Below are 56,391 nucleotides of genomic sequence, written 5' to 3'. Positions count from 1 at the left end.
GCCCGACAGCTCCAGCGGCCGCCGCTCCAAATAGGGGCCGAGCTTCATGACATCGGCGGTTCGGCGCACCCGGGCATCGAGCTCGGCCTGCCCCACGCCCGCCACGCGCAGCGGCGAGGCGATGTTCTCATAGACGGTCATGTTCGGGTAATTGATGAACTGCTGGTAGACCATCGCCACCGAACGGCGGCGCACCGCCACGCCGGTCACGTCCTCGCCGTCGAAGATCACCCGGCCCGTGTCCGGCCTGTCGAGCCCCGCCATCAGCCTGAGAAGGCTGGTCTTGCCCGACAGCGTCGGCCCCAGCAGGATGTTGAAGGTGCCCCGTTGCAACACGAGCGAGATGTCGGCGAGGTGCGTCTCCCCGCCGACGGTCTTGCTGACACTGCGCAATTCGAGGGTCACGTCTCCGCCCCCACTTTCGCCGCCTGCGCCTGCGCCGGCTCCAAGCCGCGGGCGATGCGCATCCACGCATCCAGCGCCTCGATCTCGGCGGCACTCATGCGATATCCGAGCTTGGATCGCCGCCAGACGACATCCTCCGCCGTCTGGGCCCATTCATTATCCATGAGATAGCGCACTTCGCGCTCCGTCAGGTCCGCTCCGAAGCGACGGCCCCAATCGGCCTCCGTCCGCACCCCCTCGAGCATGCGCGCGGCCCGCGTCCCATAGGCCCGCACCAGCCGCTGCGCCAGTTTCGCAGGGCAGCTGGGACAGTTCTCGATGAGCCTCGCCACCAGGGCGTCATAGCCATCCACGGGAAAATCCCCGCCGGGCAGCGGCGCTTCATGGGTCCAAGGCGCAGGCAGCCCGGGAAAGCAGGGCTCGAGCTTCTCCAGCGCATGCTCCGACAGCCGCCGGAACGTGGTGATCTTGCCCCCATAGACCGTCAGCAGCGGCGCTTGGCCCTGCGCGTCATCGAGCTCCAGCACGTAGTCTCGGGTCGCCGCCTGGGCGTCGCTGGCGCCGTCGTCATAGAGCGGCCGGACGCCGGAATATGTCCGCACCACGTCCTCAGCTGAGATCGGCCGGACGAAATAATCATTTGCCAAAGTGCAGAGATAGTCGATCTCCTCTGGCGTGATCGTCGGCGTTCCGGGATCGCCGACATAATCCACATCCGTCGTGCCGATGAGCGTGAAGTCATGCTCATAGGGAATGGCGAAGACGATCCTGTTATCGGCGTTCTGGAAGATATAGGCGCGGTCGTGGTCGAACAGCTTGCGCACCACGATGTGGCTGCCTTTCACGAGCCGCACATGGGAGTGGCCGGTTTGTCCGATCTGGTCCGACAGAATGCGGGAGACCCAAGGCCCTGCCGCATTGACCAGCACCCGTGCCTCGATGCGCTCGGCGGCCCCCGGTCCGGCGTCGCGCAGCGTGAGTGTCCAGCTCTCGGCACCCCTCCTCGCCGCCACCAGTTCGCTTCGGGTTCGGATGTCCGCGCCCCGCGCTTTCGCATCCATGGCGGTGAGCGCCACCAGCCGGGCGTCGTCCACCCAGCAATCCGAATATTCCATGGCTTTCACGAAGTCCGGCTTCAGCGGTCGCCCCGCCACATCGGTGCGCAGATCGAGGCTGCGGCTGGGCGGCAGCAATTTCCGCCCGCCGAGATGGTCATAGAGGAACAGGCCGAGCCGGATCAGCCAGGCGGGCCGCAGCCCCTTGTGGTGTGGCAGCACGAAGCGCAGGGGCCAGATGATGTGCGGCGCGGCCCTCAGCAGCACTTCCCGCTCGATCAGCGCCTCGCGCACCAGCCTGAACTCGTAATATTCGAGATAGCGCAGGCCGCCATGGATGAGCTTGGTGGAGGCCGAGGAGGTGCTGCCGGCAAGGTCCCCCTTCTCGCACAGGAACACCGACAATCCGCGCCCGGCCGCATCGCGGGCGATACCGCAGCCATTGATGCCGCCGCCGATGACGGCGATGTCGACAATGCCGTTCTGCACCCTTCCTCCATGCCTCGCTTTTTCGCTGCGAAGCTTAAGGCGAGGGTATAGGGAAGAAAACGAAATTCAACCGAAACTTTATGCGGAGGCGAAATCCGTCTCCAGGCCGGGCGAGGTTTCGATCAGCCGCACTTCCGAGGCTGCACAGACGTCTCGGACCGCCTCCGTCGTGCAGCGGTCGGTGACGAAGACATCCACTTGCGAGAGATGGCCGATCCTCACCGGCGCGGAGCGTTCGAACTTGGTGGCGTCCGCCACCAGGATGACGTTGCGCGCATTCGACATGATCGCCTGGGCGACCCTCACTTCGCGATAATCGTAGTCCAGCAGGGCGCCGTCCTTGTCGATGGCCGACACCCCGATCACGGCATGGTCGACCTTGAACTGGCGGATGAAGTCCACGGCCGCTTCCCCCACGATGCCGCCATCCGCATGCCGCACCACGCCGCCGGCCACGATCACCTCGATCTGTGAATATCCGCGCATCAGGCTGGCGACATTGAGGTTGTTGGTGATCACCATCAGCCCATGATGCTGAAGCAGCGCCCGGGCCACGGCTTCGGTGGTTGTGCCGATATTCACGAACAGCGAGGCATTGTCGGGAACCAGGCCCGCCGCCGCGATCCCGATCGCCTCCTTCTCGTCGCGCGCGATCATGCGCCGTGCGTCATAGCCCACATTCTCGATGCCCGAGGACAGGATCGCCCCGCCATGGACCCGGATGAGCAGCTTCCGCTCGCAGAGGTCGTTCAGGTCCTTGCGAATCGTCTGCGGCGTGACCCCGAACTGGGCCGCCAGCCCTTCCACCGTGACCCGCCCGAGCTGCCGGGCCGTATCCAGCACCGTTTGTTGTCGCGGCAACATGTTTCACTCCACTTTCGCCGTGAAGCATTATCACGCGAGGGCGCCGCGGCCACCAGGGGAATTCCCTCAGGCGGGCCTCTTATGGTTACTCCGCCTCCGGCACGGTCGAACCGGCACCCGTCATGGATTTCAGATGGAAGGCCAGGGACAAGGCGAATCGGGTCTGCGGGTCTTCGAGGTCGAGCCCGAACAGCTCATTGAGACGCCCCAGCCGATAGCGCAGGGTTGAGACATGGATTCCCAGGGAATCCGCGGTCGCCTGATAACGGTAGCCCCGCTCGAGGAACGCGCTGGTGGTGCGCGTGAGGTCTCCGCCATGCTCGCGGTCATAGGCCTCGACGCGGCTCAGCATATCGCCGACGAAAGCCCGCACGGCTGTGGGATCGACCGCCGACAGGAGCACCGCGAACGGACCGAAATCCTCCAGTTTCACGATACCGCGCCGGCCGAACAGGCGGGCAAGCGACAGCAGCCGCCGGCAATGGTCGCGCGCTGCACGATAATCCTCCGGCCTCCGGCACACGGGCCCCAGGGCCATCACCGGGCTCTCCCCATGGCGCCAGCGCAGCATGTCTGTCAGCTGCCGGCCGAGGGTGGCGAGCAGTCTCTGCGGGTCGTCGCTATCCGAGGGCAGATGGAAGAACAGGTCCCCGCTCTGCTCCACGAGAACGGCCCGGCTATTGGCGCCCTGGGCCATGCGTGCCAGGCTGCGGACCAGGGGTCCCAGTCCCCCTTCGTGCCCGGTGAACTCCCCCAGCATCAGCAGCCGGGCGGGGCTGTTGAGGTCGACCCCGAGCCGGCTGGCGCGACTGCAGGTCTCGCGGCTGTCGACGCCGTCGGCCTCGAACAGCCGGCTGAACAATTCGCTCAGGGCGCCCTCGTGGCGGCGCAGATCGATATGGGTCCGCATGAGCTGCGCGCTCAAGGAGAGCTTCGCCTCCTGCGCCATCAGCAGGTCGAGGCCATTGAGCGTCCCGCCGCGCGGGAAGATGATCAGGCCGCCGGCCGTTTCCCCGTCGATCTGCAGCGGTTCGACGAACACCGGGCAGTCCAGGTCGATCCCCGCCGGCCGCAGATCGAGGGAGACCGGCAGCCGAAAATTGTTGGGCCGGCTCATCTGGACGAAGCGGGCGAGCAGGTCTGCCAAGGGCCCCTTCACCGCCAGGCGCCATTCGTGATCGCTGATGAGCTCGACCGTCGGGGAGCGGTTCGCATAGGTATTGTCGGTCGTGAAGTCGAGGATCACGATCTCGTCCTGCAGCAGCGTCTCCACGATCCCGGCGATGGTCTGCATCGAGCTGCCGCCGAGGACGCGTTCGAGCAGGCTGGAATTGACCCGCAGCGTCCGCTCCAGGCGTGCCGTCATCTCCTGCTGCTCCTGCAGCGACTTCACCTTGTGGACGGCGATCGCCACCAGATGGCAGATCGTCAGCAGGAAATCCTCTTCCTCCGCCGTCACGAACACTTTGCGTTCCGAATTCACCGACAGCACCAGGGGCCGGTCATGTTCGTCGGTACAGCGCAGCGGCAGGATCACCGCCGTATGATAGCCGCGCGCCAGGGCATCCGCCTGATAGCCCGGATATTCGGGCCTGATCTGCGCATCGTCGATGACGATCGGCTGGTTGGTCTCGGCGACGATGCGGCTGGGGCTGGTCGCCAGGAGCCAGCGGTTCGGCAGATCGCCCTCGTTCGACGCCTGCGGCTCGCACCGCGCCACCAGAACGGAATATCCGCTGGCGCGGTCGACCGCCATGATCCCGCTCCGCGACCAGGTCGTATGCCCGCAGATCGCCACCACCACCCGCTCGAAGATGGTCTGGAGGTCGGAACCTTCATTGATCAGGCTCGCGATTTCCCGCGTTCCCTTGAAGTGGCTGAACGCGACGGCACCCTCGCTGCCACCGGCGCGGCCTGCCAAGGGTCCTCTCATCGTCGTCCTGCTCGCCATGCCGTCATCTTAGCACAAGCCAGGATCATGGCGAGGCCGCGGGCCCCTGGCGCCGGGAACCCGATCAGATCGTCGGGGCCAGCGCATTGGCCTCCGCCGGCACCCAGCCCAGGCGCAATTCGTCGCCGGTGGAAATGCGCCTTGTATCGGCGGCGCCGGCCTGCTCGAGCAGGGTGACATCGGTGCCCTGCTTCGTCTTCATGACGTATTTTCGCGATTGGCCGAGATAGATGACTTCCGTCACCCGTGCCGAGACCATGTTGTCCCTGGCGTCGCCCTCGGCCAGCAGCGACAGCCGTTCCGGCCGAACCCCCACGACGGCGGCGTCTCCCACCTTCAGCCCTGCCGTGTTGCGGGCCTGGAAGCGCCCATCCGGGCCGTCCACCAGACAGCCAGCCTCGTCGACCGCGGTAATCTTTCCCACGAAGAAATTGGAATCGCCGAGAAATCCCGCGACGAACTGCGTGACCGGGCGCTCATAGAGCTCCTGCGCCGTGCCCATCTGCTCGATGAGCCCCTTGTTGAACACCGCGATCCGATCGCTCATCACGAGGGCCTCCTCCTGGTCGTGCGTGACGTAGAGGACGGACATCTGCAGGTCGCGGTGCAGCCGCATGATCTCGATCTGCATCTGCTCGCGCAGCTTCTTGTCGAGGGCGCCCAAGGGCTCGTCCATCAGCAGCAGCGGCGGCCGGAAGACCATGGCGCGCGCCAGGGCTACCCGTTGCTGCTGGCCCCCGGAGAGCTGCGATGGATAGCGCGCGCCGAAATCCGGCAGCCCCACCAGGGCAAGGGCTTCGGCGACCTTCTGACGGATCTCCGCCTTGCCGAGCCGTCGCATCTCCAGGGGAAAGGCGACATTGCCGGCGACCGTCATATGCGGGAACAGCGCATAATGCTGGAACACCATGCCGATGTTGCGTTGATAGGGCGGCAGTGGCCCCAGGGGTTGTCCGTCGAGCAGGATCGTTCCTGCGCTCGGGCTCTGAAGTCCCGCGACCATCGCCAGCGTCGTTGTCTTGCCGGAGCCGGAAGGACCGAGGAAGGTCAGGAACTCGCCCTTGCGCAGCGCGAGATCCACATCGTCCACGGCAACCGTCTCGCCATAGACCTTCCTGACGCCCTTGAGGGCGAGGATCGTGTCGGTATGGGAATCGGACGTCATGTCGGGGACTTTACCTTCCTGAAGGATCCGAACGCCGGCGGGCGAGGCTTTCGGCGATGAGGGCGAAGATCGAGAAGCAGAACAACAGGGTGGCGACGGCGGCGATGGTCGGGTCGACGGCGCCGCGGATGTTCGACCACATCTGCACGGTCACCGGCCGGACCGTGGGCGAGCTGATGAACAGCGACACCACGAGTTCGTCGAAGGAGACGACCATGGCGAACAGCAGCCCCGACAGGATCGCCGGCAGGATCAGCGGCAGGGTGATGCGGCGAAAGCAGGTCCAGGGCGGCGCGCCCAATGTGCTTGCAGCATCCTCAAGGCGGCGATCCACAAGGCTCAGGGCGCCGGAGACGGTCGCGAACACGTAGGGAATGCTCAACACCGTATGCGCGATGATCAGACCGGTGAGCGTCCCGAACAGGCCAATGGCGCGGAACACGCCGAACAGGCCGATGGCGATGATGATGACCGGCACGATCATCGGCGCCATGACGAAACCCGAGACCAGGAACTTGCCCGCGAAGTTCGACCGCGCCAGGGCATAGGACGCGGCCGTGCCCAGCACCGTGGCGAGGATCGCGGTGGGGATCATGATCTTGACGCTCGTGATCAGCGAGCCGAACCACATCGGGTTGTTGAACAGGTTCTCGTACCACTGCAGTGACAGCCCCGGCGGCGGGAAGGTCAGGAACGGCGCCGAGCTGAACGAGATGATGAGGACGATGATGAGCGGGGCCACCAGATAAACGATCGTCAGCCCGCACACGACTGCCCGGAGCCGGCGCCACCAATGTTCCGTGCCACCGCTCATGCTCAGCGCCCCCATGCGGTGCGGACACCGGCAAAGCGCTGCACCAGGCCCAGGATGAGCACCGTCGTGGCGAGCAGCACCAGCGACAGCGCACCCGCGACTCCCCAATTTCCGAAAGTCGCGATCTGGCGCTCGATGAGCTGCGCGATCATCAGGTCGGCCGGCCCGCCCAGCAGGGCGGGGGTGATATAGTAGCCCAGCGCGCTGACGAACACCAAGGTCGAGCCGCTGATGATCCCCGGCATCGACAGCGGCAGGTAGATCCGGAAGAAATTGCGCATCGGCGGCGCTCCCAGGGTGGCGGCGGCCGAGCTATAGCTCTGGTCGATGCGCACCATCACGGCGAAGAGCGGAAAGATCATGAACGGCAGGAGGATCTGGATCATGCCGATCAGCACGCCGGCACGATTGTAGATCAGCGCCAGCGGCGCCGAGATCAGGCCGAGATCCATGAGCAGGTCGTTGATCAGCCCTTGCTTCTGCAGGATCACCATCCAGGCGAAGGTGCGCACCAGGAGGCTTGTCCAGAATGGAATCAGCACCACGAAGATGAGGATGCGCCGCGTCCTCTCGCTCGCCGTCGCCATGGTATAGGCGAGCGGATAGCCGATTAGCAGGCAGCCTATGGTGGTGAGCCCGGAGATCGAGATCGTGTTCCAGAGCACGCGCGCATAGACGGTGCGCTCGACCAGGGCCTGGTAGTTCTGCACGCCCCATTCGGGTTGGGAGAAGCTGCGCATGAGCAGCCAGAACACCGGATAGACGAAGAACGCGGCCAGAAGCAGGACGGCCGGCAGCACCAGCCAGCCTGCGCTGGAAAGCCTGAACGCCGTCGATCCTGCTCTTATCTGGGTCACTCTATCTCGTCTCTGCGTGGTTCTGCCGAGAGGCGAAGCTTTGAAGCGCACTTATCCGGGCGAGCTGCGGCACGAAGCGCTGCCGCGCAGAACGGGATTCTGCGCGGCCGGGACAACAGCCTCAGGAAGCGGCCGGCGACGGGGTCAGCCGAGCTTCCATTCTTCCCAGATGGTCGTGTACTTCTCCAGGTGATCCTGCCAGAACACGGCGTCGATCACAAAGCCCTTCGCGGCATTTTCCTTGCTCGTCGAGAGCCACGGGGCGATCGCCGGATCGATGTCCTTGAAGGCCTCCGGGTTGGTCGGTGAATAGGCGATCATGTTCGCGAGCTTCGCCTGGTTCTCGGCCACCGTCATCTCGTCGATGAGGCCCATGGCGACCTCGACATTCTTCGCGCCCTTGGGGATGACCAGATAGTCGATCGACTGGATGTTCTGGTTCCACTCGATGGCGATGGCGGCCCCCTTCTTTGCCGCGTCATAGGCGCGGCCGTTCAGGATCAGGCCGCAGGTCACTTCGCCGTCGGTGAACAGCTGCTGCGACTGCGAATTGGTCTCCCAGAAGATTGTCTTGTCGCGGATGGTGTCCAGCTTCGCCAGCGCGCGCTTCACCCCCTCTTCGGTGGCCAGAACCTTGTAGACCTGGTCCATCGGCACGCCATCGGCCATGACGGCAGCTTCGAAGACGGCCGACGGGCCGTCGCCGTTCAATGTGCGCGAACCCGGGAATTTCTCCAGATCAAAGATGTCGGCCCACGACTTGGGATGCTCGCCTTCCTTAAAGGCCTTGGTGCTGTAGCCGATATTGTAGGACCAGACGATGTCGCCCACCCCGTAATCGGTCCGGTACGCGGGATTGATGCGGTCCATGTGGATCTTGCTGGCATCCAGCTTCTCGAACAATCCGCTCTTGATGCCGCTATAGAGGAATTCGTGGGTGACATCCACGACGTCCCAGACCGAGTCTCCCGCTTCCACCATGGTCCGGAACTTGGCTTCGTTCACCGGGCCGTCCTGGACGACGGTGGCCCCCGTCTTCGCGGCGAAGGGCTCGCAATAGCAGATCTTCTGCGCGTCCTGATAGGCCCCGCCCCAGCTGGCGAAGGTGACCGTCTTGCCTTTGAACTCATCGGCGGCGAAGGCCGAGCTCAGGGCTCCGGACAGCGCCGTGGCACCCAGCGCGGCCCCTGTTCCCACCATGAAAGTCCGTCGCGACAGGCCCTGTCGCGAGATGATGTCTGCAAGGGCCTTGATCCTGTCTGTCATTATACTCCCTCCTTCTTTGCTTGTTGATCGACACGCTCAAACGGCTGCGACGGCCTGGGCTTGGCGGCCCTGCGATGCGCGGCCCGGCCTCTGTCCCGGCTCGGCGAAATGCGGCATCACACGTTCGATGAACAGCTCGAGCGACCGGACCGCTTGCTTGAACGGCAGCCCGATATTGGCGCCGTAGCAGAACAGGTCGACGCCCGCGGCCTCATAGAGCCCGAGCTTTTCCACCACCTCGTCGGGCGTTCCGATGAGCAAGCTTTCGCGGAGCTGCTCGGCATCATAATTCCCGCTGCTGCTTTGTGCGGAAATGTCCATCGGCTGGGTGAAGCCGTTGCGAACGACGCCGTCGGTGCGGAACAGATTCTCGAAATGCCGCCCATGCAGGATTGCCGCGTCCACCGGAACGCGCCAGTCCTCTCCCTTGTCGAGCACCGCGGCGCTGCGCAGCATCATGAAGCGCGGCCGCGGGACGGTGGGATTGTTTCGCAGGGTCGCACGCAACCGCTCACCCAAGATCGTCACCTCCGACGGCGGGCGCGACAGCGGCGTCGACATGATGTTGGCGCCGTTCTTCACCGCCCAGTCGAATGTATCCGGGTCGCGCGCGGCAATCCAGATCGGCGGATGCGGTTTCTGCAAGGGTTTCGGCGCCGAGGTGGAGGTCGGAAAGCTCCAGAACTGGCCCTCATGGGCGTAATCGCCCTCCCACAGCGCCTTGATCGCGGGCACGATCTCCTTCAGATAGGGCGCCCCGTCCCGGTCCTTGATGCCGGGCGCCATGCGGCTGAATTCATACTGAAAGGCGCCGCGCGCGATACCGAGCTCGAGCCGTCCATCGATGAGAATATCCGTGTACGCAGCCTCCCCGGCCAACCGGATCGGGTGCCAATAAGGAGCGACGACAGTCGCGGTCCCCAGCCGGATGCGGCTCGTATGCTCGCCCCAATGCGCCAGGATCAGGAATGGGTTCGGCGCCACCGTCATCTCAATCGTGTGGTGTTCGGCAGCGAACGCCGTCTCGAAGCCGCCCTGCTCCGCCAGCTTCACGAGCTCCAGAGCATTTTTGTTGAGTGTGACCATGTCCTGGCTCGGGTCCAGGCGTTCCATATTGACGGCAATCGCGAATTTCATGTCCTGCTCCTCGAGGTCGCGCTTCCTGGCGCCCTTGGCTGACCTGCTGATGGGTCACGAGCTGGGGGCCTCTGCCCCTGCCCTGGAAGAGTGACCACATCAGCCATCCACCGCTTTAGAGGAGTCAGAGGACAGACACGCCAATTTTTCCTACGAATAGTGGACAGCACGGATCTCCCGGTGCCCCCTTGCGGCCCCGCTAATCCCAATCGTTTCCTTCCGGAGCCCGATAAAGCTGCGTATTGAGGGGGTCATTGAGATCGACAGTACTGGTGCCCACCCGCCGTCCCGTGAAAAAGATCCGTTCGACGATGGATCCCGAACCGTGGTTGCCGGCAATCGCCGCCTTCCGCCTCTTGACCTCGGCAAGGGGAATGACCGCCGTCCCGAACGGCTCCCAGACGGCCGATCCGGCGGCGCGATAGGCGTGCAGCTGCAGGACTTTATCTGTTTGTTCCGACTGGATGATGAAGCGATTGCCCTTATATTGGAAGATCGGGTTGCTGTTGCCGGCCAATACGCCGCCATGCGCCAGCAACGTCACCGCCGCAAACCCCGCCAATCCTGCGAACTTTCCCTTCATCCTCTCACCCGCCTGAATACGAAGCTGACGAACCTGTAGCGATACCGAGGATTATATGGGATGCGATCAGACCAATTCTCATGGCAAGAATGCGAAAGATGTGAGGGCTTTGCGTATTGGCATAGCCTTGCCGGCGGGGTTCCGGTTATGCCTCGGCAGCCACGCGAATGAATGAGGGCATCCACAGATATGACAGCTGAGCAGTCGAAGCGCCGCAAGGCAGAACAGTTTCAGGCGCTGGAATTTCTCGGCAGTGCACTCTCTGTCATCGAGGGTCAGGGCCGACAGCCGGACAAATGGGAGCGCGAACGCCTGACGATCGGCTTCTGCGCCTATTTCTGCGGTCTCTATCGGGTGGCCCAACAGGAGGCCACCGCCGCCATGAGCACACCGCCCGAAGAGAGCCTCTACGGCAGGGTGTCGGACTTCGACGCCGTTGATCTCGATCGCCTGAAGCTGCTTCTGAGCCAAGCAAGGTCGGACGCGCCGTCAGCCGATATCTTCGCCCGCCAGGTCAAGGGGGTCCCGACGTCTCCGACGTCTCCGGAGTGACGGCACAGGATCTTTTCCCATGGCGCCGCGTTGTCGCTTCTCAAGAGGAGCGCGAGATGACCCTGACCCTGAAAGATATTTCCAAGCGGATGCGAGACATCGACTTCACCATGCTGTCCACCCGCGCCGAGGCCGGCCAGATTGCGGCCCGGCCCATGAGCAACAATCGCGATGTGGACTACGATGGAACCTCATGGTTCTTCGCCCTGGAGGAGACGAACACCATCCGAAACATCGAGCGCGACCCCAAGGTGGGACTGTCACTGCAAGGATCGAAGAGCCTGTTGGGAGCGCCCGGCATCTTCATATCCATCGAGGCCAATGCGCGCCTTGTCCGGGACAAACAAGCCTTTCGGGACCATTGGGTGAAGGATTTGGACAGCTGGTTTGAGCAGGGGATCGACACGCCCGGACTGGTGTTGATCCAGGCCCGCGCCGACCGCATTCATTACTGGGATGGCAAGGACGAGGGCGAAATCGTCCTCTAATCCTTACCGACGAAGCGGCCACGAAGGGAGGGATCGTCGCCACGCCGGGAGAACGTCGCAGCGGAGCCGTTTGGCGTCCCTTGTGTCATCCAATCGCCTTCTCCTGACGGACGATCCCTGTATATAGGGCGGTGTGGGAGCGACCCGTCCTGGGGATTGCTCCCGATCCCGTCGCCAAGGTCCGCTCGTGGCTTTCTCCTACACTGAACTTGCGATCATCGGCCTGTCCTTTGTCGCCGGAGGCTTCGTCAAGGGCGTCTCCGGCATGGGGCTGCCTTTGCTGGTCGTCCCCATCCTTCTGCAGTTCTATCCGCTGCGTCAGGCAATCGCGATGATGATTGTCCCTGTCGTCGTGACCAACGTCACCCAGATGCTGAACTGGAGTGAGGTGAAGGCGGTCTCGAAACGCTTCAAGACGTTGCTAATCTGCCTGCCCATCGGCATTTCCATCGGCAGCTTGGCGCTCTTTTTCCTCGATCCCCATCAGCTGGATCTCGCCGCCGGGCTGCTGATCCTCGGCTTTGCCCTGTTCGGCCTGATCCGCGTCGAACCCCGCACCCTGAAGCCGAACGAGAAGCTGTGGAATCCCATCGTCGGGATGATCATCGGGATCCTTGGCGGCTTCTCCTCGCTCTATGGACCCCCGACCGCCTTCTACCTTCTGGCCCTCAGGGTGGATCGCGAATTCTTCATCATCGCCTCCGCGCTCATCTTCTTCGTGGCGGGGATGATGCTGAACGTCATCATTATCGCCAATGGCCTGGTGACCTGGGACGACATCGCGCTTTCGACCTTCGGCCTCCTGCCCGTCGCCTTGGGTCTGTTGCTCGGCAGGTTCGCCCGCAGACTGGTGTCACAGGCGACCTTCAACAAGATCATCCTGTGGTTTCTGCTGCTGGTCGGGGTCAATCAGCTGATGCGGGGCGCCGGAGTGTGGTAGCCGCCGTGGTGGCAGCCACCTAAACCGAGATCTCCCGCAGCCCTCGCTGCACCGCGCGGTCCAGCTTGTCGACGATCTCCACCACATGGGCCTCGTCGATGATGAAGGGCGGCGCGAGCATGACGTGATCGCCCGAAATGCCGTCGATCAGGCCGCTCATGGGATAGCAGATCAGCCCCTCCTCCATGGCGATCGCCTTGAGCCTGCTCGCAAACTTGGCCTGCGCCGGCAATGGCGTCTTGCTGGCGCGGTCGCTGACGAATTCCATCGCCAGGAACAGTCCACGCCCGCGGATGTCGCCCACATGCGGATGGTTTCCGAAGCGCTCCGTCAAAGCATCCATCAGGTGCCCGCCCCGCAGCCTGACATTGGCGAGCAGGTCCTCGTCGCGGATCGTCTCCTGCACCGCCAGCGCCCCGGCACAGGCCGTGATGTGGCCTGAATAGGTGTGCCCGTGCTGGAAGAAGCCCGAACCGTCGACCACCGCATCGAACACTTTCCGCGTGGTCATCATGGCGCCGATGGGTTGGTAGCCGGCGCCGAGTCCCTTGGCCAACGCGACGATGTCCGGCTGGATCCCCTCTTGCTCATAGGCGAACAGGGTCCCCGTTCGGCCCATCCCGCACATCACCTCGTCGAGGATGAGGAGAATCCCATAGGTGTCGCAGATCTCCCGGATCCGCTCGAAATAGCCCTCGACCGGCGGCACGGCTCCCAGCGTTGCCCCGCCGACCGTCTCGGCGATGAAGCACATGACGGTCTCGGGCCCCTGCTCCAGGATGGCGGTTTCCAGTTCATTGGCGATCCTGAGCCCATAGGCACGCTCGGTCTCGTCGGGCGACTTGTCTCGATAGGGATAGCACGGTGCGATATGGACCACGTCGATAAGCAGCTCGGCATATTTCTGCCGCCGCATCATGTTGCCGCCGGCGGCCAGCGCGCCGAGGGTATTGCCGTGATAGCTCTGCCGGCGGGAAATGATCTTTGTGCGCTTCTGTTGGCCGATCTCGGTGAAATACTGGCGACAGAGTTTCAGGGCGGCCTCCACCGCCTCCGAGCCGCCCGACAGGAAATAGGTCTTCTCCAGATCTCCCGGCGCGGCTTCGGCGAGCAATCGGCCCAGCTCCTCGGCCTTGTCGCTGGTGAAGAAGCCCGTATGGGCGAAGGCGAGACGGTCCAGCTGGTCCTTGATCGCCTGCGTCACGCGCGCATGCCCATGGCCCAGTGAACTGACCGCTGCACCGCCCGAGGCATCGATATACGCCTTCCCCTCCGTGTCGAAGATATAGGGGCCTTGCCCGCCGACGGCCTGGGGCAGCTTCGCTTTCGGCATGCGGTGGAAGACATGGGTGGAGGGGCTGTTCTGGGCATTCTTCAAGGCGCGATCCCCCGTCAACTTTCGATGGATCGGTGACGGTCACCGCCGATCCAAAACCGTTGAACAACAAAAAACAACATATGATCTCTAATTGACATAATGGGTCATTTGTTTCAAGCTCCGTTGATCGCATGGAGCATGCAATGGGCGGCGATTTCGAAGGTCAGTACGGAATTGTCACGGGAGCCGGCCGCGGCCTGGGAGCGGCCACGGCACGGATGATGGCTGAGCGGGGCGCGACCGTCCTGCTGGTCGACATCGATGCCGACTCGGTTGAGGCCACGGCCTCTGGCCTCCGCTCCGAAGGCCTCCGCACCCACGCGATTGCCATGGATTTGGCCGACGAGTCCCAATACCCCGCGCTCCATGAAGCGATTTCCAGCCGCTTCGGTGGCCGCCTCGACGTTCTCGTGAATAATGCTGGCGGCTGGCGCTACAGTACCGCCCGCGAGATCACGATCGACGAATGGGAATGGATGTTCCGCACCAACGTCACCTCCATGTTCCTGGCGACCCGCGCGGTGATGGACATCATGGTCGGACAGCGCAGTGGCCGCATCGTCAACGTGGCTTCCGGGGCCGCGCATCGGCCGCGGGCGATCATGCCTCATTACGGCGCGGCGAAGGCCTCCGTCGTCAGCCTCACCAAATCCTTCGCCGAGGAACTGGCCCCGAGCCAGATCCTGGTGAACGCCGTGAGCCCCGGCCCGATCGCCACGGAAACGCTGCGCGCCCGCGGCAATTTGATCGAGGAGCGTGCGAAATCGATCCCCCTGGGCCGCGTCGCGGAGCCGGAGGATCTGGCGGAAGTCATCCTGTTCTTGGCCTCCACCAGGAACCGCTACATCGTTGGTCAGACCATCATCGCCAACGGGGTCTGTTCATGACCTGAGTCGAAGGCCAGCCGGACCGCGACGAGCCCAACGACAAGAACCAGCACAATGTCTGGCATTTCATAACGGGAAAGAGGGTGAGCAATATGTCGAAGATCGATCGTTCCAAATTACCGATGACGCGCCGCACGGCTTTGGCCACCTTGGGAGCAGCGACAAGTCTCCTCGCCGCACCGGCCATCCTGCGCGCCCAGACCAAGCAGATCGTCATGGCCAATGGCGGCGGTAAGCTTGGCGAGGCCTACAAGACGGCCGTTTGGGATCCATGGACCAAGAAGACCGGGATCGAAGTGGTGGCGACGGCCAATACCGCGGCGCAGCTCAAGGCCATGGTCGAGCAGGGCAACACCCAATGGGACCTGATGCAGGGACCCGCGGAAACCTTCATCGGCTATGGTCGCCAGGGCCTGTTCGAGCCGATCGATTATGCCGTGATCGACAAGTCGCAACTGGTGAAGGACACGACCTACGAGTTCTTCGTGAAGACGGACTTCGCCGCCTATTGCACCGCATGGAACACCCAGAGCATCAAGTCGAACCCGCCCCAGAACTGGGCTGAGCTCTTCGCCATCTCGGGCCGCATCGGCATGTGGAAGCGTCCGTTCCAGACCCTCGAGGCGACGCTCCTGGCCGATGGCGTGCCGATCGATCAGCTCTATCCCCTCGACCTCGACCGGGCCTTTGCGGCACTCGACAAGATCAAGTCCAAGCTCCTCCTCTGGGACACCGGCGCCCAGGGCGCCCAGTTTCTGATCGATGGCGAGGTGGATGCGGGTGCCATCTGGAACGGCCGCGTGCAGGAACCCAAGGAATCCGGCGCGCCGGTTGATTTCGTCTTCAACCAGGCGGTCTTGATTTCGGACGGTTGGGCGGTGCCGAAAGGCGCCAAGCACAAGGCCGAAGCCATGGACCTCATGGCCTACGCCCTCAGCGCCGAGGCCCAGGCGGCATTCACGCGCAAGATCCCCTATGGCCCCGTCAATCCCGCAGCCCTTCCTCTCCTCGACGACACGGTCAAGGCACGCCTGCCCAAGGTTGGCGAGAACACCGTCATGCTGAGCGTCGAATACTGGGCCGACAACGCCGCCAAGGTGACCGAGCGGTTCAACACCTGGCTGCAGGCCTGACGGTAAACCTTTGATCGACACTGGACCCGCCGGAGCGATCCGGCGGATCCAGCATAGGCACGGGCTGGTGCCAGGAGTGGATTTCGGCAATGAACGCTTGGAGCGCCGTTGAGCTCAGGGGCGGATGGAGCATCACCCGGCTTTACCGGCAGATGCTGTGGGCACCGATTGTCTTCGTGGGGATCTTCTTCCTCGCGCCGATCATCGTGGTCGTCTACCGCAGCTTCGTTGATCCAGCCATCGGCTTCGGCAATTACCGCCAGATCCTTGAGGGCGGTCCCTATGTCGGCGTCCTGCTGAACACCCTGCAGACGGCGGCGATCGTCACGGTGCTCTGCCTTATCGTCGCCTATCCCCTGTCCTACCTCATGGCGAAGGTTCGGGGAACGCTGCTCAACGTGATGGTCGCCATCGTCGTGATCTCGCTGTGGACGAGCGTGGTCATCCGCTCCTATGCCTGGATGGTCATCTTCCAGCGTCGCGGTGTCTTCAATGACCTGCTCATGGGCAGCGGCGTCATCGAACGCGCCGTGAGCTTCATTCCCGGCGCTTTCGCCGTCAATGTCGGCATGGTGCACATCATGCTGCCCTTCATGATCCTGCCCCTCCTGGCCAATATGCGCTCCATCGACCGTTCGCTGATTTCCGCCGCCGGCGTCATGGGTGCGAGCCCCTGGAAGAGCTTCCGGAGCATTTTCGTGCCTCTGTCTCTGCCCGGTGTCAGCGCCGGCTCGGCGGTGGTCTTCATGCTCTCCCTAGGCTTCTTCGTCACCCCAGCTTTGCTCGGGGGCCCGCAGCACATGATGGCCGCTGTCCTCATCGAGCAACAGGCCAATCATCTGCTGAATTGGGGCCTGGCCTCCGCCCTGGCCAGCCTGCTGCTGGCGGTGACCATTGCCATCTACCTGATCTATCTTCGCGTTATGCGTTATGCGGAAGGCGACGGCACCCATGCAGCCTGAAATCGCTCTGCCCCGCCGCTACCGCATCTCCAACGCCCTGCTGTGGGCGGTGGCCGCCGTCACCCTGCTCTATCTGCTGCTGCCGCAATTCGTGATCGTTCCATTGTCCTTCAGCAATCAGAGCTATCTCTCCTTCCCGCCCACGGGCTGGTCGATGCAATGGTACGCCCGCGTGGTGGAGAACCCTGCCTGGGCCCGTGCGGCCATGAACTCCCTCATCATCGGCGTGCCGACAGCTGTCCTTTCGATGATCCTCGGCACCCTCGCTGCCCTCGCCGTCTCGCGCGGCAACTTGACCACCAAGGGGCTCGTCACCGCCCTGATCGTCGCCCCCATGATGCTGCCGCACGTCATCCTGGCCATCGGCCTCTATCCGATGATGCTGTGGATGGGCCTGCTCACCTCCTATGTCGGCGTCATCATCAGCCACACCGTCATCGGCATTCCCCTCGTCTTCATCAGCGTGAACTCGGCTCTGGCGCGCCATCCGGCCTCTCTGGAGCTCGCGGCGATGACGATGGGCGCGCGACCCTGGCAGTCCTTCTGGAAGATCACCTTTCCCCTGATCAGGACCGGCGTGATCATTGGCGGCATTCTGGCCTTTGCCTCCTCCTTCGATGAACTCATGCTGTCGCTCTTCCTTACCGGCGTCGGCACCCAGACCCTGCCGCGGCTCATCTGGCTCCAACTGGCCGATTACCTGACGCCGTCGATCGCAGCGGTCGCGACATTGATCCTTCTCTTCACATTGGTTCTTTTGCTGATCGTTTCGGTGCTTCAGCCGCGAAATGATGGCCTCAAGGCGGGTGCACATGGCTGAACGCGGCGCAAGACTGACCCTCGTCGACCTGGAAAAGACCTACGGCACCTTTACGGCGCTGCGGCGCACCAATCTCCAGATTGAGCCCGGGGAATTTTTCTCCCTCATCGGCCCGAGCGGTTCGGGCAAGACGACCCTGCTCGGCGCGGTCGCGGGCTTCTCCCCCGCGAGCCGCGGCCGCATCGAGATCGACGGCACTGACATCTCCTCCATGCCGCCCTTCATGCGCAACATCGGCATGGTCTTCCAGAACTACGCGCTCTTCCCTCACATGAGCGTCTTCGAGAACGTCGCCTTTCCGCTCAAGCTGCGCAAGCTGCCCGCAGCCGAGGTCAAGCAGCGCACCCAGGCCATGCTGGCGACGGTCCGCCTGCCGGATGTCGGCCATCGCATGCCGAGCCAGCTGTCCGGTGGCCAGCAGCAGCGCATCGCCCTGGCCCGGGCCGCTGTCTACAGTCCGCGCATGCTGCTGATGGATGAGCCCCTCGGCGCACTGGACAAGAACCTGCGCGAAGAGATGCAGTTCGAGATCAAGGCCTTCCACCGCAAGGTCGACGCGACGGTCCTCTACGTCACCCACGACCAGGACGAGGCTGCGGCCATGTCCGATCGTCTCGCCATCATGAATGGCGGCGAGATCGTCCAGCACGGTACGCCGCGGGACCTGTACGAGCATCCGCGCAACGCCTTCGTCGCCTGCTTTCTCGGCAGTGCGAACCTGATCGACGTCACAGCCAAGCCTCAGGCCTCAGGCGGCCAGTCCCTGCATGTTCCCATCAAGGGCGGTGCCCTGAAGGCCCTCGACACAATGTCCGGAACGGCGACGGCGGCGAATTCCGTCGTCTGCATCAGGCCGGAATCGATCCGGATCGAAACCGGCACGCCTGCGGTATCCGAAGACGACAACACCCTGGAGGGTCGCATCCTGGATGCGGTCTATACCGCCGGCATGTTCCGCTATCAGGTTGAGACGGATCAAGGCGCCGTCATGACGGTTCGGCTGCCCTCGGTCCGCCAGTCGGACATGCTGCCCATGTCTGCACGTGTGTCCCTCATTTGGCCCGCCGCCGCCACTTTGCTGATCAACAAGGAGTAGTCGATGCCCATTCTGGACAACAAGGTCGCCCTGATTACCGGCTCGGGAGGCGGCATGGGCCGGGCGCATGCTTTGCTCATGGCGGAAAGGGGCGCCGACATCGTCGTCGCCGACCTGGACGGTGAAAAGGCGGCCGAAACGGCGGAGATGGTGCGCGAACGCGGCCGCCGTGCGCACGTCGAGACCGTCGACATGGGCGACACCAAGGCCGTAAAGGAGATGGTGAAGAGCGCAGCGGCAGCCCTCGGCCCGATCGGCATCCTGGTCAACAATGCAGGCTTCGGACAGCGCGCCGAGTTCACCGACATTTCCGAGAGCGACTTCGACCGGATGTTTGCCGTCCATGTGCGCGGCTCCTTCTTCGCGACCCAGACGGTCATTCCCGCCATGAAGGAGGCCCGCTACGGCAAGATCATCAACATCGCCTCGATCTGGGGAATGACGGGGGCCCCGGTCGCCTCTCACTATTGCGGTGCGAAAGCCGCTTTGATCGGCTTCACCAAATGTTGGGCCAAGGAATTCGCGCCCTGGAACGTCCATGTCAACGCGGTCGCCCCCGGCGGCGTGCGCTCCGGCGGGCCGCTCCGCTTCGACACTGAGGAGACAAGGCGGGCCAAGGAGGAGAAGGTGCCGCTCAAGCGGTATTGCGAGCCGATTGAGATGGCCTATGCCGTCGCGTTCCTCGCGTCCTCCGAGGCCGACTTCATCACCGGCCAGGTTCTGAGCCCGAATGGCGGCGAAGTCATCGTCGGCATCTGAGGAGACATACACATGGACAAGTCGACGAATTTGGAAGGCAAGATCGCCTGGATCACCGGATCGGGCCGTGGCATGGGCCGGGCGCATGCCGAACTGCTGGCGGCACGCGGCGCCGACATCGTCATTCACGATGTGCTGAAGGAGGATGCCGCAGCCGCAGCCGATGCGGTCCGTGCCCTCGGGCGGCGCGTCGCCGTCTTCCACGACAGCGTCTCCGATGCTCCCGCCATGGTGCGTCTTGTCGCGGAGGCCGAAAAGCAGCTTGGCCCCATCGACATCCTTGTCAACAATGCTGGCATCGGCCACCACGCGACCGTGGAGGAGATTGATGAGGAGATCTTTCAACGAATGTTCGACATTCATGTCCGCGGCACCTTCTTCTGTACTCAGGCGGTGATCCCGGGCATGAAGCAGCGGCGCTTCGGACGCATTATCAATATCTCGTCCATCTGGGGCATGACGGGACATTCGACGGCTTCGCATTACTGCGCGGCCAAGACGGCGGTGCAGGGCTTCACCAAGGCCTGGGCCAAGGAGTTCGCGTCCTACAACATCCTCGTCAACACGGTCTGCCCCGGCGGTGTCCTCACCGAGATGCCCATCAAGGTCCAGGGATGGGAGAAGATCCGCATCAAGGAGAAGCTCGTCCCCGTCGGCCGATGGGCGGCGCCCGAAGAGATCTCCTATGCGGTCGCCTATTTCGCGTCGCCCTCGGGCGACTTCGTGACCGGCCAGTCCATCAGTCCGAACGGCGGCGAGACCATCGTCGGCTTCTGACCTCAGCTTCAGCAAAGGAAGAGTTCAATGCATTTCGGCCTGTTCTCGCTCATGACCCAACGCGACCGAGCCAAGACGCCCGGCCTGATCTATCGCGAAACCCTCGATCACGTGAAGATTGCCGAGCAGATCGGCATGGAGGTCGCATGGTTCGCCGAGCATCACTTCTCCAATTACTGCATGTGCCCGTCGCCGCTGGCCATGAGCACCTACATGGCGGGCCAGACCAGCACCATTAAGGTGGGTCCTGCTGTCATCGTCGCCCCGCTCTACGAACCCGTCCGCCTCGCCGAGGATATCGGCGTCGCCGACCAGATCAGCGACGGCCGCCTCGTCCTCGGCTTCGGCTCCGGCTACCAGGAATACGAGTTTCACAAATTCGGCCGGGACCTGAAGCAGGCGCGCACCGACCTTCTGGAGATTCTCGACTTCGTTCACGCCTATCTGAACAACGAGACCTTCTCGTTCAATGGCACGCGCATCCAGATGCCGGAGACGAGTTTCTCCATCAGGCCGGTGCAGAAGCACATGCCCGTCTATGTCGCCGGCATGGGCAGCGATGTGGAGACCCAGCGACGGGCCGTGGAGCGCGGTTACACCCCCTTCTTCACCACCGGCTGGAGCGATGTGGCCAGCGTGGCCAAGGTCAAGGAAGGCCTCGCCTCCACCTATGCGTCAGCCGGTGGCGATGTCTCCACCATGCCCTTCGCCATCCAGCGCTACATCTTCGTCACCGACAGCCGTGAAGAGGCCCTTCAGGCAGCCGATGGCGCGCGCTACATTCGCCGGATCGCAGCAGCCATGCGCGGAAAATATGGGAAGTTCGACGGCGCCTTCATGCAGGAAGTGCCCGCCGACGACGAGCCCCCGCTGGAGGAGATCCTGGAGCGCCTGCCCATGGGAGATCCCGAAACGGTCGCGGAACGCCTGTCCCGTGATATCGACGCCCTGGGGCCCGACCACATCAGCTGCTTCATGGGCATTCCCGGTATGCCCCAGGCTAAGGTGCTGAAATCCATGGAACGCTTCGGAAGCGAGGTTATGCCGCTGCTCGAGAAACGCTATGGTGATCTGTCCAGGCTTGGTGGAATGGCTGAGCAGACGCGCCCTGTGCGTTCGCTCGTGAATGGATAGCTTCAGCTTGGCCGTCTTCCGGTATCCGCGTTGCCGGAAGACGCAGTGTGTATGAAAGTCAGGTGAAATTGACGACGCCCTCGACGACGGATCAGCTGGAGCCTGCGGCCATCGTTGAGCTCTTGAAGTCTCGCTTCGGGCAGCTCAGTCCCAAATTGCGGGCTGCGGCGCGCTTCGTCATCGATCACCCCGAGGAGATCGCCATCAATTCCATGCGCGCCACCGCTAAGCGCGCCGATGTTCATCCCAACACCATGCTGCGGATTGCACGGGAACTGGACTTCGACAGCTACCAGTCCTTCAGGGATTGCTTTCGCAAGAACGCCGTGCGCGGCAGCCGGGCCGACTGGCTGCGGCGCGCACATGCCGTTCGCGAGCATTACCCCCAGGGCCCGAGCGGGCCGATCTTGAGCGAGCATATCGAGCGGGAGATGTCCAACATCCGCGACACCTTCAGTGCGGAGAACATTGCCAGCCTCGAAAAGGCCGTGGCCATCATCGACAAATGTCGCCGGATCTACGTTGTAGGCCTGCGCAGCATGTTCGCGGTCTCCTATTATTTTCATTATGTCTGCCGGTTCTTCTCCGGCAAGACCATCCTGCTGACGGGAACGGGAGGCACCTTTGCCGATGAGCTGAGGGGCATGGAGGTCAGCGATGTGCTTCTGGTTTTTTCCTATCGCCCCTACACGATGGACGCTGTGAAGGCGGTCAACTTCGCGCGCAAGCGGGGTGCGAAGATCATCACCGTCACCGACAGCCGGGTCTCGCCGGTGACCAATGAGGATAGCCTGAATTTCATCGTGAACAATTCGTCCGATTCCTTGTTTCCGACCGTTCTGCCGGCCTTTGCAATCGCCCAGGCTCTGGCCCATCTCCTGGTCTCCACCGGCGACAGCAACGTCATGGAAACCATCTCCAGAAGTCAGGAACAGCTTGACAACTTCGGTGTGTATTGCGAATGAGTTGTTGAAAATATCCCTATTTCCCAAATATTTACAGTCGGCTTCACAACTTTCCGAGGACGTGAACGATGAATGTGATCAATAAGGCGGACGCCTTTCAGCACCCGTTTCTCGATGGCTCCACCAAGCGGATGTATATCGATGGCAAATGGGTGGAGGCTCGTTCGGGCAAGACCTTCGCGACCTACAACCCGGCCACCGGCAAGGTCATCGCGCAGGTCGCCGAGGGTGATGCGGCCGATATCGATCTTGCGGTTGCTGCGGCGCGTCGTGCTTTCGAAGGGCCCTGGAGCCGCTTCAAGCCGGCCGATCGCCAGCGACTTCTGCTGAAGCTCGCCGATCTCGTTGAAGCCGACATGGAGAACTTGGCCACCCTCGACACTCTCGACATGGGCGCGCCAATCACCAGGACGCGCGGCAATCGCGCCCGCGCCGTGGGCATGCTGCGCTATTATGCGGGCCAGGCGACGTCCATTCACGGCGAGACGATCGAGAATTCGCTGCCCGGCCAGATCTTCTCCTACACCTTGAAGGAGCCGGTGGGCGTCGTGGGGGCGATCATCCCCTGGAACGGCCCGCTCACGGCCTCGATCTGGAAGCTCGGCCCCGTGCTGGCGACCGGCTGCACCGTCGTGCTCAAGCCCGCCGAGGAAGCACCCTTGACGCCGCTGCGCCTTGCCGAACTCTGCGAGGAGGCCGGCGTGCCGCCCGGCGTGGTGAACGTCGTTCCCGGCCATGGCGAGACGGCGGGCGCAGCCCTCGCCTCCCATATGGGCGTCGACAAGGTCGCCTTCACCGGCTCCCATCTCACCGGTCAGAAGATCATCCGCGCCTCCGCGGGCAACTTGAAGCGCGTCTCGCTGGAGCTCGGCGGCAAGTCCCCCGACATCGTCTTCGCCGATGCCGACATGGCGGCGGCTGTCCCCGGCGCCGGCATGGCTGTGTTCTCGAACTCGGGCCAGATCTGCAGTGCCGGCACCCGCCTCTTCGTCGAGGAGAAGATCTATGAGGAGTTCACCGAGCGCGTCGCGGAGTTCAGCCGCTCGCTGAAAGTGGGCAACGGCCTCGATCCCGACACTCAGGTTGGCCCGCTGGTCTCCTCTGAGCAGCTTGATCGCGTCTCCGGTTACCTCAAGGTCGGCAAGGAGGAAGGCGCCCGCGCTTTGTCCGGCGGCGCTCGTCTCACCGATGGCGACTATGCCGACGGCTATTTCATCCCGCCCACGGTCTTCGGCAATGTTCGCGATGAGATGCGCATCGCCCAGGAAGAGATCTTCGGCCCCGTGCTCTCGGCCATCCCCTTCACCGACATCGACGAGGTCATCAGCCGCGGCAACAATACCAGCTTCGGCCTCGGCAGCGGCGTCTGGACCCAGGATGTCGGCAAGGCCCACAAGCTCGCGAAAGGCCTCCGGGCCGGTTCGGTGTGGATCAACTGCTACCAGGCCATGGACCCGGCCGTGCCCTTCGGCGGCTACAAGATGAGCGGTTATGGCCGCGAATCCGGCGTCCAGCATGTCGAGGAGTACCTCAACGTGAAGGCCGTCTGGATCAAGACGGAATAGTTTTTGCCCACGAAGGTCCGGCGGACGCACAGCCGCCCCGCCGGACTCTTGCTCAAGCCTCCGGCAGCCGATCCAGATACTTGTCCAGGGTGATGGGATAATCCCGCACTCTGACGCCGGTCGCATTGTAGATGGCGTTCGCGATGGCCGCCGCGACACCGCAGATGCCCAGCTCGCCGACGCCCTTGGCCTTCATGGGCGATGACGTCGGGTCCGTCTCATCGAGGAACACCACCTCTTGATGCGGGATATCGGCATGCACGGGAACCTCGTAGCCGGCGAGGTCGTGGTTGACGAAGAACCCGAGCCGTTTGTCCACGGCGAGTTCCTCCATCAGCGCCGCTCCGACGCCCATGGTCATGGCGCCGATCACCTGGCTGCGGGCGGATTTCGGGTTCAGGATGCGGCCCGCCGCGCACACCGCCAGCATCCGTCGGACCCGGACCTCGCCGGTATCGGCATCGACGCCCACCTCGACGAAATGCGCACCGAAGGTCGACTGCTGATACCTCTTGTCGAGGTCGCCATATTCGATCCAGTCCTCGGCGACGAGATCGCCATCGGCGCCCGCCTCCGCGAGGTCGGCACTCCGATTGCCCGAGCGGACCTTGCCATCGGCGAAGGCGACGTCCTCCGAATTGAACCCCAGCTTCTGCGCGACGGCCTCCCGGAGCTTCACACAGGCCGCATAGACCCCGGCCGTTGAGTTGTTCGCGCCCCATTGCCCCCCTGAGCCGGCGGAGACGGGAAAGCGGGAATCTCCAAGCCGCACGAGCACTTTGTCGAGACCGACCCCCATCATCTCGGCAGCAGTTTGCGCGATGATGGTATAGCTGCCCGTGCCGATGTCGGTCATGTCGGTTTCCACCGTCACGAGCCCATCCCGGCCGAGCCTCACCCGCGCGGCGGACTTCGTCAGCAGATTGTTGCGGAAGGCCGCAGCGACACCCTTGCCGATCAGCCACTGTCCGTCGCGAACCTGCCCCGGCGTCGCCACCCGCGACGCCCAACCGAATCGATCCGCCCCCCTGCGCAGGCATTCGATGAGGTTCCGCTGGGAGAAGGGCCGCTCCGGATTTTCCGGATCGACCTGCGTGTCGTTGCGGATGCGGAACTCGACCGGGTCGAGATCCAGCTTCTCCGCCATCTCGTCCATGGCGATTTCGAGCGCCATCAGCCCGGGCGCCTCGCCCGGCGCGCGCATGGCGTTGCCTTCCGGCAGGTCGAGGACCGCCAGCCGCAAGGCCGTCATGCGGTTGGCGCCCGCATAGAGCAGCCGCGTTTGCATCACGGCGACCTCCGGCCCGCCCCCGGGGAGATCGCCTGACCAACTTTCATGGCCGATGGCGGTGATCTTGCCGTCCTTCCCGGCTCCGATGCGGATCCGTTGGATCGTCGCCGGCCGGTGCGTGGTGTTGTTCATGATCAGGGGCCGCTGCAGCGCAACCTTGACCGGCCGCCGCGCGGCACGCGCACCCAACGCGGCGAGCACGACGTCGGCCCGCACGAAGAGCTTGCCGCCGAACCCTCCGCCGATGAACGGCGAGACGAGCCGGACCTTCTCCTTGCCGATCCCGAGCGTCTTCGCCAGGTCGCCCACGCTCCAGGCGATCATCTGATTGGAGGTCCACACCGTGAGTTCGTCGCCCTCCCAGGAGGCGATCGAGGCATGCGGCTCCATCATTGCATGCGACTGGTCCGGCGTCGTGTAGAAGGCATCGAGCTGGACGTCCGCCGATCCGAAGGCCCCAAGAAAGTCGCCGACCGCCGTGTCGGGCTTGTCGTCCATCTTCGGGATCTGGGCGCTATCCTTGGCTGCGGCGAGATCGAACCTGCCTTCCGCCGGGACATAATCCACCCGCAGCAGTTGCGCGGCCGCCCGAGCCTGCTCGAAGCTCTCGGCAACGATCAGCGCGATCGCCTGGTGGTAATGCTCGATGTCGGGTCCGCCGAGCAGTTTGGCCGTATTGAAGGATCCCTTGCCGAGCTTGCCGGCAGTGTCCGCCGTGACCACCGCCAGCACCCCGGCTGCGCGCTCCGCATCCTGCTTGTGGATGGCGCCGATCCGGCCCTTGGCGATGGCCGCGCCCACCACATACCCATAGGCTTGGTTGTCTGCCACATCGTGATGTTCATACGCATAGGCAGCAGTTCCCGTCGTCTTAAGCGGGCCTTCGATGCGGTCCACGGGACGGCCGATGACCTTCAGCTGATCGATGGGATTGGTGGTGGCTTCCGTCTCGAACTTCATCGCCTCAGCTCCTTGCTTGCGCCAACACGGCACCGAGGGTGCGTTGAACGAGCGGCAGCTTGAAGGCGTTGTCGTCGGTCGGATGGGCATCGGCAAGCAGCTGCTCGGTGACCGCCTTGGCGCCGCGCGGCATCTCCGCCTCGGCCGCTTCCATCCGCCAGGGCTTGTGGGCCACGCCTCCGACGGCCACCCGCCCCGTCCCGTCGGGCTGCACGATGGCCGCGATCGAGACGAGCGCAAAAGCGTAGGACGCGCGGTCACGGACCTTGCGATAGACATGCACCCCACCCAGAGGCTTGGGCAAGGTCACGGCCATGATCAACTCGCCGTCTGCGAGGACCGTCTCCACATGCGGCGTGTCTCCGGGAAGTCGGTGAAACGTCTCGATCGGGATGTCACGTGTCTGCCCGTCGGGCTGAACCGTCTCGATGCTGGCATCCAGAACCCGCATTGCCACGGCCATGTCGCTGGGATTGGTCGCGATGCAGGCCTCGCTGCCGCCGATCACGGCCAATTGCCGCGTGAACCCGCCGATGGCGCTGCACCCGCTGCCCGGCCGACGCTTGTTGCAAGCTTGGTTCCTGTCATAGAAATACGGACAGCGCGTCCGCTGCAGGAGATTGCCCGCGGTCGTTGCCTTGTTGCGCAACTGACCCGAGGCTCCCGCAAGCAGCGCCCGCGACAGGACCCCATAATCACGGCGCACGCGCTCGTCGGCCGCAAGGTCGGTGTTGCGCACCAGCGCGCCGATGCGCAGGCCGCCCTCAGGCGTGCTCTCGATCCGATCCAGCCCGAGCCGGTTCACGTCGATCAGATGGGTCGGCACCTCGATTTCGAGCTTCATCAGGTCGAGAAGGTTGGTGCCGCCGGCGATGAACTTCGCCGTCTCGCCGCGGGCGGCGGCTGCGGCGGCCTCCTTCGGGGTACTGGCCCGCTCATAGGTAAAGGATTTCATGCTTGCCTCCCCGCGACGTCGTTGATCGCATCGAGAATGTTGGAATAGGCGCCGCAACGGCAGATATTGCCGCTCATCCGCTCGCGGATTTCGGCATCGGTCGCCTCCGGCGCAGCCATGAGGTCGGCGCTGACATGGCTGGGAATTCCGGCCTTGATCTCATCCAGGACGGCGACGGCGGAGCAGATTTGTCCTGGAGTGCAATAGCCGCACTGATAGCCGTCATGGCGGACGAAGGCGGCCTGCATCGGATGCAGGGCCTCAGGCGTTCCGAGCCCTTCGACGGTCGTGATGCTCTCGCCCTCATGCATCACCGCCAAGGTGAGGCACGAATTGATCCGCCGCCCCTCGACGACCACGGTACAGGCGCCGCATTGGCCGTGATCGCAACCCTTCTTGGTGCCGGTGAGCTGCAAATGCTCCCGCAGGGCATCCAGCAAAGTCGTGCGGGTGTCGAGTGTGACGTCGCGCACCTCTCCGTTCACGGTGAAGGACAGTGTCGCGACGGCGGAGGAGTCGGTCATGGAAGCTGCACCAATGGTTTGGGTCGGGCTCTCGGCAAGGGCTGGCGCGGTGGTGGCCATTGCCGAAGCGGCTCCGGCGACCAACAGGTCTCGCCTGTTAATCCCGGAAGTCCAAGAATGTTGCATGGCATGTTCCGATCGTTTCGAACGGCCGCGGCAAAGCCTGTCGGTCGGCGGTGTCCGGGGCGCATGTCATCCTAATGCGCGCCGTCAGCGGGTTGTTCCCGCCGGATGGCCGGCAGCGGCGATCAACAGCCCGTGTTCCGGGCCTCTTCAAGCGCCGATGCCGCACCCGATCTTCGCGCGATCCGGGAACTTAAGAGACACCTCCTCGATTGCTGTGGAGGGACGATTCAGTCTCGGGAGCATTCACATGGCGATGACGGACGAGTTGAGAAATCCCGATGATATCCGCGCCCTATCTCCCGAACTCGACATTGATCGGCTGGCCCAGATCATCATTGCCGCGCAGGATCTGGTCGATGCCGGCACGATCATGAGCAACGGCGTCGATGAGCAGGCCGGGGTCGATCAGACCGTCTTCGACGAAGCCGTCGAGAACGCCAATGATGCGCTGGATCAGCTGGACGAGGCATCGTCCTTCCTGGCGCGGGTGATCACTGCCATGGGCAGTGACGGACTGGAGCGCGCCATGGCGACGGCGACATCCGACGATCCGGCGGCGGCCGCTGCACTCGCTCGCTTGACCGCGGGCAAGGGGCTCCTGGATGTTCTCCGGAGTGGACTGCAGAAGGTTGCCGTCAGCGATGTCGATGACGATGGCGCCCCCACGGACAGCAAGCCGACCCAGTTCACCATCCGTCAGAATGACAATACCGAGCTCGGCGCCAAATACCTCATTGCCGCCGGCGCGGCCGAAATCTACGTGGCCACGCAGTGCATGAACGATCCGGCGACTTTGGAGGGACGCGCCGCTGTCCTGCTGGGCATCGGCGCCGTTCGTCTGCCCCCGGACGTTATTCCCGCCCCCTCGGTTGTGGCTGCGGAAGCAATCCCTGTGGCGTGACTAAGCTGCGCTCTCCGCGTCGATCTCGTGCAGATACCACTCGGTGAACCGTTTCGTGCTGTTTTCGATCGGCAACGCATACGGTCCCGGCTGGTAGAAGCGCGAGGCGACGCCGAGTTGGTTCTGCTCGATGATCTGCTTGTCGGCGTCATTGGTGACCCGCCACAGCCACGTGACCTTGTCGATGTCGAAGTCGCGCCCGGCGACGGCCGTCTCGTTCACCAGCCAGGTGACATGGAGCTCGGTCTTCATGACCGATCGCGGCGTGAACCGGAAGATCGCCCCATAGTCGCTATAGGCGATGAAGAATGTCACGGGCCCCGCATAGACGAATGTCGTCCCCCCGTCGAAGGCGGTGAACTGTCCCATGAGGGGTGCAACGCTAGCGCCGTCCTCGCTCCCCGTCTGGATGCCCTCCCACATGGCATATCTCGCGCAGTAATCCGCTTCCTGGCCGGGCTGCGCCTCCAGTGCCCACTGATCCCGCGAGGGGATGCGGATCCCCTGCGCGGCGGTCCGGCTCTGCATGGCGGCGGTCATGTCGTCGACGCCCGGACGGGCTTGTGAATGCAGCCGCGTATAGTCGGGATGCGACGGCGCGCAGTGATAGCACTCCATCTGATTTTCCACGGCCAGCTTCCAGTTGGCATCGAGGAGATAGGATTGTTGGTGGATCACCTTGGCCGTGCCCCAGCCATAGACGCCGAGGGAGGTGCTGATCGTCTCCGTGACCTGGTCCAGTCCCAGGGCCTCTTCCGCGAACGTGATGAACAGCAGGCCTTCGATGACCCTCAGATGGATCTGTCGCAGGCCGTGTGCGTCGACATCGAAATCGGCCGGCATCATGCGTGCGTTGCGCAGGGCGCCTTCGGCCGTGAACACCCAGGCATGATAGGGGCAGATCAGCAGTCCCCCTTTGGCATGACCCGAGCTGTCGTAGCAGATCCGCGAGCCGCGATGACGGCAGACATTCATCAGGGCACGGATCACGCCGTCCCGTCCCCGGATGATGATCACCGACTCGCGGTCGAGCTCATAGGTGAAGTAGTCGCCCGCCTCGGGGATCGCGCTTGCGTGCCCGACGCAGATCCAGTGACGCATGAGCATGCGCTCGATGTCGCGCTGATAGATCTCCGGCGAGACGTAATACGCTTGAGGGAGACTGTGTCCGGGCCGCGGCCGATGGACATCGACCTGTGTGAATGCCGTTGCTAGCCCGCTTCGGTGGGTGGCCATCGCTCTGCTCCCGGACGCAGTCCCTGTCGCCTAGACTGTCACGTCAACCACCACCGTTCGATGCAGCGCGCGCCGTCGAGTTCCCACACGCCCGAGACCTCTTTCTCGTGGCCCACCTTGTTGGAGACGCCCTCCACATGATTGGCGAAGACGGGGACCACCACGCCGCCATCGTCGCTGATGATGTGCTGCATCTCCTCATACATGGACCGGCGCTTGCTCTCGTCGAGCTCGCCGCGGGCGGCCACCAGCAATTCGTTGAACCTCGCATTGTCCCAGTCGGACTCGTTCCAGGCGGCTCCCTTGGCGAAGGCGATCGTCAGCATGACGTCTTCGGTCGGTCGCCCGCCCCAATAGGCCGTGCAGAAATCCTTCTTCAGCCAGACATTGTCCCAGTACCCGTCATTGGATTCGCGCACGACCTTGATGTTGATGCCGCCCTTCTTCGCGTCCTCTGAATAGAGCACGGCGGCATCCACAGCACCGGGGAAGGCCGCATCTGCGGCACTCAGCTGGATGTCGATGGACTCGAGCCCGGCTTTCTTCAGATGGAACTTGGACTTGTCGGGATCGAAGGCGCGGGGGGCCAGGTCCTTGGCATGGTAGCGATAGGACGGCGTGATCGGCTGGTCATTGCCGGCCTGACCGTGCCCGTACAGAATTTTGTCCACGATGGCTTGCCTGTCGATGCCGAATTTCAAGGCGAGGCGGACATCGTTGCTCTTGAAGGGATCGACCGTCACATTCGCCGGCATGTTGTAATACATGCGCCCCGGGACGTCTTCGATCCGGATCGTCTTGTTGCGCGCCAGCAGGTGGGCGGTCTTGAGGTCGGTGCGGTTGATCATGTCGACCTGGCCCGTCACCAGGGCGTTCTGCCGCGCGGTAGCATCCGAGATCGCGATCATCTCGGCGCCGTCGACATAAGCCTTCTTGTAGCTGCTGGGGTTGCGCTCAAGCACCGCTTTGACGCCCGGCTCGAAGGATTTCAACGTGTAGGGCCCCGCGCCGATGTCGAGAGCCGGCGTGTCGCCGCTGAACGGCATGATGTTGAGGTGATAATCGGCGAGGACGAAGGGAAAATCCGCATTGCCCTCGAGCAATGTGAAGATGACCGTGTCCTTGCCATCGGCCTTGATGTCGCTGATGGCGGTCAGCAGCGGCTTGGCGCCGGATGTGCTGCTCTCGCCGCGGTGATAGTTGATCGACGCGATGACGTCGTCGAGGGTGAGGGATTTGCCGTTGCTGAACGTGACACCGTTGCGGATCTTGAAGACCCACTTCTTGGCGCCGTCCGATCCTTCGAAGCTTTCCGCGATTTCTCCGGCCGCCGAGCCGTCGGGAGCGACCTCCGTGAGATTGCCGCGCACCGTATAGCCGATCATCACCATGAAGGTGTCGGTATAGGTGGCGGGATTGAGGGAGTCCGTGGTGGCGCCCCCGGCGAGGCCGATCTTCAGAATGCCGCCCGGCTTGCCCTGTGCCCGCGCCTCCGCGGTCCAGAGCAGGTCCGCCGCTCCCAGGCTGACCCCGAGCCCCGCCGCTGCATACATGAATTGGCGCCGCGAGATCCCGCGCTGCAGGACGCGCTTCAGCATCATTTCGTCTGTCATCTACCCTCTCCCCAGCCAAGCCCGGGATGGCCCTGGGCAGCCACAGCAGTCAAACTGACTTAGTCGTCATCTTTTTTGACCAACGAGACAGCAGTAAATGACAAGCTCCCGAGGCTGTCAATAGCCGCCTTGAGAGGGGAGCGCCGGACAGCAGCGGCACCGGCCGCTCGCAGGGGAGCCAGTGCCGGAGTTTCGATGCGGAGGAGGATCGGGAGAGCGGCCGCTTGGAGTGCGGCTCCTCTCCCTTGAGTGAGCGTTTAGGAGACGGCGATCACCTCGATCTCGACCTTCAAGGCAGGATCCACCAGCCCGGCGATGATCAATGTGCTGGCCGGCTGGCACTCGCCCAGCGCCTCTTGGCGCGCGGTGCGGTTGGCCCCGAGATAGGACAGGTCGGTGAGGATCGTGACGATCTTCACGATGTGATCGGTCGTCATTCCTGCGGCGCGTAACTGCGCGGTGATATTGGCCCAGACGAGGCGGCACTGCTCGGCAGCGTCCTCCGGGATCATTCCCTCTTTGTCGGTGCCGACCTGTCCGCTGAGATAGACGGTTTTCGTGGCACCGGTCACTTCGACCGCCTGGGAATATCGTCCGGCGGGGGCGGGTGCATCTGGAGCATTGATGTCGCGGCGCTGCATCTGGTTTCCTCTGTCGCTCGTTGATCAACGAGACATTCTGAATGACATTGCCGACAGATGCTTGGGGCGACGATCGGCGCCCGGCATCCTGGCCGGGCGCACAATACCGAGTTTGGCTCGCGACTCACCGTAAAAAAGTCGCAACGCCTCGGCAGCCGAAGGGAGCACAGGCCCCACGGAGTGAGGCGCTGCGCCGGTAAGCTGCCCCAGGCTCATTTACATGTCGGGGAGGATCGCGATATCGCGGACCGGCGTGGTCGCACCGGCGATGGGCCCGACCAGGGTCGCTTTGCCGGTCTTCAGGTCGACCTTGTGCAGGCCGTCCCCGGCCATGAGCCAGGCCGCATTGGTGCCGTCCGCCATCGTGACGATGTCGAAGGCGAAGACATCACCCGTAACGCCGAGCTTGCCGACGGCATTGAGCACGCCGTCATTGGGCGGAGCCTGCTTGATCAGGCCGCCGATGGTGGCATCGATGTCGTAGAGCGCCGTCTCCTTCGCGCCTTTCATGGAGTTCGTGTACGCTCCGGCGACGATGTTCGGCTGCTCGCCCTTGTGCATGTCGGAGTCGGCGAAGGCCAGCTTACCGTCCTTGGTCACCTTGCCATCATCCACATTGGCCCGCAGATTGACGCCGTCGCTGCCCATGACCCGCAAGCGATCCGCCACCGGATTGAAATCCACCGTGCCTTTGGTGCCCGGGGTCAGCATCGTGTCCAGCTTGGATTTGGACGTGGCCTTTCCCGTCTCCACATCGATGGTCGCAACCGTACCATCACTGAACAAGGCATAGAGCATGCCGTCCGCGGGCCGCACGTCGATGCCGACAATCATGCCCTCGACGCCGCTCACCGTCTTGGGCTCGCCCAAGGTCATCGCCTTCGCGTCGACGATCGCGATCATGTTATCGGCCACCAGCGCGGCGACGGATTGCGCCTGCGCCTGGGTCGCTCCCGAAACGACGCCGACAAGAGTCAGAGCCATCAAAGCCGTTTTCATGTCCACTCTCCTTTTTGGCCGAATTGCTCGGCGGGTAGAGCGGATACACATGAGACTTAGGCTTGGATGCACGCCGCCTGAAAAATTTCTGCCTTGCGTGACAGCCCCCGCATTGCCTAAGTCGGAGCAGCCTTCATGTGAACGGTATCCATCCGGACGATGACGCCAACTCCGAGCCCCAAGCAGGCGGAAAAGATCAAGCTGACTGCCGCCTTGCAGCGATGCAGCCGGCGGGATCAGGCGGCGTTGCGTGAGATTTACGATGTGCTGGCGCCGCGGATGCTCGGGGTCGCCTTGCGCATGCTGCGCCGGCGGGATCTGGCCGAGGACGTGGTCCACGATGCGTTCCTGAAGATTTGGGAGGGCGCGGCCAGCTTCGACCCTGAACGTGGTGACCCCTCCACCTGGATGTTCGCGATCCTCCGCCATCGCGCTCTCAATCTTTTGCGCAACGAGTCCCGCACCGATCTGGTCCATGATGACCAGGTCGAGGACCAGCCTGCCGAAGAGCCGGACGCCGAGGCTCTGGTCGTTGCCCTGTCGGAGGCGAGTGCCTTGCGCCGGTGTCTCGACAACATTGAGCCCGCGCGCCGTCAGGCGATCGTCCTCGCCTATACACATGGATTGTCTCACGGCGAGCTGGCGGGGCGTCTGCGGGTTCCGCTCGGCACGATCAAGTCCTGGATCCGCCGCAGCCTCGTGGCTCTGCGGGAGTGCATGGCATGACCGAGGAGAGCAGGCAGCGCCTGGCGTCGGAATATGTGCTTGGTCTCCTGGAAGCCGAGGAGAACCGGCAATGCGACCGCCTGATGGCCGAGGATCGTGAGTTCGCGGCCATGGTCGAAGCGTGGCGCGACCGGCTGCGTGAGCTCGATGAGACGGCTGCGCCCGCAGAGGCCGATGCTGGACTGTGGCAGCGAATTGCCTCCGGCCTCGAATCCTCCCCTCGCCTCCATGCGACCGCCACACCTGCAGCCGAAACGCGTTCCGTGCGCAGATCATTCTCCGATTTCTGGGACAGCCTGGTCCTCTGGCGCGGCATCGGCATGGCAGCGACGGCCATCGCCCTCGTGCTTGCGGTCTCGGCACCGTGGCTCTCCTCCGACGCACAACGTCCCTCTTCGGTGGCCATCCTCATGGGCGAGGGTGATCGCCCCGCCGCCATCGTGAACGCCTTTGCCGACGGCCGCATCGAGCTCGTCCCCATCCAGACCATCGACGTCCCGGAAGGCAAGTCGCTCCAGGTCTGGACATTGTGGAACCGCAGCCTCGGCCCCGTCTCCATCGGTCTGCTCGACCGTATGCGCGGCACCGACCTTTCCGTCGGCGGGCTGCCGGCCCCGACGGAGAACCAGCTCTACGAGATCACCCTGGAGCCGGAGGGTGGGTCCCCCATCGGTCGTCCCACCGGCCCCATTCTCATGAAGGGCAACATCACCGGCGCCCTCTAATCGGCGCCGGACCCACGCGAACCCATCGGAGCACCCCGAAGGAGCCAGCCCTCAACCCGATGCTGCGCCCCCCGTCGCATCCTTCGGCATCGGATAGTCGTCATGGTTGAGCACCCATCCGTCCTTGAGGGAGAAATCCTCCCGCGGCGGGCAGAAGATGTCGATCAGCAGATTGTTGGGGCCGGTCATCTGCGTGGTATGGATGGTCGGCGGCGGAATGATCGCCAATGACGGCGACTTGCACACAAAATGCTCGTCCTCCTTCCAGATCGTCATGTCCGGGGTCCAGGGCCAGCGGAGATGATGGATGCACTCGCCTTCCAGCATCAGCGAACCCTGCTGGAAATCGTCGTGGTGATGCGGCGACATCTTGGTGATGTCTCGCGGCCCCTGCGGATAGAAGATGTTCACCATGAAGGTGCTTGAGCGCCAGATCCGTCCGAAGCGTCCGGTTTCCTCGGGCACGTCCAGGCTGTAGCTGCGAATGCGGTGGCCCTCTGCCGGATCCGGCCAGGCCTGCAAGGCCGGGACGTTGGGATCGGCTTGGCTATAGGATTCCCGGTTCAGGCAGGCCGCCGCGAGGTCGGTGGCCTGTGACGTGAACAGCCGCACGATCACGCCGCCCTGTTGCACCATGATTGTGCTGTCCCCGGGCGGCACGATGGTCAGCGAATAGCCTTCCAGCGCGACGGTTTCGTCGCCCCAGCTGACGGAGACCGCGGTGGAATGATCCGGCAGGATCACCATGTACTCATCGGCTTGATTGCGACGCTCCAGCACCGCGCCGTCCTTGGCGACACAATAATCGACGATGAAATTCTGCCCGCGCCCAAGCCAGCTCTGGTGCAGGTCGGACTGTTCCGAAGGGCCGGTTTCGTAGAACTTCAGGCAATCCGCACCGTGGTAGGCCGCCGGCACGGGTTTCTGGGCCGCGGTCTTGGTGTGCAGAGTCGAGCGAGGATCGGTGGCGAGATACATGGGGGGCTTCCTCCTTTGATGATCATTCCTTGAGGGCGATTTCGCGCCCGCGCCGGATGGCGGGCAGCAGCAGCGCGAGCAGCAGCACGATGGCTCCCGCCATGAGCACGCCGCTGATCGGGCGGGTGAAGAACACCGTTGGATCGCCGCGGGAAACCGTCAGGCTGCGGCGCATGTTCTCCTCCAGCAGCGGCCCCACGATGAATCCCAGCAGCAGCGGCGCCGGTTGAAGCTTGAGCTTGTAGAACACATAGCCGATGGCGCCGAAGATCATGGCGGTGAACACGTCGAAGGCGGAATTATTGACACTGTAGATCCCGATGCAGGCGATCGCCACGATCAATGGGAAAAGCAGTCGATACGGGACCGAGAGCAGCTTCACCCACAGGCCGATCATCGGCAGGTTGATCACCAGGAGGAACAGATTGCCCATCCACATGCTCGCGACCAAGCCCCAGAAGAGCTCGGGCTGCTTGGCGATGACCTGGGGGCCGGGCTGGATGCCGTGCAGGATCATGGCCCCCATCATGATCGCCATGACGGGGTTGGACGGAATGCCCAGAGTGAGCAGGGGGATGAACGAGGTCTGCGCGCCGGCATTGTTCGCAGCCTCCGGGCCGGCCACGCCCTCGACCGCACCCTTTCCGAAGCGGCTCGGATCCGTGGCCAGGCGCTTCTCGACCGAATAGGACACGAAGGAACTCAGCAGCGCCCCGCCCCCGGGCAGCACGCCCAGCATGGTCCCGAGGCCGGTGCCGCGGATCATCGCCGGCAGCCCCGCCTTGATCTGCGGCCATCGCGGCCAGATGCTGCCCAGCTTGGCCGTGAGCACCTTCCGCTGCTCCGGATGCTCCAGATTGGCGATGATTTCCGGAATGCCGAAAAACCCAAGCGCGAGCGGCACGAACTGGAGCCCGTCGAGCAGCTCGAGTCTGCCGAAAGTATAGCGTTCGGCACCTGAATTGATGTCGGTGCCGACGAACCCGAGCAACACCCCGATCAGCGCCAGGACCAGGGCTTCCACCGCCGATCCAGATGCGATCACCACGGCCGCGATGAGGCCGAAGATCAAGAGCGCGGTATATTCCGGCGAAGCGAATTGCTGGGCGAAGGCGCCGATGCTGGGGGCCGCCAGGGCGATGACCAGGGTACCGACGCAGCCCGCCATGAAGGATCCGGTGGCGGCCATGAACAAGGCCTCGCCTGCCCGTCCTTGTTTCGTCATCTCGTGACCATCGATGCAGGTCACCACCGACGAGGACTCTCCCGGGAGGTTGACCAGGATCGCTGTGGTGGAGCCGCCATATTGCGATCCGTAATAGACCCCCGCGAGCATCACCAGTGCCCCGAGCGGTTCGAGGCCGAAGGTGATGGGCAGGAGAATGGCGAGCGTCGCCAGCGGTCCGAGTCCCGGCAGCACCCCCACCAGCGTGCCAACCAATGCACCCGCCAGGCAGAGGCCCATATTGTCGAGGGTCAGGATCTGGGCGAAGCCGAGCAGGATATTGTCCATCAACCAAGCTCCGGCCAGACCTGCAGGGGCAGGCCGAGCAGCACCACGAACACGATGGCGGAGGCCGCCGCCCCCACGAGCGCCAGGATGAGCGTCTCGAGCAATTTGGCGCGGCCGGCATAGCTGGCCACGAACACGGTGCTGAAGACCGTGATGCCGAGACCGGCGCGGTCGATCAGCAGGGCGAACAGGCCGATGGCCAGGAAGATCATGAAGACTGGGCGCGGAACCGGCGGTTCGATGATTTCGACATCTTCATGCAGCGATTTCGCGACGATGATCCCGCCGAGCGCGACGATGAGCCACGAACAGACGATCGGCAGGAACCCCGGCCCCATGGCGGCCGCCCTGCCGAATTTGAGGCCTGAACCGAAATAGACGCCCGCCAGGCCGATGGCGATGACGAAGAGGCCGGCATAGAGCGGGCGCCTGTTCCTGATATTGAGTCGCACCGATGCGCCACCTTGTTCGATCGGATTTCATGGGCCGGCGGCAGCATTCCGCCAGCGCGTGTTGCGCCATGCATCGACCGGCCCGGCCGGTGGGCCGGGCTTTCGGTCGATGGCCGAGGCTACTCGGCGAGGCCGGACGCTCGCAACTCGGCGATGAGCGTCACGTTCCGGTCGAAATCGGCGGCGACGATGGCGGCATACTCCTCCGGCGTGCTGCCCATCGCCGTCAATCCGAGCTCCAGCAGCTTCTTCGCTGTCTCGGGTTGCCGCACGACCTCGGCGATCTCCCGCGACATCTTCTGAACGATGTCATTCGGAGTTCCCTTCGGCGCGAAGATCACCGTGGAATAGCCATCCGCATATCCCGGGGCGACGGTTTCGTTCAGGGTCGGGATGTTGGGCAGGAGGGCGAAGCGTTCCTGTGTCGTGACCGCAAGCCCGTTGACTTTTCCGTCTTCGACCAGCGCCCGCGCTGCTGGGGCCGAGATGATGCCCACGGCGGACTCTCCTGACACCAGGGCCGCGAGCGAGGGCGATTCGCCAGGATAGAAGATCGGCTGATACTCGATCTTCACCATCCGCCGGAAGCGCTCGAAGGCCATATGCGCGCTGCCCAGGGCGGCGTTGATCGCGATATTCACCTTGTCCGGGTCCTTCTGCGCATACTCGACGAAGCCCTGGATGGTGTCGAACGGCGCCTCCTTGCTGCCCACGAGCATCAGCGCTCCGCCCACGATCTGACTGACCGGGACGAGATCCGTCTTCAGGTCGAAATTTGCGGTTCCGGTGGCGGCCGCGGAATGAATGCCGTTGCTGGTGACCAGGAACGTGTACCCGTCCGGCTTCGCGCGCACCACGCTCGAGGCGCCGATCAGCCCGCTCGCACCCGGCTGGTTGTCGATGACGATCGTCACTCCCAGCCGCTGGGAGAGTTGCTCGGCGATCAGCCGGGCGGCGATGTCGGTCGAGCCGCCCGCCGGGAACGGAACCACGAACTTGATGGTCTGATCGGGATACTCGGCTCGGGCCTGAGGCGCGACGAGCATCACCGCGCAAAGGGCCAAGAACAAGACCCGCATCATTAGGGTGCATCTTTTTATCATAGCGTTCCTCCTCTAGTTTTTTTTGGGTACGGCCAGGCGTCAGAAACCTTGTTTCAGGCGCCTCCACGACTCCTCGATATGCGACCGCATGCTGCGTTCCGCGCCGTCGGCATCATGCCGGGCGATGGCCTCGACGATGGCCTGATGCTCCCGCACCGCGCTCTCCGTGATCCACGAGTGATAATACAGGCGGAAGATGTGCACATGCGCATGGAGCCGGGACAGGGCATCGGCGATGAGGTTGTTCCGTCCGGCGAGAGCGATCCGCGCGTGAAACTCCCCGTCATGCAGGGGAAAGCGGCCATGATTGCCCTGCGCCCCGCGCGCGACCTCCTCTGCCATCTCCGCGGCGAAGCGCTTCAGCGCTTCGATCTCTTGCGCCTCGATCTTGAGTGCCGCTTGTCGCGCGGCCGCCGGCTCGAGGAGCAGTCGGATTTCATACAGGTCCTGGAATTGCTCACGGGTGAGCTGGGGTGTCGCGCGATAACCGATCAGGTGGGTCTTCGTGACGAGCCCATGCGTCTCGAGCCGCCCCAGCGCCTCGCGAATGGGGGTCTGCGAAATGCCGAATTGCCGGGCCAACTCATCGACAGTGATGCGCGCGCCCGGCGGCAGCTTCAGCGAGATCAGCTGCCCGAGGATGAGGGCATAGGCCTCGTCGGCAAGCCCGACCGACCGGATCGGTCGGCTGTCGCCGTCCGTGGCAGCGAAACGGTAATCGCGGTCTTTCAAGATGATTGGATCTCCACGGACGGAATGCGACCACGTGCTGTCTCAGTTTGCAGCCTTGCGACCGAATGGACGGGGCCTCGCCCGTTCGCGCGGCCATCCGTCAGGGAGGTCCTGTCTCCATGATAGGCTGCCGTCAGGATGGTCTTCATGTCAGCGAGCTCGAGCGCGACCGGGTTGTTGTGAACCAGTCTCGCGGCCGTCATCGCCTGTTCTGCAGCCCACTCGATCCTGTCCTCTGGAAAGCCCAGTTCGGCGAGGGTGGCGGGGATGCCGATCTCCCCATAGAGCGCAGCCACCGCATCGATCGCGGCCAGCGCCAGGGCGTCCTGGCTGTCATCGGGCTCCACGCCCATGGCCTCGGCGATCGCAGCGAACTCCGCGGCGCGGGCCGGAAGATTGAAGGCCATCACATAGGGCATCAGCGCGGCGACGCCGATCCCATGGGCCGTATGTGTCAGCGCGCCGATGGGATATTGCAACGCATGGGCTGCGGCATTGCCGGCATTGGCGAAGGCCTGTCCCGCCAGCATGGCGCCATACATCATCTGCTCGCGCAGATCGAGCCGGGTCCCGTCCCCCACGACCCCGGCCAACGCGCCCGAGATCAACCTCACGGCTTCCAGCGCATGGTGGTCGCTGATGGCATTCTTGCCGACGAACACCCGCTCCAACGGCAGTCCGGCCTCTTCCGATCTGCGGATCGCAGTGAACGACTCGATGGCATGCGTCAGGGCATCGGCACCGGTCGCCGCAGTCAGCGAGGCGGGGCAGGAAAGCGTCAGCTCCGGGTCACAGATCGCAACACTGGGAATGAGGTGTGGATCTGAGACGCCGACTTTCAGAACTTTGTCGGGATCGGACAAAACGGCGACCGGCGTCACCTCCGACCCGGTTCCCGCCGTGGTCGGCAGGGCGATGATGGGCAGGACCGGCCCGGGCACTTTGAACTCGCCGTAATAGTCTTGCGGCCGACCCCCATGGGTGTGGATCAGGGCGGCCATCTTTCCCAGGTCGAGGCAGCTGCCTCCGCCGATGGCGACGATGCTGTCGGGCTTTATTTGGCGGGCCACTGACGCTGCATCCTCGACGCAGCTGGTCGGCACGTCGGGCAAGGTCCGGCTGAACACGGTCACGGCCACGCCCGCTCGAGTGACACTCTCGACCAGGGCGCCGAACACGGGATCGGATGCCAGGCGTTCGTCCGTGCAGATGAGTGTCCGCTGTCCGAAGCCGGCCACGATACGAGCGAGCAATGCGCGCTGTCCTGCGCCGAAATAGACTGCCTTGGGGCTGCGAAAAGTTCCAAACATCGGTCTCTCGGATGAACTTCGGCACGGAAAAGAGGGATCCGGGGCCGCGTTGGGAAACGAGCCCCGCGGTCCCCGGCCCGCCCCCGTCCGGATGAAGAGGCAGGCTACACTCGCGGTGCCGAAACGCAAGATAAAATCCTATAGGATATCTTATCTTATTCTGGAAGGGCGCAAATCTGGGAGGAACGGCGGCGGTACGGACCGCCGTTCCTCCCTTGAATCGATGGTTGCAATGGCGAGAGTTTGGGGGCGCTGACACATCGCAACTCATCGATGAACCCAGCGTCCTTCAAATGCGGAAGGCGGTCTGTGATCTTTGCCACATCGATGCGAAAATCACGCGAGCTCCTCAAGCGCCTGTCGCCGGCTGCGGTACGCGGGCACTCGCCAGCCTCCGCACTCAGCTTTCGAGGATGTCTCTGATCCGGCCCGCCAGCGCCTCCATGGCGAAAGGCTTGGTGATCATGGCCATTCCAGGCTCGAGAAAGCCCGAGGCCAGCGCCGCGTTTTCGGCATAACCGGTGATGAACAGGACCTTCAGCTCCGGCCTGACGAGCCGGCCGCCCTCTGCAACCTGACGGCCATTCAGCCCCGGGAGCCCCATATCGGTGATCAGCAGGTCGATTCGCCTCTTGGAATGCAGGATCTCCAGACCTTTGGTCCCGTCGCCGGCTTCGAGCGCCTGGTAGCCGATCTCGGTCAGCACCTCCACGATCAGCCCCCTGACGACGGGCTCATCCTCCACCACCAGGATCACTTCGCCCGCATGCCCGAAGGGCACCGGCTCCAGCTCCGATGCCGTCTCCTCCGGATCGTCCTCGCCGCGATGGCGCGGCAGATAGAGCTTGATCGTCGTCCCCTGGCCGATTTCGCTATAGATCCGGGCATACCCCCCCGACTGCCGTGTGAACCCGTAGATCATCGACAGCCCGAGCCCGGTCCCCTGCCCGATCGGCTTGGTCGTAAAGAAGGGCTCGAACGCCTTTACCGCGGTTTCCTTGTCCATGCCGATGCCGTTGTCGGTCACGCAGATGCACACATATTGGCCGGGCTTCACGTCACGCTGGCGGGCGGCATAGACGCTGTCGAGATGCGCGTTGCAGGTCTCGATCGTGAGCTTGCCGCCGTGCGGCATGGCATCCCGCGCATTGATGGCAAGGTTGAGGATGGCGCTCTCCAACTGGTTGGGATCGCATCGCGTGAGCCAGAGTCCGCCGGCAAGCACCAATTCGAGGTCGATTCTCTCCCCCAGCGTCCTCCGCAGCATGTCCTCCATGGAAGAGATCAGCGGATTGGACCGCACCGGCCGCGGGTCGAGGGGTTGCCGGCGCGAAAAGGCCAGCAGCCGATGGGTCAAGGCTGCAGCCCGGTTCGCCGAGGTCTTCGCACCGGTCAGCCAGCGCCGAAGATCGTCGACGCGGCCCTGGGTCAGCCGGGTGTCGATCATGTCGAGACTGCCGGTGATGCCCTGCAGCAGATTGTTGAAATCATGGGCGATGCCGCCGGTCAGCTGGCCGACCGCTTCCATCTTCTGGCTCTGCCTCAGCGCATCTTCGATCGCCCGTTGCTCCGTAATGTCGCGGCCCACGGCATGGATGCGGCCATTGTCGGGAACAGCCGTCCAGGCGAGCAGCCGATACTCGCCGTCTTTCGCGCGGTATCGATTCTCGAATGCCAGCGTGGTGGCCCCCGTCGAAAGCTTGGCGACTTCCGAGGCGGTGACCTCCAGATCCTCGGGATGGAGGAAATCGCCCAGGAGCCTGCCCACCATCTCCGCCTCGCTCCATCCGAGCAGCCTCTGGGCGGAAGGGTTGACGGCCGTGATCGCGCCGCTGAAATCGCAGACCAGCATGAGGTCCTGGCTGATCGTCCACAGCCGGTTTCGGTCCCGCGCATTGGCGGCCTCCGCCATCTTCTGGACATCGATATCGGTGTTGGTGCCGACCCAGGAGGTGATCCGGCCGCGGGCATCCTTCAACGGCACGGCACGCGCGAGGTACCAGCGGTAATGTCCCGCCGCGTCGCGCAGACGGAACTCGGTTTCATAGGTCGCTCCCGAACTCACGGAGCTTGCCCACCGCTGTGCAGCCAGGGGCAGATCGTCCGGATGCACGATCTGCGCCCATCCCTCGCCGAGGAGGGAGGCTTGTTCGGCACCGCTATAGGCATAGACCTGGGCGTTGAACCAGTCGAGAGACCCGTCCGCACGGGCGGTCCAGACCTGGTTCGGCATGTTCTGCGCCAGGGCACTGAACTGGGCCTCGCTCTTCTCCAACGCGAACTGCACCCGCCGGCGTTCGGTCCAGTCCTGGACGGCCCCCACCAGGCGGAGCGGATGTCCCTGTTCATCCCGCTCATATTGCGCCTTGCGGGCGATGATGCGCTCTTCGCCTGTATCCGCCCGGCGGATCCGGTACTCCACGTCCAGCGGCGCGGTCCCGGCGCGCCGTCTCTCCTCGTTCGAGACGACGTCGACGTCCTCCGGAACGATCAGCGTCTCGATCTCCCTTGAATCGAGGCTCTGGCAGGGTTCGAGGCCGAAGATCCGGCAGAATTCCGGTGTGCCCTGGATGATGTTGGTGGCCACGTCGATGGAGAACAGGCCAACGCCGCCGGCGGTTTGCGCCCGGCGCAACTGCTCCTCGGTGGCCCGCAGCGCCTCTTGCGCGCGATGTTGTTCCGTCCGATCGCGCATCAGCTTCACGAAGCCGACGGCGATGCCTTTGGCGTCCCTCAGCGGCCGCATCTCGCTGAGGCCCCAGAACTGATCGCCGGACTTCTTGACGTGCCAGCGCGCATCATGGGCCTGCCCTGTCTGCAGTGCTTCCAGCCGCTTCTGTTCCGGTCGTCCCGCCTGCCGGTCCTCTTCCGTGAAGATGATCGACATGGATTGGCCCAGCATCTCCGCCTCGCCCCAGCCGAGCATGTCGGCGGCGCCGGCATTCCACATGGTGATCATGCCGTCGAGATCAGTCGCCACGATCCCATAATCACTGGCGCTGTCCAGGATCTGGCGGTTTCGGCCCTCGCGCTCGCGCAACAGGCCCTCGGCGCCCACCCGCTGGACATGCGCCCAGGACCGTTCGGTAACCTCTCGGATGATGCTGATATCGTAATCCGACCAGGGCCTCACGGCGCTGTCATGCACCGCCATCAGGGCGATGAGCCGCCCCTCCTTGATCAGCGGCATGCACAGTGTCGAGGCAATCCCGATATTCTGGAACGCCTTGGCTTCTTCGGGCGGCAGCTCGGCCGAAGTATCGTTGATGACCAAGGGCCTGCCCGCGCGCAGCTCTTGCACGGCAAGCGTCCCGAAATCTGTGAGCTGGTAGTGGCCCACGATGGACGAGGAGCCTTCGGCATGCCAGTCGCCGCGGATGGTGAAGCCATCCTGATCATCATCCATGTCGGCATAGGCGCAGCTGGACACTTTCAGATGTTCTGCCGTCATGCGGGTGGTGATGCCCAGCACATCGTCGGCATCGGTCCGCCCGACGACGGCATGGCCGAGCGCGTCCAGGAACCGAAGCCGGGCTTCGCTGTTCTCCAGCGCCCGTTGCGCATGATGGGCCTCCGTCGTCTCCACCACGATGGCCAGGACCCCCACCGGGCTCCCGTCCTCGCTGGGCACCGGCGAATAGTCGAGGTCCATCCACACCTGTTCGGGCTGGCCGTTCCGGTCGAGCGTCAGCTCGAGATCCTTGTAGCTGAGCGTTTGCCCGGCGAGGCACACCCGCATCACATGGTCGTTGAAGCTGGCGGCCTCCCCCCAACCCTCCCGCACATTGGATCCCAGCAGCTTCTCGTCTCTCTGGCCGGAGAACTGTGCATAGGCGTCATTATAGATCATGACGCCCTGCTCGCCCCAAAGCAGCACCATGGGGATCGCGCTGCGGAGCATGAGGCTGACCGTGCCGCGCAGGATCGGCGACCAGTCGGAGATCGGGCCGATGGAGGTGGAGGCCCAGTCGAACTCTGCGATGCGACGTCCGAGTTCGCCGCAATCATTGAGAAAGGCGGACGTGGTCCCCTGCTGCGCCCCTTCCGGCTCCATCTTCACCACCTTCGTCTCGGGCCGGAGTCTGAGGAAGACGTCCTCCGCTCATGCGCATAGCCCAGCGCGCCACCCCCGCTGAACTGGAGCACAGGGCGGGAGTTCCCTGCGTTGCGAGGGGTTTGTTGCTCTGGCCCGGAAGTCCCGGTGTCGGACAGGGCCTGCCCTGTGTAATGATCCCCTGAGCGGAGGCGGCATGCCGTGGCGTATCCACCGCTCGCTTCTGCACGGAAAATCATGCTGGGGAAGTCTGATCGCACGCCAACCCGACTATGCGCCTCGGTTCGAGGGACTCGACGCTCTGCGAGGCTTGGCGTTGATGGGTCTCTTCTTCGTGCACATGTCCGAACTCTACTCACTCTACTGGGCACACCCGACCACCGTCCCGTTGCAACGCACCGTCCATGATGTCGTGTTCACCATGTTCGGCGGCAAGTCATTTGCTCTTCTGTCGCTGTGTTTCGGCGCTTCGTTCTTCATCATCATGGACCGGCAGGCGCAGCGAGGAAACGACTTCACTGTCCGTTTTCTCTGGCGTCTGGCGGTCTTGGGCCTGTTCGGCCTTCTGCATAGCCTATGGTACTGGAACGATATACTCGAAATTTTGGCCCTTATGGGCGTGCTCTTGCTGCCCATCTATCGGGTGAAATCCAATCTGGCCATTCTCGCTCTGGCGGTCTTTCTCCTGCTGCAGCCGCAGATGTGGATTCAGCTGGTGAGTGCCCTTGCCGGCGCCGAATGGGCCAACCGTCCCCCGGGCTACTGGAGCCTTGGCATCCCCCGCGCCTATCTCACCGGCAGCCTCCTTGAGACCCTGCGCACGAATCTCGCCTTCGGGCACCTTTTCAAGTGGCAGTTCATGTGGGAATCCGGTCGTCTCAATCAGATCCTGGGCCTGTCGCTCATCGGGTTCCTCCTGGGACGGATCGGCTTTTTCCAGCGGCCCGAAAGCTTCGTGCGGACGCGGCTCGTCTGTTTCGCCGTCGCCGTGATCGTCGCCCTGGGCCTCTATCTGGGGCGAGACCATTTGGCGGCACTCGTTCCCCAGGCCCGCCCCATGGTCATGCCGCGGGTCATCCTCACGACGATCCTCTCCAGCCTGCTGAACCTGAGCCTCATGGTGGTCCTGATGATGGGCTTCCTCATTCTCTATTATGGGCGCGGCCACCGGATACTGAACGCCTTGGCGCCGGCCGGGCGCATGACCCTCACCTTGTATGTGGGCCAGGCCCTGGTCTTCGTTCCCGTCTTCTACGGATTTGGCCTCGGCCTCCATGCGACCATGACCCAGACCTCGGTCATGCCTCTGGCCGCATCCGCCTTCGCCGCACAGCTTGTCTTCGCGCATATGTGGTTTCGCCATTTTCGCTACGGCCCCTTGGAGTGGGTGTGGCGCGCGGCGACCTTTTGGACCGTGGATGTGCCGTTCCGTCGGCGCCCCGCCTAGAGTTCCGTGACGTCGGCGGCCCTGAGCAGCCAGTCTCGGAAGCAGACGGCCTCCGGGCGGGCATGTTTGGGCATCACGATGTAGAACGATCTCTCGCTTTCGATGAACAGCTCGGTCCCGAAGGGTGCCATGAGCAGGCCGCGACTGAGATCGTCCTGCACGAGCGGCGCCGGAGACAGCGCGACACCCTGCCCGTCCAGGGCCGCATCCAGGGCCAGCGAGCTTTGATTGAACCGGATCCCGCTGCGCCCCCGGATCGACGATCCCGCCCGCTCCAGCCAGAGTGGCCAGAGGTCATGACTGTCATGCAGCAGCGTTGCATGCTCGAGATCGTCGGGACTGTGGAGCTGCGCTGCCACGCTGGGGTTGCAGATCGGAAACAGGCAGATCGGCATCAGCAGGGTCGCGTCCAGAGCGCGATCGAACGGCCCGTCCGTCAGGCGCACGGCGAGATCCGAGGTGCCCTTCGACCCCAGCGGTTCCAGCTGCTCGGAGGCCAGGATGCGGACCTCGATCTCGGGGAACTCGGTGGAAAACTTGGCGAGCCTTGGGATCAGCCATTTGGCGGCGAAGGACGGTGTCACGGTCACCGTCACGCAGGCCCGACCTCCCGCCCGCCGCCCGGTGTCGAACGACGCGGACGCCGTCGCGATCAGTGCGAAGGCCCGCCGGATCGGAGGATGGAACGCATGCCCCTCCTGGGTCAGGCTGAGACCGCGCGGTCCGCGCTCGAACAGCATCACGCCGAGGTTTGCCTCCAGGGCTCGCACCTGCTGAGCGACGGCCCCATGCGTGACGGCCAGCTCCTCGGCGGCCAGTCTGAAGTTCAGCAATCGCGCGGCGGCGTCGAAGGCGCGGAGCGCGCCGAGGGGCGGCAGTCGTGTCATGGCCAAGCCTGTAGCAGAACTACAGGCAGGAGGCAGTCGATTTCCATGGTGGCGGCTGAGCCATGTCTCTATCTAACGCCCAGCACATGGCGAATGGAGAGAACAGCAATGGCGATCGATGAGAGCGGAGCGCGGCGGGTCCTCTTCCTGCTGTCCAGTGGCAGGGGTGATGGCAATGCCGAGTTGCTCGCCCGCCGTGCGGCGGCGTCTCTCCCCCATGACGCAGAGCAGGTCTGGTTGCGCCACTCGGATTATCCCCTGCCGGAATACGTCGACATGCGCCACACCGAGGCGCTCCACCAGCCCATGGTGGAGAACGCGCGGATCCTGCTCGAGAAGACCCTGTGGGCGACCGACCTCGTCTTCGTGGCACCCGTCTACTGGTATTCGGTTCCTGCCAGTTCGAAGCTCTATCTTGACTACTGGGCCAACTGGCTGCGCGAGCCGGGCGTCGATTTTCGTGCGCGCATGGCGGGCAAGACATTCTGGGCGATCACCGTCCTCAGCGAGCGGGAGCTTCACCAGGCAAAGCCCCTCCTGGGGACCTTGCAGCTCTGCGCGACCTATCTGAAGGCCTCCTGGGGCGGCTCCATGGTGGGCTTTGGCAACCGTCCTGGGGACGTGGCGGCGGAGGCGGCCGCCCTCGCAGATGCGGACAAGCTGTTTTCGGCGCGCACCGATCTCGCCGGCGCCTTCGCCGAGGCCGCTGTCACCCGCTGATCTTCAACAAACTCTTGCGAGCCACGTCCGGCCAGCCTGTCACGAGTGTCACTCCGGGCGTGACTTCGCGGCAGGCCGGTCCTAACCTGCACGGCCATGTCACACCTCGCTCCGCTGGTGCTTCTCGCCGCACTGGCTGTTCCCGAACCGGCCAGGCCGATGCGGGACGTCATCATTGAATTGCCGACCGAGGCGGTCGTCTCCCGATGCCGCACCATCGGCGGGCTCATGACCACTGTCCAGAACCGGCCGGTATGCCTTCGGATCGAGAAGAGCAAGGGCGTCTGTACCCTGCTGGTGACCCCGAAGCTCTTTGCCTTCACCCCGTTTCGTGATCTTTCCCTGGCCGAGGCCATGCGCATGTGCCGCGGCCAGGAAGGCAGCGCCATCCCCCGCGACGACAATCGGCGACCCGTCGCCGCTCCTCGGCCTGCGGAGACGTACACCAAGGTCTAGCTCTCCTAGCCGCTCGTATGGGCAGGTAATCCGATTGTACGGTTTTCCCGGCGTCATCATCCTGGCACCATCATGACAACATCTGGCGCAGCAGAGTGCGGCGGCGATGGACCAGTTTCCTCCCGGAAAACCACGAGACGTGAGAAAGGGATACCTATGCCGATGGTCACAACGAAGGACGGCGTCGACATCTATTACAAGGATTGGGGTTCGAAGACGGCCCAGCCGATCATGTTCCACCATGGCTGGCCGCTCTCCGCCGACGACTGGGATACCCAGATGCTGTATTTCCTCGGCAAGGGCTTTCGCGTCATCGCCCACGACCGTCGCGGCCACGGTCGCTCGGCCCAAGTCAGCGACGGCCATGACATGGACCATTATGCCGCCGATGCCGCGGCGGTGGCCGCACATCTCGACCTGCGCGAGGCCATCCATATCGGCCATTCCACCGGCGGCGGCGAGGTGGCTCGTTACGTGGCCCAACATGGCGAGCCCCAGGGCCGCGTCGCCAAGGCGATACTGGTGAGCGCGATACCACCGCTCATGGTGAAGACCGCGAGCAATCCCGGCGGCACCCCCATCGAAGTGTTCGACGGCTTCCGGGCTGCCCTGGCCGCCAATCGTTCCCAATTCTATGTCGACGTGGCCAGCGGCCCGTTCTACGGCTTCAACCGGCCGGGTGCGAAGATCTCCCAGGGTGTGATCGACAATTGGTGGCGCCAAGGCATGAACGGCAGCGCCAAGGCTCATTACGAGGGGATCAAGGCGTTCTCCGAGACCGATCAGACCCAGGATCTTCAGGCGATCTCGGTGCCAACCCTGGTCGCTCATGGCGACGACGATCAGGTCGTGCCGATCGACGACGCATCCCGCCTCTCCGTGAAGCTCTTGAAGAACGGTACGCTGAAAGTCTACCCGGGCTTCCCCCATGGCATGTTGACGACCCATGCCGAGGTGCTCAATCCGGATCTGCTGGCGTTCATCCAGGCCTGAGTCGGCGACCAAGACAGGGCGGCCGGCCACGCTTGGACGGTCGCCCCAACTCGTGAGATCTTAGCTGAACCCGGGTTACACCGGTCCTTCGACGAGCTGCGCGAGCTGGTTGATCGCTGTCCCCCACCCCTCCTGGAACCCCATCTCTTCATGCTTGCGGGAGTCGGATTCGGTCTTGTGCAGGACACGGGCCGAATACTGGGTGCCCTTCCCGACGGCCTCGAAACTCATGATCGCCGTCAGCGCCAACCACGGCTCGATCGGCTTCCACCCTGCGCTCATCACTGTCGTAAAGGCGAGGCGCGCTTCCGGAATGACCTCCAGGAAGCACCCGTTGACATGGGGTTGGAAGGCGCCGCCACCCTCGCGCATCAGCGTCTCGAACCCGCCGCCGGGCCGGAGGTCCAGCGTGATCACCTTGCATTCGATGGGCGCCGGGATCCACCATTTTTCCAGATGTTCGGCCGTGCTCCACGCCGTCCAGACCCTCGCGGGCGGCGCATTGATGTAACGCGAAATGGTCAGTTCGTGATCTTCAGCCGCCATCGTCCATGCTCCTTGGCATCTGCAATTCGACATAATCGGCAAGCCGGTCAGCACTGGCCTGCCAGAGCGCGCGTTGCTGGGACAGCCAGCCTTCGGCGGCCGCCAGCCTGTCGCTGTTCACCCAGCAGGTGCGGACGCGACCGACCTTCTCGGATCGGATCAGGCCGTCTGTCTCCAGCACCCGAAGATGTTTTAAGAAAGCGGGCAGCCCCATGGCGAAGGGCGCAGCCAGTTCCTTCACCGGGGCCGGGCCGCGCACGAGGCGGCTGACGACCGCGCGTCGCGTGGGATCGGCCAGGGCATGAAATGCCGCATCGAGGGAAGCCATATAGTTTTCCATTTGGCGAACTATATCGAAACTTCGCCTTTTGGCAAACTAATTTTCAGACCAGCGCGCGACGCGTCCGGAGGGGGCAGCGGGCCGCTCGAATTGCAAGCAAGCTCCACATTTCCTATCTTAGCTCCTCAGGAGTGAGGTGCTTGTGCGTAGATTTTCAGAGCTGGTCACGAATCCCATCGTTCGCGACGAATCCGCTCTGCTGCCCTTCGTGGCGCGCATCATGCTGCTGGCGGTCGCGATCGCCTTGGCTGCAGACGTCACCAATCAGCTCATCTTCTTTTCCGATTGGCAGGCCGCAATCCGTTCATGGGTGATCACGGTCATTGTGGCGGGCGGCATTGCCGGACCGATCGCCTATACGATTGGCCGCTCTCACATCGCACTTTGGAATGCGAAGCTGGAGGTGGAGAAGCTGAGCCGGACGGATCCGCTGACCGGCCTGCCGAACCGGCGCGCGCTCCTGGACGATCTCGATCGGACGCCCTTCGCCTATATGATCTTGGCGATCATCGACATCGATCATTTCAAGCTGATCAATGACACGCACGGCCATCGCATCGGCGATTATGTGCTGAAGCTCTTTGCCGATCGCATGTCCAGGGAGTTTGAGGGCCTTGGCATCCTCGGGCGAATGGGCGGCGACGAATTCGCACTCCTGGTCAAGGATGGTCCGCCGCAGGACATTTACGACCGGCTGAATGCCTTCTGCAATCGCCACGGGCCGGTCCCGTTGGTTGCCGAAGGGGTGGCCGTGCAGGTCACCATATCCGTCGGCGCCGCGATCCGCACCGGTCGGTCCATCGACAGCCTCTATACCGAAGCCGATCGAGCGCTCTACAAGGCCAAGGCGTCTGGTCGGAACTGCGTGTCCGTGTCCGACGACCTGGCCTCGATTCTTCAATCGAAATACGAAGCTCCCCCGTCTTTGGCGGTCTGAGACCCGCTATCCGGCCAGCACGACCCTCATCCGTCCGTCCATGGCCCTCTGCCAGACCAGTTCGCCGGTCCGCACCATGCTGTTCACATGGGCATGGGTCTCGCTGAACGCGAAGCTCATCTGGTGCGGATCGAGCGGCCGTGTGAACAGCACGGGCACCAGGTCTGCGATCGACTTCGCCCCCTGCCGGCAGGCCTCGGCGATTCTCCGGCAGCGTTCCTCGTGATGCGCCGCCAGTTCCCGGCACCGCGCCTGCAGACCGTAGAAGGGCAGCTGATGTCCGGGCAGCACCAGCGCCTCGGGATCGATCCGCTCCGCCAGACTTCGCAAGGAGCGCAGATAGAGACCCAGCGGGTCTCCGTCCGGGTCGACCTCCCAGATGCTGATATTGGGCGTAATCTTGGCCAGCACCTGGTCGGCCGCCAGGAAGATCTTGTCGGCCGCACAGGACAGCATGATCTGGTCCGGGGCGTGGCCGTCCCCCATCAGCACGTCGAAATCCCGGCCACCGATCCTCAACACGTCACCGGCGACGACCCGCGAGAAGGTCGGCGGCAGCGGGGTCACCATCCTCAGATAGTCGTGCCCCTGGGTGGCCACGAGATCGGCCGTCTCGGTCGCCATTCCGTGGCGGAGATAGAACTCCCGATAAGGCTGCGCCTCCAGCGATCCGGGCTTCAGCGAGATGTTCAGGCAGCCGAGATAGCAGCTGAGGCTGGTCAGCAGCGGCAACCCGTAGCGCTCGCAGAGCCACCCTGCGAGGCCGATGTGATCGGGGTGGAAATGCGTCACGATCAGCCGCGTCAGTGGCCGCCCGGCCAGCGGCCCTTCCACCAGCTTCTGCCAGATCTCTCGTGTCGGATCATTGCCGATGCCGGTATCCAGCACGGCCCAGCCGTCGCCGTCCTCGATCAGGTAGATGTTCACATGGTCCAGGCGGAACGGCAGGGGAATGCGGGTCCAAAGCAGTCCTGGTGCTACTTCGCGCAACTCACCGAACCCTGGCGGCTCGGGAAAGGGATAGATCATTCCGGGCGTTTCCGCCGGTGACATCGCCGTCTTCTGCACTGGTCGAGGATCTCCGTAAGGTGGGGCTGGGCATCCCGGCCGACGGGGTCGGGGCCCAAAGTCTCCCGCAGGATAGCGCGCTGCGTTCGGAGCTTCTAGGCCGGGGTGACCCGAGAGGGAAGACCTTTACGTCAGCGACACCATGCTCCAGCACCTTGCGAGGTGCGCGCCTTCACCCCGCCGCGGCCTCTTGAGCCCCGATATCCGCCCCGACGATCAACGGCCACAGCCCGCCTGCGCCGGCGGCGGCTGCGGCGCGGCCGACAGTCTCTGCTGCAGCGCTCTGGCGCCCCCAATCGTCCCGCCACATCCATAATCGCTTGGTAAAATGATGCAGCATGTGCTCCTCGGTGAAGCCGATCGCTCCGAGCACCTGATGGGCGTGCGCCGCCACCAACGTTGCCGCGCGCCCGGCCTGGGCCTTGACCACGGCCGCATCGAAGGAGCGGCACGCACCCGCATCCGCCAGGCCGAGGGCCCCGGTCAGCGCCGCCCGCGTCACTGTGATCTCTGAGGCCATCTCCGCGATCATGAACTGGATCGCCTGGAATTTGCCCAGCGGCCGTCCGAATTGCTGGCGCGTATTGGCATGGTCGATGACGATGCTCTGGACGCGCTCCATGGCGCCCAGCATGGCGGCGGCCGTCAGCAGCCCGCCACCGAGTGCGAGCTCTTCGGGCCAGTCCTCGAGGGACAGGGCCTCCGGCAGCGCGTTCACCTCCAGAAATATCCGGGGCGGGCCGGCCAGGTCGGCGACCGGCTCCAGGCCTGCGATCGGATAGGCCGAAAGCCTGAACCCGTCCCCGTCTGGCCGGCGCGCCAGGAGGATGGTCGCCCCCTCATACCAGGCAGCATCGAGGGGCGCTGCGGGATCGAGCGGGATCGCGGCGACCGTCGCGGACCCGGCATGAGGGCCGCCGAACCGGCTTGCGAGCAGGATCTCGACGATTGGACCCGGGGCGGCATGGAATCCCCAGCTCTCGGCGATGACCGCAGCCTCGGACCAGCTGGCTTCGATGCCCCCCTGTTCGGCGTCGGCCATGGCCAGAGTGAGACCCGTGTCCTGGAGCTCGGTCCAATAATCCGACCCTTCGGCCTGACCGGGCTGTTCTGTGTGGCGGGCGAGGAACCGGGTCGTCGTATCGGCAAGCAGTCTTGCGGTATCGTTCATCGCAGGCCGAGCTCCTTGGCAATGATCCCCTTGAGGATTTCGCGCGTCCCGCCGCGCAGGCTGAAACAGGGCGCAGTGAGGATGCCCTCCGCCAGCGCCGCCTCCACGGCGGATCCGCCGCGCCGGGGCCGACCGTCGAGCAGCTTGCGGGCGACTTCCGGCACTGCCTGCTCCATCTGCGTGCCGAGGTCCTTCATGATGGTCGCGATCCCCCCCACGCGCTCGCCTCGCTCCAGCCGGCCCGCGATATCGAGCGACAATTGACGGATCGCCGAAAGTCGCGCCACCAGCGTGCCGATCTCGATGGCTTCGTGCCGGTCAGGCTCGGGGCCCACGGCCTCCACCAGCAGGCGCAGCAGGCCGAATGTCGACAGGAATCTGTCCGGGCCCGACCGCTCGAAGGCGAGCTCCTCCGTGACCAGCCGCCAACCCTCCCCCTCCTGGCCGAGCAGGTGATCATCGGCGACGAAGACTTGGTCGAAAATCACTTCGTTCAACTCATGGACCCCGGCCAGGGTGATCAGCGGTCGCACGGCCACGCCCTGGGCCGACATGTCCACGACCAGCTGCGACAGGCCGGCATAGCGGTCGTCACCGCGGGGCGAGGTGCGGCAGAGGACGATCATGTACTCGGCGTGCTGGGCGTTCGTCGTCCACACTTTGCGGCCATCGAGGAGCCAGCCGCCGTCGGTCCGGCTCGCCTTGCTCCGGATCGAGGACAGGTCGGACCCGGAATCCGGCTCGCTCATGCCGATCCCGAAGGTGCAGCGGCCGGCCGCGATCTCGGGCAGGATCTTCTGACGCAGGCTCTCCGCGCCGTTGCGCAGGATCTGGGGTCCGCTCTGGCGATCGGCGATCCAGTGCGACCCGAGCGGCGCGCCGCCCGCGAGAAGCTCCTCACAGACCACCAGCCGTTCCAACGCCGACCGCTCATGGCCCCCATACTGCTTCGGCCAGGTCATGGCAACGAAGCCGCGCGCGGCCGCCCTTATCGAGAACGCCCGGTTCCATGTGGTCCAGCTCTGCTGACCGATCTGGATATGGCCCGCCCGCTCCTCCTCGGCGATGAAATCCCTCACCTCGGCTCGCAACACCGCCATATCCGACCGCGCCCGGCGTCCATCCTCTACGGAGTTCAACATCGTATCGGCCCGCATCCTTGTGACTGCAATTGGTTTGGCTGCCCGAAACTCACGCCGCCGGATCCTGGCTCTCACGCCGGAACTGCCGGAAATCCGGCTTGCGCTTTTCCATGAAGGCGGATGCGCCCTCTGTCATTTCCGGACCCCCCGCCATCCGGATCAAGGCCTGTTTGGCATGTTCCATGGCCGGGCTCAACATCTCCCACCAGACATTGGACGTGATCTTGCTGAGCTCCAGATAGGCCGGGCTCTTGTCCAGAAGTTCCTCGCACCAGCGCTGCACTTCCGCCTCGAGTTCTCCAGCCGGCACCACCTTATTGATCCAGCCCAGGTCGAAGGCCTCCTGCGCGGTGTATTGCCGGCAAAGATAGCAGACCTCCCGCGCCTTCTTCTCACCGATCGTCATGCCCAGCAGGTTCGTCGCCCCGAACACCGGTGAGCTGCCGATCCGCGGCCCCGTCTGTCCGAAGCGGGCATGCTCGGCGGAGATCGCCAGATCCGAGCAGATCACGATCTCGTTGCCGCCGCCCATGGCGAAGCCGTTGACCGCGGCGATCACCGGCTGCGGGATCCTGCGCATGGCGGTCAGCAGCTCATGGGCCGCATCGAACAGCAGCCGTCCCTGCTCGGTCGAGAAATTCGCGAGATCCCCAAGGAAGCCGCCGGCGGAGAACGACTTCTCCCCCGCCCCCGTGATCACCACGACGCCGATGCCCTTCTCATGGCCGAAAGCCTTGAACGCAGCGGCCAGCTCCGAGAACGTCTTGTGATCGAGGGCATTGAACCGGTCCGGCCGGTTGATGGTGATCCAGCCCACCATTCCCCGGCGCTCCACCAGGATGTCGTCATAGACCTGTTCGCCCGTCATCGATCCTCCGCTGCTGTCATGTCCGGCTTGTCGCCGCGCCGGTTCAGGTCACCCACTGCCCGCCATCGACCACCAGATGCTGGCCCGTCATGAAATTCGGCTCCACCGTCGCCAGGAAGACCACCACAGCGGCGATGTCCTCGGGCACGCCCAGCCGCCGCAGGGTGATCCCGGCGCTCAGCTCCTCTTCCCGGGCGGCGATCAAGCCGGCGGTCAATTCCGTCTTGATGATACCCGGGCAGATGGCATTCACGACGATCTCGGGCCCCAGCTCCTTCGCCAGCGACTTGGTCAGGCTGAGCACCCCGCCTTTGGCCGCCGCATAGGCGAATTTGCTCACCGCGCTGGTGACGCCGCCGGTGATCGCGTTCAGCGACGCCATGTTGATGATCCGCCCAGCGCCGTGCGCGCGCATGATGGGGGTCACGGCCCGGCACCAGCAGAAGCAGCTCTTCAAATTGACGTCGATCGTCGAGCTCCACTCCTCCTCGCTAATCTCCATCAGTCCCTTGCCCATCGTCCGTCCGGCATTGTTCACCAGCACGTCGATCCCGCCCAGCCTGTCGCGGATCGCGCTCGCTGCGTGCAAGCTGGCCGCGAGGTCCGTAACGTCGGCCTGCACGGCGATCGCATCCGCCCCGAGCCCTCGTGCGTCCTGGGCCGTCGCCTCTGCCGCCTCGGCAAGCAGGTCCACCACGCCGACGTCGAAGCCCTTGGCCGCCAGCGCCAACACGCAGGCCCGCCCGATCCCGCGAGCACCTCCCGTGACCACCGCCACCGGGCGACGTCCTGAAACCGGGCTCATGTCGCCACCAGCCTGAAGCGGGGAATGCTGACCCCGTCGGGGCGGTCGTCCCACACCACCTCCACCGGGCATCCGATCTCCAGCGCATCCAGCGGCGCGCCGACGATGTTCGTGATCAGCCGCACCCCGC

The 56,391-nt window shown here is 64.0% G+C and carries 54 protein-coding genes (1 of these 54 only partly in view); 21 read left to right on the top strand and 33 right to left on the bottom strand.

Annotation, left to right across the window (positions count from 1 at the left end):
* The 10 genes from FKM97_RS04350 to FKM97_RS04305 all read right to left on the bottom strand — a co-directional run.
* Positions 1 to 405, bottom strand: partial view of an ABC transporter ATP-binding protein gene (locus tag FKM97_RS04350; protein WP_170240736.1) — the beginning only. It extends 684 nt beyond the left edge of the window; 405 of the gene's 1,089 nt are visible here — the first part of the coding sequence; its start codon is at positions 403 to 405; its stop codon lies beyond the left edge, outside the window.
* Positions 402 to 1,949 carry a glycerol-3-phosphate dehydrogenase gene (glpD, locus tag FKM97_RS04345; RefSeq protein WP_143957947.1) on the bottom strand — a complete coding sequence of 516 codons (1,548 nt, stop codon included), beginning with the start codon at positions 1,947 to 1,949 and terminating at the stop codon, positions 402 to 404. The genes FKM97_RS04350 and glpD overlap by 4 nt, the downstream gene beginning before the upstream one ends.
* A gap of 78 nt (positions 1,950 to 2,027) precedes the next feature.
* Positions 2,028 to 2,813: a DeoR/GlpR family DNA-binding transcription regulator gene (locus FKM97_RS04340; RefSeq protein ID WP_143957946.1), complete on the bottom strand. Its 786-nt coding sequence runs from the start codon at positions 2,811 to 2,813 to the stop codon at positions 2,028 to 2,030.
* Between the two features lie 85 nt (positions 2,814 to 2,898).
* Positions 2,899 to 4,746, bottom strand: a complete 1,848-nt coding sequence (locus FKM97_RS04335) for a helix-turn-helix domain-containing protein (RefSeq protein WP_170240741.1) — start codon at positions 4,744 to 4,746, stop codon at positions 2,899 to 2,901.
* 82 nt (positions 4,747 to 4,828) lie between these two features.
* A complete protein-coding gene (locus FKM97_RS04330; protein ID WP_143957944.1) occupies positions 4,829 to 5,929 on the bottom strand; it encodes an ABC transporter ATP-binding protein in 1,101 nt (366 codons plus the stop codon).
* Positions 5,930 to 5,939: 10 nt separating this feature from the next.
* On the bottom strand, positions 5,940 to 6,743 hold the full coding sequence (locus FKM97_RS04325; RefSeq protein WP_170240740.1) for an ABC transporter permease: 804 nt from the start codon (positions 6,741 to 6,743) through the stop codon (positions 5,940 to 5,942).
* 2 nt (positions 6,744 to 6,745) lie between these two features.
* Positions 6,746 to 7,600 (bottom strand): ABC transporter permease, encoded by an 855-nt coding sequence (locus tag FKM97_RS04320; RefSeq protein ID WP_205014730.1) that lies wholly within the window; start codon positions 7,598 to 7,600, stop codon positions 6,746 to 6,748.
* A gap of 144 nt (positions 7,601 to 7,744) precedes the next feature.
* The gene (locus FKM97_RS04315; RefSeq protein ID WP_143957941.1) at positions 7,745 to 8,866 is read right to left on the bottom strand and encodes an extracellular solute-binding protein; all 1,122 of its coding nucleotides are present in this window, start codon (positions 8,864 to 8,866) and stop codon (positions 7,745 to 7,747) included.
* A 36-nt stretch (positions 8,867 to 8,902) separates the two neighbouring features.
* Positions 8,903 to 10,003, bottom strand: coding sequence for an LLM class flavin-dependent oxidoreductase (locus FKM97_RS04310; protein WP_143957940.1), 1,101 nt, complete (start codon positions 10,001 to 10,003; stop codon positions 8,903 to 8,905).
* A 199-nt stretch (positions 10,004 to 10,202) separates the two neighbouring features.
* Positions 10,203 to 10,586, bottom strand: coding sequence for a hypothetical protein (locus FKM97_RS04305; RefSeq protein ID WP_143957939.1), 384 nt, complete (start codon positions 10,584 to 10,586; stop codon positions 10,203 to 10,205).
* A 189-nt stretch (positions 10,587 to 10,775) separates the two neighbouring features.
* On the opposite strand from FKM97_RS04305, the gene FKM97_RS04300 reads away from it, so the two are divergent.
* From FKM97_RS04300 to FKM97_RS04290, 3 genes are all read left to right on the top strand, one after another.
* The gene (locus tag FKM97_RS04300; RefSeq protein WP_143957938.1) at positions 10,776 to 11,138 is read left to right on the top strand and encodes a hypothetical protein; all 363 of its coding nucleotides are present in this window, start codon (positions 10,776 to 10,778) and stop codon (positions 11,136 to 11,138) included.
* Positions 11,139 to 11,194: 56 nt separating this feature from the next.
* Entirely contained in the window at positions 11,195 to 11,626 is a 432-nt protein-coding gene (locus FKM97_RS04295; protein WP_143957937.1) for a pyridoxamine 5'-phosphate oxidase family protein, read from the top strand.
* 187 nt (positions 11,627 to 11,813) lie between these two features.
* Positions 11,814 to 12,566, top strand: coding sequence for a sulfite exporter TauE/SafE family protein (locus FKM97_RS04290; RefSeq protein WP_143957936.1), 753 nt, complete (start codon positions 11,814 to 11,816; stop codon positions 12,564 to 12,566).
* 19 nt (positions 12,567 to 12,585) lie between these two features.
* On the opposite strand, the gene FKM97_RS04285 is transcribed toward FKM97_RS04290, so the two are convergent.
* Positions 12,586 to 13,944 carry an aspartate aminotransferase family protein gene (locus FKM97_RS04285; RefSeq protein ID WP_281290071.1) on the bottom strand — a complete coding sequence of 453 codons (1,359 nt, stop codon included), beginning with the start codon at positions 13,942 to 13,944 and terminating at the stop codon, positions 12,586 to 12,588.
* Between the two features lie 143 nt (positions 13,945 to 14,087).
* Between FKM97_RS04285 and FKM97_RS04280 the strand changes: the two genes are divergently transcribed.
* The 10 genes from FKM97_RS04280 (at position 14,088) to FKM97_RS04235 (ending at position 24,042) form a co-directional block, all read left to right on the top strand.
* Positions 14,088 to 14,831 (top strand): SDR family NAD(P)-dependent oxidoreductase, encoded by a 744-nt coding sequence (locus tag FKM97_RS04280; RefSeq protein WP_170240739.1) that lies wholly within the window; start codon positions 14,088 to 14,090, stop codon positions 14,829 to 14,831.
* 92 nt (positions 14,832 to 14,923) lie between these two features.
* Positions 14,924 to 15,964, top strand: a complete 1,041-nt coding sequence (locus FKM97_RS04275; protein ID WP_143957934.1) for an ABC transporter substrate-binding protein — start codon at positions 14,924 to 14,926, stop codon at positions 15,962 to 15,964.
* An 89-nt stretch (positions 15,965 to 16,053) separates the two neighbouring features.
* Positions 16,054 to 16,926 (top strand): ABC transporter permease, encoded by an 873-nt coding sequence (locus FKM97_RS04270; RefSeq protein ID WP_143957933.1) that lies wholly within the window; start codon positions 16,054 to 16,056, stop codon positions 16,924 to 16,926.
* Positions 16,916 to 17,746: an ABC transporter permease gene (locus tag FKM97_RS04265; RefSeq protein WP_170240738.1), complete on the top strand. Its 831-nt coding sequence runs from the start codon at positions 16,916 to 16,918 to the stop codon at positions 17,744 to 17,746. Before FKM97_RS04270 ends, FKM97_RS04265 begins: the two co-directional genes overlap by 11 nt.
* A complete protein-coding gene (locus FKM97_RS04260; protein WP_143957931.1) occupies positions 17,739 to 18,842 on the top strand; it encodes an ABC transporter ATP-binding protein in 1,104 nt (367 codons plus the stop codon). The genes FKM97_RS04265 and FKM97_RS04260 overlap by 8 nt, the downstream gene beginning before the upstream one ends.
* Positions 18,843 to 18,845: 3 nt before the next feature.
* Positions 18,846 to 19,601 (top strand): SDR family NAD(P)-dependent oxidoreductase, encoded by a 756-nt coding sequence (locus FKM97_RS04255; protein ID WP_143957930.1) that lies wholly within the window; start codon positions 18,846 to 18,848, stop codon positions 19,599 to 19,601.
* A 12-nt stretch (positions 19,602 to 19,613) separates the two neighbouring features.
* A complete protein-coding gene (locus FKM97_RS04250; RefSeq protein WP_143957929.1) occupies positions 19,614 to 20,378 on the top strand; it encodes an SDR family NAD(P)-dependent oxidoreductase in 765 nt (254 codons plus the stop codon).
* A gap of 27 nt (positions 20,379 to 20,405) precedes the next feature.
* The gene (locus tag FKM97_RS04245) at positions 20,406 to 21,512 is read left to right on the top strand and encodes an LLM class flavin-dependent oxidoreductase (RefSeq protein WP_143957928.1); all 1,107 of its coding nucleotides are present in this window, start codon (positions 20,406 to 20,408) and stop codon (positions 21,510 to 21,512) included.
* A 62-nt stretch (positions 21,513 to 21,574) separates the two neighbouring features.
* Positions 21,575 to 22,477: a MurR/RpiR family transcriptional regulator gene (locus FKM97_RS04240; RefSeq protein ID WP_143957927.1), complete on the top strand. Its 903-nt coding sequence runs from the start codon at positions 21,575 to 21,577 to the stop codon at positions 22,475 to 22,477.
* A gap of 68 nt (positions 22,478 to 22,545) precedes the next feature.
* Positions 22,546 to 24,042 (top strand): aldehyde dehydrogenase family protein, encoded by a 1,497-nt coding sequence (locus tag FKM97_RS04235; RefSeq protein ID WP_143957926.1) that lies wholly within the window; start codon positions 22,546 to 22,548, stop codon positions 24,040 to 24,042.
* 52 nt (positions 24,043 to 24,094) lie between these two features.
* Here the strand turns inward: FKM97_RS04235 and paoC are convergent, their stop codons facing one another.
* The 3 genes from paoC to paoA are packed head-to-tail and all read right to left on the bottom strand — an operon-like array spanning position 24,095 to position 27,832.
* Positions 24,095 to 26,293, bottom strand: a complete 2,199-nt coding sequence (paoC, locus tag FKM97_RS04230) for an aldehyde oxidoreductase molybdenum-binding subunit PaoC (RefSeq protein WP_143957925.1) — start codon at positions 26,291 to 26,293, stop codon at positions 24,095 to 24,097.
* A 4-nt stretch (positions 26,294 to 26,297) separates the two neighbouring features.
* Entirely contained in the window at positions 26,298 to 27,248 is a 951-nt protein-coding gene (locus FKM97_RS04225) for an FAD binding domain-containing protein (RefSeq protein WP_143957924.1), read from the bottom strand.
* Positions 27,245 to 27,832: an aldehyde dehydrogenase iron-sulfur subunit PaoA gene (gene paoA, locus FKM97_RS04220; RefSeq protein WP_246104935.1), complete on the bottom strand. Its 588-nt coding sequence runs from the start codon at positions 27,830 to 27,832 to the stop codon at positions 27,245 to 27,247. Before paoA ends, FKM97_RS04225 begins: the two co-directional genes overlap by 4 nt.
* A gap of 313 nt (positions 27,833 to 28,145) precedes the next feature.
* Between paoA and FKM97_RS04215 the strand changes: the two genes are divergently transcribed.
* Positions 28,146 to 28,799, top strand: a complete 654-nt coding sequence (locus tag FKM97_RS04215) for a hypothetical protein (protein WP_143957922.1) — start codon at positions 28,146 to 28,148, stop codon at positions 28,797 to 28,799.
* Here the strand turns inward: FKM97_RS04215 and FKM97_RS04210 are convergent, their stop codons facing one another.
* From FKM97_RS04210 to FKM97_RS04195, 4 genes are all read right to left on the bottom strand, one after another.
* The gene (locus FKM97_RS04210; RefSeq protein ID WP_143957921.1) at positions 28,800 to 30,035 is read right to left on the bottom strand and encodes an aromatic ring-hydroxylating oxygenase subunit alpha; all 1,236 of its coding nucleotides are present in this window, start codon (positions 30,033 to 30,035) and stop codon (positions 28,800 to 28,802) included. It lies immediately after the preceding gene.
* A gap of 38 nt (positions 30,036 to 30,073) precedes the next feature.
* Positions 30,074 to 31,648 (bottom strand): ABC transporter substrate-binding protein, encoded by a 1,575-nt coding sequence (locus tag FKM97_RS04205; RefSeq protein WP_143957920.1) that lies wholly within the window; start codon positions 31,646 to 31,648, stop codon positions 30,074 to 30,076.
* Between the two features lie 257 nt (positions 31,649 to 31,905).
* Positions 31,906 to 32,289 carry a RidA family protein gene (locus FKM97_RS04200; protein ID WP_143957919.1) on the bottom strand — a complete coding sequence of 128 codons (384 nt, stop codon included), beginning with the start codon at positions 32,287 to 32,289 and terminating at the stop codon, positions 31,906 to 31,908.
* Positions 32,290 to 32,505: 216 nt separating this feature from the next.
* Entirely contained in the window at positions 32,506 to 33,288 is a 783-nt protein-coding gene (locus tag FKM97_RS04195) for a DUF4394 domain-containing protein (RefSeq protein WP_143957918.1), read from the bottom strand.
* Between the two features lie 159 nt (positions 33,289 to 33,447).
* Between FKM97_RS04195 and FKM97_RS04190 the strand changes: the two genes are divergently transcribed.
* On the top strand, positions 33,448 to 34,014 hold the full coding sequence (locus FKM97_RS04190; RefSeq protein WP_143957917.1) for a sigma-70 family RNA polymerase sigma factor: 567 nt from the start codon (positions 33,448 to 33,450) through the stop codon (positions 34,012 to 34,014).
* Positions 34,011 to 34,739 (top strand): anti-sigma factor, encoded by a 729-nt coding sequence (locus tag FKM97_RS04185; protein ID WP_143957916.1) that lies wholly within the window; start codon positions 34,011 to 34,013, stop codon positions 34,737 to 34,739. Before FKM97_RS04190 ends, FKM97_RS04185 begins: the two co-directional genes overlap by 4 nt.
* 51 nt (positions 34,740 to 34,790) lie before the next feature.
* On the opposite strand, the gene FKM97_RS04180 is transcribed toward FKM97_RS04185, so the two are convergent.
* The 7 genes from FKM97_RS04180 to FKM97_RS04150 form a co-directional block, all read right to left on the bottom strand.
* Positions 34,791 to 35,717 carry a cupin domain-containing protein gene (locus FKM97_RS04180; RefSeq protein ID WP_143957915.1) on the bottom strand — a complete coding sequence of 309 codons (927 nt, stop codon included), beginning with the start codon at positions 35,715 to 35,717 and terminating at the stop codon, positions 34,791 to 34,793.
* A gap of 22 nt (positions 35,718 to 35,739) precedes the next feature.
* Positions 35,740 to 37,230 (bottom strand): tripartite tricarboxylate transporter permease, encoded by a 1,491-nt coding sequence (locus FKM97_RS04175; protein WP_143957914.1) that lies wholly within the window; start codon positions 37,228 to 37,230, stop codon positions 35,740 to 35,742.
* Positions 37,230 to 37,682, bottom strand: coding sequence for a tripartite tricarboxylate transporter TctB family protein (locus tag FKM97_RS04170; RefSeq protein WP_170240737.1), 453 nt, complete (start codon positions 37,680 to 37,682; stop codon positions 37,230 to 37,232). Before FKM97_RS04170 ends, FKM97_RS04175 begins: the two co-directional genes overlap by 1 nt.
* A gap of 119 nt (positions 37,683 to 37,801) precedes the next feature.
* Positions 37,802 to 38,785, bottom strand: coding sequence for a Bug family tripartite tricarboxylate transporter substrate binding protein (locus FKM97_RS04165; protein ID WP_143957912.1), 984 nt, complete (start codon positions 38,783 to 38,785; stop codon positions 37,802 to 37,804).
* A gap of 39 nt (positions 38,786 to 38,824) precedes the next feature.
* The gene (locus FKM97_RS04160; protein WP_143957911.1) at positions 38,825 to 39,517 is read right to left on the bottom strand and encodes a GntR family transcriptional regulator; all 693 of its coding nucleotides are present in this window, start codon (positions 39,515 to 39,517) and stop codon (positions 38,825 to 38,827) included.
* Positions 39,514 to 40,827 carry an iron-containing alcohol dehydrogenase gene (locus tag FKM97_RS04155; protein WP_143957910.1) on the bottom strand — a complete coding sequence of 438 codons (1,314 nt, stop codon included), beginning with the start codon at positions 40,825 to 40,827 and terminating at the stop codon, positions 39,514 to 39,516. The genes FKM97_RS04160 and FKM97_RS04155 overlap by 4 nt, the downstream gene beginning before the upstream one ends.
* A 400-nt stretch (positions 40,828 to 41,227) precedes the next feature.
* Positions 41,228 to 44,881: a PAS domain S-box protein gene (locus FKM97_RS04150; RefSeq protein ID WP_144291627.1), complete on the bottom strand. Its 3,654-nt coding sequence runs from the start codon at positions 44,879 to 44,881 to the stop codon at positions 41,228 to 41,230.
* 196 nt (positions 44,882 to 45,077) lie between these two features.
* On the opposite strand from FKM97_RS04150, the gene FKM97_RS04145 reads away from it, so the two are divergent.
* A complete protein-coding gene (locus FKM97_RS04145) occupies positions 45,078 to 46,328 on the top strand; it encodes a DUF418 domain-containing protein (RefSeq protein WP_143957909.1) in 1,251 nt (416 codons plus the stop codon).
* Here the strand turns inward: FKM97_RS04145 and FKM97_RS04140 are convergent.
* A complete protein-coding gene (locus tag FKM97_RS04140) occupies positions 46,325 to 47,215 on the bottom strand; it encodes a LysR substrate-binding domain-containing protein (protein WP_143957908.1) in 891 nt (296 codons plus the stop codon). The genes FKM97_RS04145 and FKM97_RS04140 overlap by 4 nt on opposite strands.
* A 108-nt stretch (positions 47,216 to 47,323) precedes the next feature.
* Here FKM97_RS04140 and FKM97_RS04135 point away from each other — a divergent pair, with 108 nt between their 5' ends.
* The 3 genes from FKM97_RS04135 to FKM97_RS04125 all read left to right on the top strand — a co-directional run bounded on the left by FKM97_RS04135 (position 47,324) and on the right by FKM97_RS04125 (position 49,384).
* On the top strand, positions 47,324 to 47,935 hold the full coding sequence (locus FKM97_RS04135; protein ID WP_143957907.1) for an NAD(P)H-dependent oxidoreductase: 612 nt from the start codon (positions 47,324 to 47,326) through the stop codon (positions 47,933 to 47,935).
* A 96-nt stretch (positions 47,936 to 48,031) separates the two neighbouring features.
* Positions 48,032 to 48,391: a hypothetical protein gene (locus FKM97_RS04130; protein WP_143957906.1), complete on the top strand. Its 360-nt coding sequence runs from the start codon at positions 48,032 to 48,034 to the stop codon at positions 48,389 to 48,391.
* Between the two features lie 156 nt (positions 48,392 to 48,547).
* Positions 48,548 to 49,384, top strand: coding sequence for an alpha/beta fold hydrolase (locus FKM97_RS04125; protein ID WP_143957905.1), 837 nt, complete (start codon positions 48,548 to 48,550; stop codon positions 49,382 to 49,384).
* Positions 49,385 to 49,459: 75 nt separating this feature from the next.
* On the opposite strand, the gene FKM97_RS04120 is transcribed toward FKM97_RS04125, so the two are convergent.
* Entirely contained in the window at positions 49,460 to 49,930 is a 471-nt protein-coding gene (locus FKM97_RS04120) for an SRPBCC domain-containing protein (protein WP_143957904.1), read from the bottom strand.
* Positions 49,920 to 50,258 (bottom strand): ArsR/SmtB family transcription factor, encoded by a 339-nt coding sequence (locus tag FKM97_RS04115; protein WP_143957903.1) that lies wholly within the window; start codon positions 50,256 to 50,258, stop codon positions 49,920 to 49,922. The genes FKM97_RS04120 and FKM97_RS04115 overlap by 11 nt, the downstream gene beginning before the upstream one ends.
* A gap of 154 nt (positions 50,259 to 50,412) precedes the next feature.
* On the opposite strand from FKM97_RS04115, the gene FKM97_RS04110 reads away from it, so the two are divergent.
* Positions 50,413 to 51,207, top strand: coding sequence for a GGDEF domain-containing protein (locus tag FKM97_RS04110; RefSeq protein WP_143957902.1), 795 nt, complete (start codon positions 50,413 to 50,415; stop codon positions 51,205 to 51,207).
* A 6-nt stretch (positions 51,208 to 51,213) separates the two neighbouring features.
* Here FKM97_RS04110 and FKM97_RS04105 read toward each other — a convergent pair whose 3' ends face one another.
* From FKM97_RS04105 to FKM97_RS04085, 5 genes are all read right to left on the bottom strand, one after another.
* Entirely contained in the window at positions 51,214 to 52,260 is a 1,047-nt protein-coding gene (locus tag FKM97_RS04105; protein ID WP_205014779.1) for an MBL fold metallo-hydrolase, read from the bottom strand.
* A 187-nt stretch (positions 52,261 to 52,447) separates the two neighbouring features.
* A complete protein-coding gene (locus FKM97_RS04100) occupies positions 52,448 to 53,446 on the bottom strand; it encodes an acyl-CoA dehydrogenase family protein (RefSeq protein ID WP_143957901.1) in 999 nt (332 codons plus the stop codon).
* Complete coding sequence (locus FKM97_RS04095) at positions 53,443 to 54,588, bottom strand: acyl-CoA dehydrogenase family protein (RefSeq protein WP_143957900.1); 1,146 nt, start codon at positions 54,586 to 54,588, stop codon at positions 53,443 to 53,445. The genes FKM97_RS04100 and FKM97_RS04095 overlap by 4 nt, the downstream gene beginning before the upstream one ends.
* Positions 54,589 to 54,637: 49 nt before the next feature.
* Positions 54,638 to 55,456 carry an enoyl-CoA hydratase-related protein gene (locus FKM97_RS04090; RefSeq protein ID WP_205014726.1) on the bottom strand — a complete coding sequence of 273 codons (819 nt, stop codon included), beginning with the start codon at positions 55,454 to 55,456 and terminating at the stop codon, positions 54,638 to 54,640.
* A 43-nt stretch (positions 55,457 to 55,499) separates the two neighbouring features.
* Positions 55,500 to 56,261, bottom strand: coding sequence for an SDR family NAD(P)-dependent oxidoreductase (locus FKM97_RS04085; RefSeq protein WP_143957899.1), 762 nt, complete (start codon positions 56,259 to 56,261; stop codon positions 55,500 to 55,502).
* Between the last annotated feature and the right edge of the window lie 130 nt (positions 56,262 to 56,391).

This window comes from Rhodoligotrophos appendicifer, from assembly GCF_007474605.1.
GTDB classification, from domain to species: Bacteria; Pseudomonadota; Alphaproteobacteria; order Rhizobiales; family Im1; genus Rhodoligotrophos; species Rhodoligotrophos appendicifer.
The sequence above is the reverse complement of the archived record's forward strand: the minus strand, read 5'-3'. Positions and strand labels throughout refer to the sequence as shown.

Excerpts from the sequence above, each read along its gene's own strand:
- FKM97_RS04255 (WP_143957930.1), top strand. The coding sequence starts at position 18,846 with ATGCCCATTCTGGACAACAAGGTCGCCCTGATTACCGGCTCGGGAGGC.
- FKM97_RS04125 (WP_143957905.1), top strand. The coding sequence starts at position 48,548 with ATGCCGATGGTCACAACGAAGGACGGCGTCGACATCTATTACAAGGAT.
- FKM97_RS04200 (WP_143957919.1), bottom strand. The coding sequence starts at position 32,289 with ATGCAGCGCCGCGACATCAATGCTCCAGATGCACCCGCCCCCGCCGGA.
- FKM97_RS04235 (WP_143957926.1), top strand. The coding sequence starts at position 22,546 with ATGAATGTGATCAATAAGGCGGACGCCTTTCAGCACCCGTTTCTCGAT.
- paoC (WP_143957925.1), bottom strand. The coding sequence starts at position 26,293 with ATGAAGTTCGAGACGGAAGCCACCACCAATCCCATCGATCAGCTGAAG.
- FKM97_RS04275 (WP_143957934.1), top strand. The coding sequence starts at position 14,924 with ATGTCGAAGATCGATCGTTCCAAATTACCGATGACGCGCCGCACGGCT.
- FKM97_RS04330 (WP_143957944.1), bottom strand. The coding sequence starts at position 5,929 with ATGACGTCCGATTCCCATACCGACACGATCCTCGCCCTCAAGGGCGTC.
- FKM97_RS04315 (WP_143957941.1), bottom strand. The coding sequence starts at position 8,866 with ATGACAGACAGGATCAAGGCCCTTGCAGACATCATCTCGCGACAGGGC.
- FKM97_RS04165 (WP_143957912.1), bottom strand. The coding sequence starts at position 38,785 with ATGATAAAAAGATGCACCCTAATGATGCGGGTCTTGTTCTTGGCCCTT.
- FKM97_RS04215 (WP_143957922.1), top strand. The coding sequence starts at position 28,146 with ATGGCGATGACGGACGAGTTGAGAAATCCCGATGATATCCGCGCCCTA.
- FKM97_RS04250 (WP_143957929.1), top strand. The coding sequence starts at position 19,614 with ATGGACAAGTCGACGAATTTGGAAGGCAAGATCGCCTGGATCACCGGA.
- FKM97_RS04225 (WP_143957924.1), bottom strand. The coding sequence starts at position 27,248 with ATGAAATCCTTTACCTATGAGCGGGCCAGTACCCCGAAGGAGGCCGCC.
- FKM97_RS04210 (WP_143957921.1), bottom strand. The coding sequence starts at position 30,035 with ATGGCCACCCACCGAAGCGGGCTAGCAACGGCATTCACACAGGTCGAT.
- FKM97_RS04090 (WP_205014726.1), bottom strand. The coding sequence starts at position 55,456 with ATGACGGGCGAACAGGTCTATGACGACATCCTGGTGGAGCGCCGGGGA.
- FKM97_RS04270 (WP_143957933.1), top strand. The coding sequence starts at position 16,054 with ATGAACGCTTGGAGCGCCGTTGAGCTCAGGGGCGGATGGAGCATCACC.
- FKM97_RS04100 (WP_143957901.1), bottom strand. The coding sequence starts at position 53,446 with ATGAACGATACCGCAAGACTGCTTGCCGATACGACGACCCGGTTCCTC.
- FKM97_RS04295 (WP_143957937.1), top strand. The coding sequence starts at position 11,195 with ATGACCCTGACCCTGAAAGATATTTCCAAGCGGATGCGAGACATCGAC.
- FKM97_RS04190 (WP_143957917.1), top strand. The coding sequence starts at position 33,448 with ATGACGCCAACTCCGAGCCCCAAGCAGGCGGAAAAGATCAAGCTGACT.
- FKM97_RS04185 (WP_143957916.1), top strand. The coding sequence starts at position 34,011 with ATGACCGAGGAGAGCAGGCAGCGCCTGGCGTCGGAATATGTGCTTGGT.
- FKM97_RS04205 (WP_143957920.1), bottom strand. The coding sequence starts at position 31,648 with ATGACAGACGAAATGATGCTGAAGCGCGTCCTGCAGCGCGGGATCTCG.
- FKM97_RS04105 (WP_205014779.1), bottom strand. The coding sequence starts at position 52,260 with ATGTCACCGGCGGAAACGCCCGGAATGATCTATCCCTTTCCCGAGCCG.
- paoA (WP_246104935.1), bottom strand. The coding sequence starts at position 27,832 with ATGGCCACCACCGCGCCAGCCCTTGCCGAGAGCCCGACCCAAACCATT.
- FKM97_RS04120 (WP_143957904.1), bottom strand. The coding sequence starts at position 49,930 with ATGGCGGCTGAAGATCACGAACTGACCATTTCGCGTTACATCAATGCG.
- FKM97_RS04095 (WP_143957900.1), bottom strand. The coding sequence starts at position 54,588 with ATGTTGAACTCCGTAGAGGATGGACGCCGGGCGCGGTCGGATATGGCG.
- FKM97_RS04135 (WP_143957907.1), top strand. The coding sequence starts at position 47,324 with ATGGCGATCGATGAGAGCGGAGCGCGGCGGGTCCTCTTCCTGCTGTCC.
- FKM97_RS04175 (WP_143957914.1), bottom strand. The coding sequence starts at position 37,230 with ATGGACAATATCCTGCTCGGCTTCGCCCAGATCCTGACCCTCGACAAT.
- FKM97_RS04265 (WP_170240738.1), top strand. The coding sequence starts at position 16,916 with ATGCAGCCTGAAATCGCTCTGCCCCGCCGCTACCGCATCTCCAACGCC.
- FKM97_RS04145 (WP_143957909.1), top strand. The coding sequence starts at position 45,078 with ATGCCGTGGCGTATCCACCGCTCGCTTCTGCACGGAAAATCATGCTGG.
- FKM97_RS04335 (WP_170240741.1), bottom strand. The coding sequence starts at position 4,746 with ATGAGAGGACCCTTGGCAGGCCGCGCCGGTGGCAGCGAGGGTGCCGTC.
- FKM97_RS04085 (WP_143957899.1), bottom strand. The coding sequence starts at position 56,261 with ATGAGCCCGGTTTCAGGACGTCGCCCGGTGGCGGTGGTCACGGGAGGT.
- FKM97_RS04195 (WP_143957918.1), bottom strand. The coding sequence starts at position 33,288 with ATGAAAACGGCTTTGATGGCTCTGACTCTTGTCGGCGTCGTTTCGGGA.
- FKM97_RS04150 (WP_144291627.1), bottom strand. The coding sequence starts at position 44,881 with ATGGAGCCGGAAGGGGCGCAGCAGGGGACCACGTCCGCCTTTCTCAAT.
- FKM97_RS04155 (WP_143957910.1), bottom strand. The coding sequence starts at position 40,827 with ATGTTTGGAACTTTTCGCAGCCCCAAGGCAGTCTATTTCGGCGCAGGA.
- FKM97_RS04325 (WP_170240740.1), bottom strand. The coding sequence starts at position 6,743 with ATGAGCGGTGGCACGGAACATTGGTGGCGCCGGCTCCGGGCAGTCGTG.
- FKM97_RS04260 (WP_143957931.1), top strand. The coding sequence starts at position 17,739 with ATGGCTGAACGCGGCGCAAGACTGACCCTCGTCGACCTGGAAAAGACC.
- FKM97_RS04140 (WP_143957908.1), bottom strand. The coding sequence starts at position 47,215 with ATGACACGACTGCCGCCCCTCGGCGCGCTCCGCGCCTTCGACGCCGCC.
- FKM97_RS04280 (WP_170240739.1), top strand. The coding sequence starts at position 14,088 with ATGGGCGGCGATTTCGAAGGTCAGTACGGAATTGTCACGGGAGCCGGC.
- FKM97_RS04340 (WP_143957946.1), bottom strand. The coding sequence starts at position 2,813 with ATGTTGCCGCGACAACAAACGGTGCTGGATACGGCCCGGCAGCTCGGG.
- FKM97_RS04300 (WP_143957938.1), top strand. The coding sequence starts at position 10,776 with ATGACAGCTGAGCAGTCGAAGCGCCGCAAGGCAGAACAGTTTCAGGCG.
- FKM97_RS04180 (WP_143957915.1), bottom strand. The coding sequence starts at position 35,717 with ATGTATCTCGCCACCGATCCTCGCTCGACTCTGCACACCAAGACCGCG.
- FKM97_RS04305 (WP_143957939.1), bottom strand. The coding sequence starts at position 10,586 with ATGAAGGGAAAGTTCGCAGGATTGGCGGGGTTTGCGGCGGTGACGTTG.
- FKM97_RS04115 (WP_143957903.1), bottom strand. The coding sequence starts at position 50,258 with ATGGCTTCCCTCGATGCGGCATTTCATGCCCTGGCCGATCCCACGCGA.
- FKM97_RS04245 (WP_143957928.1), top strand. The coding sequence starts at position 20,406 with ATGCATTTCGGCCTGTTCTCGCTCATGACCCAACGCGACCGAGCCAAG.
- FKM97_RS04130 (WP_143957906.1), top strand. The coding sequence starts at position 48,032 with ATGTCACACCTCGCTCCGCTGGTGCTTCTCGCCGCACTGGCTGTTCCC.
- FKM97_RS04310 (WP_143957940.1), bottom strand. The coding sequence starts at position 10,003 with ATGAAATTCGCGATTGCCGTCAATATGGAACGCCTGGACCCGAGCCAG.